Here is a 57671-nt window from a genome sequence, read left to right as displayed (position 1 = left end):
GAAGCTCGAACAATAGGCCCTGCCACCAACTGCGGAAAGAAGCTCACAAAGAATCCAAAATCGATAATAGATTTGAGAGGTTTGATTTGCTTTCGGTAAATATCTACACTATAACTAATCGTTTGAAAGGTATAGAACGAAATCCCTACTGGAAGGATAATTTTATCTACTGTAAAATAATCGACACCGCTCCATGTATTGGTCCATTGCGCAAGGTAGTTGATCACCTCATAATTGGTCTGAAAAAGGTAATTATAGGATTCTGTAAAGAAATAAGCGTATTTAAAGTAACAAAGTGTACCCAGGTTAATAATCACACTAATAGCAACCAGTGTTTTTTGAAATACGACCGATTTGCTTTTATAGATTGCTTTACCCAAAAAGAAATCATTAACCGTGCTAAATAATAGAATACCTATAAAAAGCCCACTGGTTTTATAATAAAACAGAAGACTGATGGCAAAGAGATAAGCACTACGTAAATCCTTTTTGCTATAGACTATGGCATAAATAAAATATAATGCTGCAAAGAATATCCAGAAATCTGCTTGTGTAAAGATTAGTGGAGAATCTTCAGAGAAAGAAAATATGTCTATAAGTCTATTCATTAATAATCTGATTCAAAATAGCATTAGGCTCAAGTTTTAATTCTTTTTCCCATGAATGTGCAAGAGCCTGCAATAAAAGATCGGCTTTAATACGATAGCCCATCACTGTAAAATGAATTCTGTCTCTTGGCATTAGTTTATGGGTATACCAACTCTGTGAAGAATTGAATCCTCCCATAATCTCATAAAAATCCCATACTGCCATTTGTTGTTCTTTGGCGACTTCATAGATCATCCTTCTTGCGATTCGGGTTCGAGGGTTGGGGAATTTCTTTTTATAATATGAATCATTGGGCACCGTAAGTAACACTGCACAATCTGGATTGGCTTTTTGAATGAGTTTAATCAAATCAATATAGTACGCTTTATACTCTTGTGGATTAAAGTCTGGATGATACGCATCATTTGTCCCTACAGAAACGATAAAGAGATCTGGCTTATAGAGTAATAATTGATCATCAAAATACTTGCATCGATCATAGTATGAAAAACTTCCTCCATTTACACCAATCGACGTGTATTGTATCCCTTTATTATCATTCATTAGCTCAATCCCCATCATCAAGAACTCTGCATTCTCAACATCTTCTACCTTTCGAATACAAAATTCTATTTCTTCTACATTTTTGTTAAGGGTATATTCAATAAAATGTGCTTCTTTATTTTTGGTTGTATTAGTTACCAAGGAATCTTGCTTAAATGATATCTCATAATCTGTGCTCCAATCATCATAAAAGATCCTAATTTTATTGAAATCATACATCTTTTCATGATAATTATTACCATTGACCTTTAATTTCACATTAGAAACAGAGTCTTTAAAAACTGCGGTAACTCCAGATAATCCCCAGGCTACACTATCTTTTCTAACTGAACATCGATATCCTGCCCACTCGCCATCAAACTCAACCTTGTAATTTCCGGGATTATTAGTTTTGGCTATACTAAAAGGATAGATAAACCCCCGTTGCCCCTTTGCTGTAGGACTCATCGTTTGTAGATAAGATCGCAAACGGTTCGAATAAATATCGGCTTGAATATGGGACCCTCCGATATGAAAAATATGAAGGTCTTCTTCTCCTCCTTTGGCAATGGTATCTAATTTTCTGAATAGTGTTTTGAAAGCCGGAGAGTGTTCGGCCATTTTAATGCTATTCGCTTTCCAATTTACAAAGGTGTATTTATTTTGTATGGTATCTAATACATACGTTTGTGCCAGCAATGTTGGTAATGCAAAAAGCCAAACGCAAAAAAGTAATTTGTTACGCATTGTCATTGTTATCAGGTTCTTTAAGGTCAAGGTATAGGGCTGTAAAAAATAGTTCTGAAATTATTTTGGTTCCTTTCCAGGTAAAATGCATATAGTCTTTTGCGGTGAGTTTTTCGTCAACCCACAATTCCATTGATCCTTTTCCGCCCATAGCATGATACATGCTCCAATACGCAACATTATTATCAAGACAGGTTTCCATAAGTTTAGCATTGAGATAAGGTAATAGCGGGTAGGTTTCCATCTTACCGTTAACCGGAAGACACATATCTGTTGGACCAATAAATATGAAACTTGCATTTTTTGCACGTTTTCTTATCCAGTTTACCTGGCTGGCAATACGTTTAGTATACTTATCTACATCGGTAGAATCTTTTAGATACGGCATGGTATTGCCTCCGTATTGCATAATAAAAATCTTTGGTTTTAATTGTCTTACCATCCTACCATATGTTGCAGCACTGGCATTGGCAAAAATTGTCCCCGATGCACCGCGCATCGCTACATTGTCGATCTGAACTCTGGAACCACCATCAAGGGTTAACCCATAAAAATCTGCACTTATTTTGCCTTCGAGTTCTATCTTAAGATTGGTAGGTGTAACCGATGTTCTGATTTTATATTGGTGATATCTGCCATCGGCAATAAGACTATCTTGTTGAATCAAAGCACCATCATTATATACCGATACTTTAATGGGGAAATTACAATTACCATAATGCAAGCCTATATTCGTAAATCTTCTAAACTTACGATAGGTATCATCTGATTTACCAATAACTACCGAAGCTTTTTGCACTGGTAACGAATCTAAAGCTATACTGTCAGGTAGTGATTTTTGATATTGAGTAAATCTTGAAACCGAAAGATATGTACCATATTTTCGATGTGAAAATTTCTTTTTCGTAGGATCAAAAAATGCGTAACGCTCCCAATTATCGCTCGGTTCTATAACAGCGCTAATCTGCCTGTATACTGGTTTTATTGGTAAAAACCCCGGACCACTACCCCCATACATACGTTGAAGCCTGTTGCGCAAATATGCAGTAATCCTATCACCTTCAATTTGCGAATCTCCATAATGAATGATACGGCAGTTTCTTGAAGAGAATTTTTTTCTGAGCTCGCTAACAAAATCAGGGTTACTATCGGGATATCTAATTCTGACTAGTTGTGTGGTGTCTATTTTAGAAAAATCAGGTAGCTCTTTTATTTTTTCTTCACTTGCATCGCTTATCAAAGTTACCTCATCTTCTTCAGTTTCGATATCAAGAGGAGTTACTACCTGGGTTACTTTTAGGATATCTTCTCTTGTGAGCGTAGAATCTTTTTCGAGCCCTAAAAATGTTCTGTATGTAGGGTATTTAAGAGATATCCCTTCATAAGAGAATCCATCGTCTTGAGTTTGGGCTTTTTGCACCCCTCCTTTTTGACTTAAAAACATTAATCCAAACAATGCTCCTAAAATAAATAGGATAAATAATGATATTTGAATTGGTCTGACTCTCAATGTTTCCCGGGAATGTTAATATATTGTAAAAATAGAAAGATTTTCTAAACTACAAAGGGGATTGTAGAGCTGTATTGATGTTAAGTAAAGTAAAAAGACCTCACAGGTTTGCGCTTCGACAAGCTCAACAACCAATCTGTGAGGTCAATAAAATTTATTTTAGAGTAATTACCAAATCATCTGCTTCTACCATAGTACCAGATTTAAGCACTATTTTCTTGACTACTGCATCCTCATTAGCTGTAATAGTCGTTTCCATTTTCATGGCTTCAATAATAAAAAGTGGCTCATTCTTTTTAACTTCTTGGCCCGTTTTTACTAGTACTGAAGATAAAGATCCTTGTAATGGAGCTCCTATCTGTTTAGCATCTGCTTTATCAACTTTTGCATGCACTACTTTATCTACTTTAATAGCACTATCTTGCACAACTACATTACGAGTTTGACCATTGACTTTAAAGAATACAGTTACTTTACCTTCTTCATTTGGTTCTCCTACCGAAATTAATTGTACCAACAGCGTTTTTCCCTGATCCAATTTTACGATAATCTCTTCTTCTGGAGACATTCCATAGAAAAAGTTTTTGGTAGGAATATTCATAACATTCCCGAATTTCAAATGGTGGTTGTACGCTCCGGTAAATACTTTTGGATATAATTTATATGACAAGAAATCGGTAATATCTAGTTCACGTCCCATTCCTTTTTTATAGACTTTTACAAAATCCTTAAATTCGGTTTCGAAGTCAACAGGCTCTAAGTGCGCATTTGGGCGATCGGTAAACGGTTTTTGATCTTTTAGCACAGATTTTTGTACGGCTTTTGGAAACCCTCCAACGGGTTGTCCTAACTCACCCTTAAAGAAACTCATTACCGATTGTGGAAAAGAAATCGTTTCTCCTCTTTCTTTTACATCTTCTATGGTAAGGTTGTTACTAACCAGGTATTGTGCCATATCGCCTACTACCTTAGAACTAGGAGTAACTTTTACGATATCACCAAACAACTCATTTACCTCGCCATACATTCTAGTAATCTCATGAAAACGGTCAGATAATCCTAGTGCTTGTGCTTGTGGTTTTAGATTAGAATATTGCCCACCAGGGATTTCGTGCTGGTATACTTCTCCTGTTCCCGCTTTTAATCCTGATTCAAATACATAATAATACTCTCGAACTGCCTCCCAATAGTTTGAATAGTTGTTCAGGCTCGAAATATCCATTTTATTTTCTCGTTCATGAAAACGCAACATTTCGGTTATTGCATTAAAGTTAGGTTGAGAGGTTAATCCTGACAATCCACCTAATGCTACATCAACCACATCAACACCAGCTTCTATAGCTTTAAGATAGGTAGCAGGCTGCACAGATGATGTGTCATGCGTATGTAAATGAACTGGAATATTAATTTCAGATTTTAAAGCTGAAACCAATTCATACGCTGCATATGGTTTTAGTAAACCAGCCATATCTTTAATTCCTAAGATATGTGCACCTGCATTTTCGATATCCTTAGCTAATTGGATATAATAATCCAGCGTATATTTTGTTCGTTTTGGATCAAGAATATCTCCGGTATAACATAACGAACCTTCAGCAAGACCTTGAGTTCTTGTTCTCACATGTTCGATACAAGGAGCAATGGATTTCATCCAATTCAACGAATCAAAAATCCTGAATACATCTACACCATTCTCCCACGATTGTTCAACAAATTTACCTACTAAATTATCAGGGTATGCCGTATATCCCACTCCATTCGATCCACGGATAAGCATTTGCAATAAAAGATTGGGCATTGCTTTACGCAATGATCGTAATCTCTCCCATGGGTTTTCATTAAGGAATCTCAAACAAACATCAAAGGTTGCTCCTCCCCACACTTCCATACTAAATATTTCCGGATGGTTTTTAGCAAACCCTTCGGCTACTTTTAGCATATCATACGTACGCATACGAGTTGCCAATAGACTCTGATGAGCATCCCGCATAGTAGTATCAGTAAAATGTACTTTCTTTTCATTTTTTAACCACTCAGAAAACTTTTCAGGCCCCAATTCTGTAAGAAGATTTTTAGTTCCTTTAGGAAAAGCCCCGCTCTCGTCATATTTTGGAATTTCGGGTACAACGAATGTTTTATTAGGATCTATCTTTTTAACATCGGGATTACCATTAACAATAACTTCTCCTAGAAAATTAACCAATTTTGTGGCACGGTTTCTGGATTCTTTTATGGTAAATAAAGATTTTGTATTCTGGATAAAGTTTACTGTTGTTTTACCAGTTCTAAAGGTTTCATGTTGAAGAATATTATCCAGAAATGGCATATTAGTTTTTACGCCTCTAATTCTAAACTCGGATAACGCTCTTCGCATTTTTCTACACGCACCATCAAGAGTTCTACTATTGGCTGAAACTTTTACCAACATTGAATCAAAAAACGGAGAAATAGTCACACCTTGATACACACTTCCTGCATCCAATCGAATTCCAAATCCAGAAGCACTACGATATGTTGTTATCGTACCATAGTCAGGCTTAAAGTTATTCTCTGGGTCTTCTGTAGTAATTCTACATTGTACTGCAAATCCATTTATCTTTAGGTTTTCCTGGCTTTCTATTTTTATTTGTTTATCCGATAACTTATACCCTCCAGCAATAAATATCTGTGCCTTAATTAGATCTATCCCAGTAACAATCTCGGTAACTGTATGTTCTACTTGTACTCTTGGGTTAACCTCTATAAAATATATACTACCATCATCGTCTACCAAAAATTCTACAGTACCAATATTATTATAATCTACTGCTTTACAAATGGTAAGTGCATACTTATATAAATCTTGTTTTATTTCTTCAGCAACCCCATATGAAGGAGCATATTCTATTACTTTTTGATAACGTCGCTGTACAGAACAATCGCGTTCAAACAAATGTACCATATTACCATGATGGTCTGCCACGATTTGTATTTCTATGTGTTTTGGATTTTCTACAAATTTTTCAAGAAATACAGTATCATCACCAAAAGCATTTAAGGCTTCTCTGCGAGATTCTGGAAATGCTTTTTCGAGTTCTTCTTGATTTCTAATAACACGCATTCCTCGACCACCACCGCCAGATGCAGCTTTAAGCATTACAGGGAAACCAATACGCTTCGCTTCTTTTATGGCAATTTTTATATCTACTAAATCCTCTTTGTTACTCTGGATAATAGGGATATTATTATCAATAGCCACTTTTTTGGCTGTAATTTTATCTCCTAGTGATTTAAGAACAGATACTTTTGGACCAATAAAAATAATATCATTTTCTTCACATTGTTTTGCAAATTCTGCATTCTCTGACAAGAAACCATATCCCGGATGAATCGCATCAACATTGTTCTTTTTAGCAACTTTTATAATGGCCTCAATATTCAAGTATGGTTTTAGCGGTTCGTGATTTTCTCCAATCTGATACGCTTCATCTGCCTTGTATCGATGTAACGAATATCGATCTTCATAGGTATAGACCCCCACTGTTTGGAGACCAATCTCTGTACAAGCTCTAAAAATCCTGATTGCTATCTCACCTCGATTGGCGACTAAAACCTTTTTTATTTGCATACTTTAAATTTTGAGTTTATATCGTTTTTAGCGAACATTCGCTGCGAAGATATTGATAAGAAATATTCTTTGCAATAGAATTTTCAAAATATATAAGCATAAACACCTTAGATTGTGACTCTTTTGCGTACCAAATAATTTAATTCTAACATAAACTTAACAATTATTAACTAAACTCAAGATAAGATTACATATGCACTTTCCGTTGTTTTATTAGAATAACCACCTTAACAACTTTTTATTAACTCATTAATTTTTTTAATATGAAAAATAAATTTAAAGCTTTCTTAAGCTTGTTTTTTGTGGTAAGTACATGTTTAATAGGATGTAAGAACGATGATAATGAAGTTCAAATCCCAACCAGTGAAGTAACTACTGCCAAACAGTATAAAGATCTTGAAACTGCAAACACCGAAATTAATTCTATGGTTGAGGACGTGTTTAGTACAGAATCAGGTCTGATACCTGTTACTCGTAATTCTGCCAACAAAATGATTGATTGTGCTACGATTACCTCTGAATCTACAGATGGAACTCGTACAATTTTAATTAATTTTGAAGATGGTTGTGAGATTAATGGAGAATCAATTTCGGGTAGTATTCGTATGAGTTTTGCTATCGTTTTAGATACTGAGAATAAGGTTGTAATAAATTATGTTCTTGAAAATCTTGTCTATAAAGGTATAGCCATTGCGGGTACTGCAAATACGACATTCACGTTTAGAAGTGAAACTGGAAATACAGCATTTTCTACAAGCACTAACTTTTCTTTTGCCTGGGAAGACGGACTTACTGCAACCAGTGAATCAAATTTTGTAAAAGAAACTTTCTTTGATAGAAACCCAGATAATCCACAGGATTCTGAATATTACAAACTCACCTCTGGAAGCAGTTCAACACGATTCAGCAATGGTGATCAATATGGTGTAGAAATTACTACTCCATTGCGTAATGAACGAGGATGTGCATACACCGTTAGTGGGGTTATTGTAACCACTCAAAATAGCGAAGTCATTACTTTGGATTATGGTGATGGAACATGTGATAATACAGCTACACAAACTGATGGTGAAGGCAACGAAACTACAATTGAACTTTAATTAAGAAAAAACAAAATAAACCTGCTTTAGACTCAATACTAAAGTAGGTTTGTTTTTGCTTAAAAAACAAGGTAAACCTTATCTACTTCACCCGCTATTCTTTCAGACATTATAAAGTCTTCAAAATACCTGTACCCCTTATTGGTTTTACTATTCGCCGCATAAATCCGGGTTCCTTTAGTATTATATAACATTAAAAGTTCACTCAAATTGGAACGAACAATTTTAACTTTTGCTACTTCTGACCATGAATATTGTGTTGTATTACCTCTCAACGTGATACTAATATGCGTTTTACTGTAGGTTAACTTAGCCTGAAGATATTTTAACAACAGAGAATTCATATACATCCTACAAACAAGAAATGTAAGAGGAACAAACAAAACAACAAAAGATAGCGGGGTTTCATCTTCGCGGTATATCTTTAGAGCCCAAAAAACAATCGCTATCAATAGGATTGTAAAGATCACAAGGCCTAGGTAATGAATGGCTTGAGCCCATCTCGAAGTATACACTATTTTTTTATTCATTTCATTAATTATTTCCTGCATTTCGAAAGCACTTTTATTAACTTGAGGTTTACTAATTTACACCATTATATATCTGGTAGATATTATAATTATTTCTGTATTTTATTGTAATAGGCTTTCTCTGTTATTTCTGACCATTTGGATATTTGTTTCTGAAAAGCAGAATAGCTTTCATATACTTCTTTGGATAAAGGATCATCACCTATCATTTCTTGTAATGCTTCATCTGTATATCCGCGTAATGCTTCAAGCGTTTCTTTCGAAAACTCTCTAATTTCTACACCTTCTTCGTTAACCAATTTATCTAAGTAAATACCATTTTGCTTGTCAAACTCTGCCAACACCCATACCTGGGCTCGTTTAGAAGCCGCTTCAAGTGCAGCTTGCAAGTGAGGTGGCAAACCATCATACAAATTTTTATTGATAAAAAACTCTAACTGCGATCCTGTTTCGTGCCATCCTGGTGTATAGTAATATTTTGCAATTTTATGGAACCCCATTTTATAGTCGTGATAGGGGCCAATCCATTCTGTAGCATCAATAACACCACGCTCTAAACTTGTATATACTTCGCTACCTGCAACTAAAACAGCTGCACCTCCTGCTTTTTCAAGCACTTTACCTCCAATGCCTGGCAATCGCATCTTTAACCCTTTAAAATCTTCTATAGTGTTGATTTCTTTATTAAACCACCCTCCCATTTGTACTCCTGTATTTCCTCCCATAAAAGGGACCAGATTAAACTGAGCATATGTTTTTTTCCAAAGCTCATATCCACCACCAGTCTCTAACCAGGAAGTAATTTGCTGGCTATTCATACCAAATGGAACTGCTGCAAAAAATTGTGCTGCCGGAGTTTTCCCCGCCCAATAATATGCTGCGCCACATCCCATTTCAATAGTTCCTTGAGAAACTGCATCAAAAGCCTCTAAAGGTGGTACTAATTCTCCCCCCCCATATACTTTAATCTTGATCTGACCATTGGTTAACTCATCTACCCATTCTGAGTATTTTTCCGCAACCTCTCCTACCACAGGAAAATTAGGAGGCCAGGTGGTTGTCATTTTCCAATAAAATACTTTATCTGGCTTTGCTACATCATAAGAATTAGTATTCATCATACTAGCCGGCGGATCTCCTAAGCAGGAAAAAAACAAGAGTCCTGTAATCACTATGCTTAAAAGTCTTGTCATATTATTTTTTTTGATTTGAAAAAAATTGATAAACTTCATTAGTATATATTTGGTCATTCTATTATTCTGAAATAAAAATGATTTCAGGAAAAAACATCACTAAGCTTACTATTAATAACTGGATAACAATAAATGGGATAATCCCTTTATAAATCTGACTAGTCTTTACTTGTTCTGGTGCCACCCCCTTGAGATAAAACAATGCAAATCCAAAAGGAGGAGTTAAAAATGAGGTTTGCAGGTTTAGCGCTATCAAAACCCCCACCCAAAGCATATTCATATCAAAAGCATTAAAAACAGGAGTTACTACAGGAACTATAATGAATACTATTTCAATAAAATCAATAAAAAAACCTGCAATAAAAACGACAACCATCACCAATAATAAAAACATCAATGGGGTTAAATTAGAAGACATAATTAGTTCCTGAAGATAAGAATCTCCCCCCAAACTTCTGAATACCAAAGTAAATGTAGTAGCCCCTAAAAGGATAAAAAACACCATCGAGGTTAGTTTAGTTGTCTCTTGTGCTACCTCTTTTAGTATTTTGAATGAGAATTTCTTCTGAATTAATGTTAAAACTGTAGCCCCAATAGCTCCAATAGCCGAAGCTTCTGTAGGAGAAGCAACCCCTGTGAAGATTGATCCTAAAACCAGAACGATCAGGAGTATCGGTAAAAACAGTACTTTTAAAATCTTAGACATAAAATTATTACCTCTAAACTGCTTGATTTCTTCGGCTGGGATAATTGGTGCATCTTCTTTATGAATAAAAGACTTTATTAAAATATAAATAATATACAGTACAACTAATAGGATACCCGGTAGTAATGCTACCGAAAACAGAGCTCCCACATCTACAGAAGCCGATCCGCGTGATGAACTGTTAATGGTATCTGCCAATAATACTAAAACTATAGAGGGAGGAATAATTTGTCCTAAAGTACCTGAAGAAGCTATCACTCCGGTTGCCAACTCGGTTTTATATCCTCTTTTTAACATCGTAGGTAAGCTAATCAATCCCATTGTCACTACAGTAGCTCCAACAATACCAGTTGATGCTGCCAATAAAGCCCCAACAATGACAACCGAGATTGCTAATCCTCCACGTATTCGACCAAACATCATAGCCATTGTCTCCAGTAAACTTTGTGCCAACCCAGATTTCTCTAACATAATTCCCATAAAAATGAATAAAGGAACAGCCATAAGCACATAATTATTAACTACTCCCATAATCCTGGATGGAAGCAAATAAAATGTAGACATCTGAAAAGTCTCTGGTGCAAAAATAGATACTCCAAACGCAAAGGCAACTGAAATCCCTCCTAAAGTAAATGCAACCGGATACCCTCGTAGAATAAGAATGAAAATGATTACAAATAAGACTATTGCTAAATATTCCATTAATTATCCTTATTAAAAATGACTTGAATTGATTTGAGCATATGAGAAACTCCTTGAATCAAAAGAAAAACAAAACCTAAAGTGATGCAAAATTTAAGCAGATACAGTGCTGGCAAACCTCCTGGCTGAGGGGAGCTTTCTCCTATCAGAAAAGAAGATAATCCATAATACCAAGAAGAAACGATAACCACATAGCACCAAGGTACCAGTAAAAAGGCTCCGCCTATTAAATCGACCCAAGCCTTTCCTTTCTTAGAGAGTTTTGTATAAAATATATCAACTCGCACATGTTTCTCATATTTAAATGTATACCCTGAAGCCAGGAGAAACATCATTCCAAATAGATATATTTCTATCTCAATCATCCAGACATATGTAAACTGAAAAATATAGCGAATAATGACATCTACCCCAATTACGATTGCCAATAAGACGGCAATCCAACTAACGATAGCACCTATTTTTTCTCCAATCCAGTCGAGAAAATTAATAATGTGTTGCATCTAATGATTTGTGTATTGTGAATACTCGGGATGAAGATACTAAAATTAGATGCATTGAGATATGTATCTATCTCACAAAAACAAGCTCATTTGGTTTGACGGTATATTCTTCACTAAAACCATAGCCCTCATAATTAAATCCTTTTAGATCCTCTATAGTTTCTGCACCCGTATCAATAATATAACGAACCATCATTCCGCGAGCTTTTTTAGCGAAGAAACTTATCATTTTCAGCTTATCACCTTTCCAATCTTTAAATTGAGGGGTAATTACGGGCACTTTTAGTGTTTTGGTATCAATTGCACTGAAATATTCATTACTTGCCAGATTAACAAACAATTCGTCATCTTCTAACTCCTCATTGAGTTGTTGTGTTAAAGTTTTCTTCCAAAATTCGTATAAATTATTTTTTCTACCGACTTTTAGTTTTGTCCCCATTTCTAGTCGATATGGCTGTATCAAATCTAATGGTTTCAAAAACCCGTAGAGCCCAGACAAAATTCTAAGCTTATCTTGTAATGCTTCTAACTTATCTTCTGGGATTGTATATGCATCTAATCCAACATATACATCTCCATTAAAGGCATATACCGCTTGTCTTGCATTTTCTATAGTAAACGGAAGATGAAAGTCTTGGTTACGCTGCCAATTGAGTTGTGATAATTTATCACTAATACTCATTAAATCTGAAAGCTTTTTAGGCGTTTTCTTCTTTAACACTGCATTCAGTTTTTCAGCTTCTGATAAAAAAGCTGGTTCTGTATATTGTTTTGTTGGTATTTTGGTTTCAAAATCCAAAGATTTAGCCGGAGATACTACAATTTTCATTTATATGTGTTTTGTAATTCAAAAATACAATAGTGTATTGATAATTAAAATCTACATGAGTATTTCTTCTCTATCTAGGTATTAGAAAGATCTATTCCTATTAATTATAATTATTCATTAAGTAGCAAAGCTTTTAATTCTTCTTTTCGATATTCAATAGAATACGTTTTCCCATTTTCTTCAATAATCATTTCAAAATCTGACGAGTACGCTTTATCATTTGTAGGATACCATTTTTTAGTATTCTTATTTATGCAAATAAAAAGTCCATTGTCATTTCCTACGGCACAAAATCTTTCAAAACTTCCATCATAGACCTCTAGTCCACAATTTTCATTCAATAGTGTAAATTCTCTTTTAATACTAGTGGTGGGTATACCAATTTCTGAAATTTCAAGAAACGAATTTTGATCAAAACTTCTTGTTGATGCATTATTTAGATTTTTTCTGGCGATTAGCTCTACGATATTATAATCGGCATCATAAAAATACATTGCCTTAGCATTCCAATTCACAAAATCTATAATCGTATGATTACCATCTTTTAAAACATCAACTCGTTTCTTTAACCAATTAAAAGCTTCATCCTCTTTATTTGATGGAATATTAATTGCAAAATGATAGGGTGTAGCAGTAGTACTGAATACGATATTTAATACAGATTCTCCTAATGTAAAAGAAACCGAGTCATTAACGCTATACTTGGGTTCTAGGTTTAAAACATCTGTATAAAATTTAGTTTGCTTTTCTAGCTGGCTGGTATATATAGTAAGAGATTTAATATTCATATCATCAATCCTTGTAATTCAAAATGAGCTAGTTGATTATGATAATAAAGGTACATTAGTACACTTACAATTAAAATCTAATGGTGTATTTCTTTTTTATTTGAGTATTAGAAGATTCTATAGAACTATATTATTACTATTACAATCTGAATGCAATGAAAAAAGCCCGTCATAACTGACAGGCTTGTGTTTTAAAAAAGTCAAAATGTATATTATAATACTTTCACGTTTACCGCGTTAAGCCCTTTTTTACCTTCTTTTAGTTCAAACTCTACTTCGTCACCTTCACGAACCTCGTCGATTAAGCCTGAAATGTGTACAAAATGATCTTTGTTTGATCCTTCTTCTGTGATGAATCCAAATCCTTTGGAGTCATTAAAAAATTTTACTGTTCCTTTATTCATTATAAAATATTAAAGTGCGAAGGTACTATTATTTCGTTAGTAATCCCTACTTATTTCAAAATAAAGTTTTTGATAACAAAAATTTAATATTGTATAAAGACTTTGATAATAAACAAAATAGCTTTTTTTTAAACCTAACCGAGGTATTCAAAATTCTTATTCTTCTTCTGTTTTACAATGCTCTTCAACTTCTTTTAGCATTTTATTCAGGCCCTCTTTGCTCAACCATTTTCCATGAATCACAACGCCTTCAATAGTTTGGGTATTGCTAATATTTTGTAATGGATTTTTATTGAGCAGTACCAAATCAGCTAGTTTTCCTGTTGTGATGGTTCCACTTATCGATGCTCTATTTAGATATCTTGCAGGGTTTACCGTTGCAGTTTTTAGAGCTTCATATGGCGAAAGTCCCGAATTACATATAAGTTCTAGTTCTCGATGTAATGAAAAACCTGGTAAAAAAAGCCCATAGGTATCGCTACCTGCAATCAAAGGCACCTTTGCATCATGTAGTATTTTAGTAAAACCCTTTTGCCACTCCAGTTCTTTTTCTAGACGAATAAGAGATTCTGGTGCAGTAAACCATGTATTAGAACGATAGTGCGTAGTATCAGACAGGCAATATGCCGCATACGCTCTAGGTCGATATTTTATCTGATCGCTTTTCTTTAAAACAGCAAACTTCTTATCGTCGGCATATCGGCTAATCATCTCGAAAACACCTAATGTCGGAGACACATAAACCCCACTTGTTTTAATCATGTCTGCTACTTGTTTTAAATAAGAGGTATCTTCCTTTTGTTTACTATTTAATATGTACATAAACTCTTCTACATGGGCTATTGATTTCATTCTTAATGAATATTCTAATGGAAGTTTACGCTGCCCATGACCCACAACAGGAATATTGTATTTACTTGTTTCTTTTAATAGTTTAACATATATATTTTCTGGAAGATTGTCTGCTATTTTCAAATAATCATACCCCCTATCATGATGTTTCTTAACAACGGCTACTACTTCTTCTTCTGTTTGTAAATCATGTATCTTCAAATAAGGCCCCGTAGTAACATAATATGGCGATAAAAATTTGTGATTATTAGCTTGTTCTCTAATCATAATTTGATCTTGTCCTTCGTACTCTGCCATATTGCGCACAGCAGTTACTCCGTTAGCGACTAAGAGTTTAAATTCATCTCTAACATCATTTTCTAAATGATAATGCATTTCGGTTAATCCCGGGATGAGAAACTTTCCTTTTGCCGGAATAATTATATCCGTTTGTTGCGTAGGTTCTATTAAAGCAGATTCTATCTTGCTAATCATTCCATTTTTGATAATTACTCGTTGATTCTTAAGAACAACTTCTTCATGCATCGGAATGACATTTACATTTTCAAATGTAATACTTTGGGTTTGGGCATAAATCTCTGAGTAATTATATATACAAAGCAATCCGTAAACAATGTATACAATACCAAGTCTTAACATAGTGTAATTTTTTATGATTAAACAATGCTAAATCTAGATAATATCAACTTTTTGATGGTTTCGAATTGTAAGGTTCTAACAATTATGAACTCATTTTATGCTGCATTTTGAACTCGTTAGGAGAACATCCAGTTTCTTTTTTGAAGGTATTATAAAATGTAGTTTTAGAATTAAATCCAGCTTCCATACCTATAGCCAGTAAGCTATATTTATCAAAATCGGGATCTAAGATCATTTTTTTAACATCGGCTACACGATATTTATTGACGAATTCAGAAAAATTAACTCCGTGAACAGCATTGAGTTGTTGTGAAAGATAGCCACTACTAATCCCTAATCTTTTTGCAACTATATCTCTACTCAAATCAGGATTGTGGTGTATTTGTTCTTGCTCTATCAAATTTATAAATTGACGAATGTATTGACTACTATCATTCGAATTATCGATGACAGTTCCCCTTTTAGCATTTTTTAGCAAGTTCCTGATTTCATATTGATCATTAGATAGCTTGAACTGATACAATCCTTTATAAATCAACCAATACATAAAAACCGAAACCGCTATCCACAAGAAGGTTAATGGCATCTTATCTCCATACACAAACCTAAACCCTTCTAAAATCACGCCATAAAGCTCTAAAACAGAAATAAATACCCAGATCCATTTTATCCACTTTGTATTCATTTTGACATTGAAGGTATTATAAAATACACAACGAAAAGATAAAAGCATAAATACAACCGGAAACAAAATTGAGAGAAAACTTATACTCTTGTAAAAATAAAATATAACCTGATCCTGGTACGGAAAACTAAGTTCATATATAGAAAAAACAGTATCAAAATAAATAAAAGCATTGATTGTACTTAGCGCAAGAAAAGGAATAAATAATAATCTAACATGCTTACTTTTACCAAACGGATGATTCATTTTTTTGAGAAAAAATAAATACAAAGTAACGGGGTATAAAAATTGCCACAGCAAAAGATCAAGTATAGAAATGATTGTAGGATTCATTTTTAAATCCCAAAACCAATTATTCAGCCCTATAATTGATAAGATAATAAGTGTGTATCCTAAATAGGCATTATTATTATTTTTAAAAAATCTGGAAAATAGAATTAAAAGCCCAAATACAAAACCATGAACGACACCGATTAAGATAAAGATTTCTATAAATGAAACTTCCATAAATCAATTACGGCTTAAGAGTTCAAGTACTATTCTTCTTTCAATTGGTTTTTTGCATAATTTTTCCAACGCTCAATACATAATTGCATATCGTCTGGAATCGAGGTCTCAAAATGCATTTTCTCACCCGTAGTTGGATGTTCAAAACCTAAGGTTCTGGCATGTAACGCTTGTCTAGGTAAAATCTTAAAACAATTTTCTACAAATTGCTTGTACTTGGTAAATGTTGTGCCTTTTAATATTTTTTCACCTCCATACCGTTCATCATTAAATAACGTATGACCAATATACTTCATATGTACACGAATCTGATGTGTTCTTCCAGTTTCGAGTCTACAAGAAACTAAGGTTACATATCCTAATCGTTCGATCACTTTATAGTGTGTAATTGCAGGTTTCCCCTTCTCTGCTTCATCACCTTCAAAAACGGTATTTTGCAATCTGTTTTTTGGGTGTCTGCCTATATTACCTTCAATAGTACCTTCATCTTCATTAAGATTTCCCCAAACAATAGCCACATATTCACGCTCACTCGTCTTATCAAAAAACTGCTTTGCAAGATGAGTCATTGCTTCCTCAGTTTTAGCTACAACCAACAGACCACTAGTATCTTTATCGATACGATGCACTAATCCAGGACGATTACTACTATTATTAGGCAGATTATCAAAATGATAAATCAATGCATTGATCAAAGTACCAGAATAATTACCATGACCAGGATGCACTACCATACCGGCCGGTTTATTCACAACTAATAATGCATCGTCTTCATATACAATATCCAAAGGAATATCTTCTGGAGTAAGTAAGTTTTCATAAGGAGGATGCGCAAATAATACACGAACTACATCATTGGGTTTTACCTTATGATTTGATTTTACGGCTATATCATTTACAAAAACACTACCAGATTTGGCAGCTTGTTGAATTTTATTTCGCGTAGCATTCTCAACAAAGTTCATTAAAAACTTATCTACTCGCAAAGGAACTTGTCCTGCACCCGCTACAAAACGATAATGTTCATAGAGATCATCCTCGTTATTCTCAAAATCTTCGGTATGTAAGTTTTCTTCCAAAATATGATTAATTAGAAAGATTTATTGTTCCTCCTTTTCCGTCACCCAAAACCAAATCTATCGTAGATGTTTTCATCAGTTTTGTTCCTGGTGCTAACTTCTTCCCTTTATGTCTTAACTCAAGAACCATGTCTCTTGCAATATTGGGCTGATAGGTAACCGATCCTATTTTAAAACCTAAAGCTTTAAGTTTAGGCTCTGCCTGTCTCCTAGTGTTTTGAACCACATTAGGAACTTCTATTTTTCTATATCCAGAAGGGTTTAAAGTAACATAGATCTTACGATTTTCTTTTACTTCACTTCCTGAAACCGGATTTTGTTCTATCACAGAATATCTTGGGTAATCAGGGTTAAAATTAGCAGAATCCTGAACCTCAAAACGTAAGTCTTTTTCTTCTAAAATCTTTTGTACTTCATCTAAAGTCTTTTTACTTAAACTAGGCACAACAATTCGCTGGTGATGATTTGTAGTGCTTTCTAACCACTGCAAGGCAACATAAGAAAGTATCACAAGCATCGCAACAGCGATTACAAGCTGGATAAGGAATATTTTGCTATACACAAACTTGAAAAGATCCTTGAAGAAATTGATAACTGCGTTCATAAATACATGCATAATTTGGACAAATATATAAAAACGGAAAGTTTTAAGCTTTTCTTATGAGATAAATGATATTTTTGTTTTCAAAAGTTATCCAATGAAGAAAAACATTGCCATTTTGATGGGAGGATACTCCAGCGAATTTGATATATCTATTCAAAGCGGAAATGTAGTTTATAAACATATTGATCGAGAGGCATATATCCCTTATAGAGTTCATATCACCAAAGATGGCTGGTTTTATGTTAGTGATGATAACCAAAAGCATCGTATTGATAAAAATGATTTTTCGTTAACTATAAATGATTCTAAAATTATTTTTGATGCTGCTTTTAATATTGTGCATGGTACTCCCGGAGAAGATGGTTTACTTCAAGCTTATTTTGAGCTGATTGGAATCCCACAAACAGCCTGTGATTTTTACCAGGCGGCACTTACATTTAATAAGCGTGATTGTATTAGTACCCTCAAACCTTACGGAATCCCAACGGCCACTAATTATTTTTTGAATAAAGGAGATAACATCAATACAAAAGCTATCCTAGATACTGTAGGATTGCCTTGCTTTGTAAAAGCCAATAAAGCAGGAAGCAGTTATGGGGTTTCTAAAGTGAATACAGAAGCCGAACTTTTACCAGCAATAGATGTTGCCTACAAAGAAGATGATGAAATCATTATTGAATCTTTTTTAAGCGGAACCGAAGTTTCTGTCGGTGTAATTACATATAAAGGGAAAGACACTGTACTGCCCATTACAGAAATCGTATCTGAAAATGAGTTTTTCGATTATGAAGCAAAATATTTGGGTAAATCGCAAGAAATAACACCGGCCAGATTATCCGAAGAGGATACTAAAAAAGTACAAGATCTTGCTTTAAAAATCTATCAAATCTTAAAAATGAAAGGGTTTTCCAGAAGCGAGTATATTTTTCATAATGGCGAACCTCATTTTGTTGAAATGAATACTAATCCTGGTTTTAGTGAAGCTAGTATATTACCTCAACAAGCTTTAGCAGCCGGTATCAGTCTAAAGGACCTATTAACAAATACTATAGAAGAAGCTATTTTGAATTACGATTGACCATTGACGAATTAAGAATTATAATAAGATGGAAATTCAATAGCTTTTATATCGCCTTTTAATCTATTTCTTATGCTCTTTACGTTGTAAGCCTAACATCAAACTACAAAATCTAAAATCGTAATTTTTAAAATCGTAATTTCATCTATCTTTGTAATCACACCAATCAATAATCACTCATGAGAAGAGCTGTTTTTCCAGGATCATTTGACCCCATCACTTTAGGACATTACGACATTATAGAAAGAGGGTTAACTCTTTTTGATGAAATTATTATTGCCATAGGGATCAATGCCGATAAAAAATACATGTTCACTCTTGAAGAACGTAAGCATTTTATTGAAGAATCCTTCAAAAATGAACCTAAGATCAAAGTAATGACCTATAAAGGGCTTACTGTAGATTTTTGCAAAAAACAAAATGCAAGTTTTATACTTAGAGGTTTAAGAAATCCAGCTGATTTTGAGTTCGAAAAGGCAATAGCACACACCAACCGTAAAATGTCTGAAATTGAAACGGTATTCTTACTTACCTCTTCAGGCAAAAGTTATATTTCTTCATCAATCGTGCGAGATGTGATTCGTAATGGTGGTGATGTTTCTGGATTAGTACCCGAAACTGTTCTTGTTAAATAATTTGCTATGCGAAAAATTGGTGCTCTTACTCTAGTGGTTAAAGACTATGACGAAGCGATACAGTTTTATGTCGAAAAGCTAAATTTCAAACTTATCCAAGACACCAAACTAGATGATCAAAAGCGATGGGTGGTTATCTCTCCTTCAGACACTAATGAAACTCATATTTTACTCGCTCAAGCGGCTTCTTCAGAACAAAAACAAGCCATTGGTAACCAAACCGGAGGGCGCGTTTTTCTATTTCTACACACCGATGATTTCTGGAAAGATTATAACCATATGAAAGCCAAAGGGATTACCTTCCTGGAAGAGCCCAGAGAAGAAGTCTACGGCACCGTTGTCGTTTTTGAAGACCTCTATGGCAACACATGGGATTTGATTGAACCTAAAAACTAGTCTTTACGTGTTTTATTCTTTTGTATTGAAACATTACAATTAAACCTTTATCCAAAATCATAGTCTTACAGATAAAGACTGTGACTATGAACACCTCTTTATCAGATAAGCAGATACAACATCTTTATTGGCGAATGGGATTCGGGATTTCGTCTAATGAGCTAAATGCGGTTAGAAAACTCTCAAAAAATAATATCGTAGATCGATTGTTTTCCGAAAGTATTCAAAAAACTTTGCTATCTATAGATTTTGAAGGCCTACAAAAAAATCCCAAAGATTTAACCCCAGAAGAACGAAAACAACAACGACAGCTTCGTAATGATAAGATGTCTGAACTCAATATACTTTGGCTCAAACAATTAATTGATACAAAACAAATCCTTCGTGAAAAGATGACTCTATTTTTTCATGATCACTTTGCGGTTAGACTAAGAACTCCCAGAGCTTGTATTCATCTTAATAATATTATACGACAACATGCACTAGGCAATTTTGGAGACATGCTTATGGAGGTATCAAAATCTCCGGCCATGCTCATTTTTCTTAATAATCGACAAAACCGGAAAAACCACCCTAATGAGAATTTTGCCCGTGAGGTGATGGAGCTTTTTACATTAGGTAGAGATAACGGATATACCGAAACTGACATCAAAGAAGCCGCAAGAGCTTTTACTGGTTGGAATTTCACAAAAAACGGTGCTTTCATTTTCCGCAAAACCCATCATGATTATGGTACAAAAACTATTTTGGGAGAAACAGGAAATTTTACCGGAGAAGATGTGATCAAAATCCTTTTAGGTCAAAAACAAACGGCAAGGTATATCTGCGAAAAACTATATAAATATTTTGTAAATGACGATATCAACAAAAACCATATCGAAATCTTAACAAATGCTTTTTTTAATTCTAATTATGATTTAAAAACTGTTATTGATACTATGTTAAAAAGTGATTGGTTTTATGATTCTCAAAATATTGGAACCAAGATAAAGTCTCCTATAGAATTAATAGTGGGATTAAGTAAATCATTTGGAATCCAATATGAAGATCCCAAAGTGCTACTATATCTTCAGCGCAAATTAAATCAAATGCTATTTTTTCCTCCCAATGTAGCCGGGTGGCCGGGTGGCAAAGCATGGATAGATAATTCAACTTTGATGCTTCGGTTAAAATTAGCATCATTAACATTAAATAGTGGTGTAATCGAATGGCATAACAACGGTGACATGCCCAAAAACATGATGATTAGACAACAAATGTACCGTAAAATGAAATCTAAATTTCAGAAGAAGGTAAAAGCAAAACCTAATTGGAATATTTTTCTGTCTACGTTGCAAGCAGAAGATAAAGCGAGCATTCTAAGCTTTATGCTTCAACCTAAACTTTCTACTGCAGCTAATGATATTGTGCAAAAATTGCATGCTACCGATACCAAGAATTTTGTTATCGAAATATTGAGTTTACCCGAATATCAACTTTGTTAAAACCCCAACGAACATGAAAAGAAGAGATTTTTTAAAGCAATCGGTTTTTGCATCAGGAATGACGTTAGTCCCTTCCTTTCTGAAGGGGATGGAATTTTTATCTCCAGATCAATTATCGGGATATAAAAATGTTATTATCATCCAACTTTCGGGAGGAAATGATGGGTTAAATAGTATTATACCAATACATAATGATATCTATCATCGTCTAAGGCCTTCAATCGCTAAAAAAGAAGGTCAGACCATAAAAATAACAGGTGATTTAGCTTTTAATAACAAACTAAAAGCGATTGCATCATTATATGATTTAGGAGAAGTAACTATACTCAATAATGTTGGATACCCTAACCCTAATCGATCGCATTTTAGAAGCACAGATATCTGGCAAACCGCTAGTAATGCTAATGAATATCTATCAACAGGTTGGATAGGCAGGTTTTTAGATTCTAATTGCCAGTATCCTTATCAGGCTATAGAAGTGGATAATTCTTTATCATTAGCCATGAAGGGTACTATCAGGAATGGCATAGCCGTTTCTGACCCAAATCAATTGTATAAAACAACTAGAGAACCCTTCTTCAAAAATCTTGTCGCCAATACCGAAAAAGAAATGTTGAATGAAGATAACCAGGGATACCTCTATAAAACGATGTTAGAAACCTATTCTTCTGCCTCCTACATTCATGAAACCTCTAAGATATATAAAACCAATACAGAATATCCCCAAAATCCTTTTGCAAGAAACCTGAAAACTATTGCCGATTTTATAGTATCTGGCTTAAAAACGAGAGTTTTTTATAGCTCTCTTGGTGGGTTTGACAGTCATGTAAATCAATTAAATAGTCAAGATCGACTATTAAAAATATATTCAGAATCTGTTGGCGCATTAGTAAAAGACCTCAAGAAAAACAACCGATTTAAAGATACTCTGATTCTTACCTTCTCTGAATTTGGTCGCAGAGTAAAACAAAACGGAAGCCGAGGCACCGATCATGGTGCAGCTAATAATGTAATTGCTATTAGTGGCTCTCTTAAAAAGGCCGGGGTGTATAATGAACTTCCAAACCTTTCTGATCTCGATAACAATGGAGATATTAAATATACTATAGATTTTAGAAGTGTATATGCATCAATACTTAATAATTGGTTAGAAGTTAATGATCAAAATGTTTTGAATTCAAGTTTTAAGACATTGGGATTCATATAATTTTGTCAAGAACACCTTCCGTCTTGTCTGGAGAAGCTTCCATCTTGTCAAGAACACCTTCCGTCGTGTCAAGAACACCTTCCGTCGTGTCAAGAACACCTTCCGCCTTGTCATGAACTTCTTCCACCTTGTCATGAACCTCTTCCACCCTGTCATGAACCTCTTCCTCCTTGTCAAGAGTATCTTCCGGCTTGTCAAGAACATTTACCACTAAAAGTATATTAATAGTTGAAGCGTAAATCTTCACGTATATAAAAAATACTTTTTACAGATCACTACTGACATACGTTTGTCATACACCCTATTTACTTTTGGTTTAGTATTCATCTTAAAAAACCAAAAATATGACAACAACAAAATGTAACACCTTTCATGTAATAGGGCTATCAGTGCGAACTAGAAATGAAGATCAACATATCACAAATGATATTCAAAAGTTATGGAACACCTTTATGGAGCGAGGGATTTCTAATAAAATTCCTAATAAGATTGACGAAACCCTCTACGGAATTTACACAGATTATGAAAATGGCGCTTCTGGCTATTACAATGCCATTGTAGGTTGTAAAGTGGATAATCTAGAAAACATACCTGAAGGAATGGTAGGTACCACAATTAAAAACGGAAACTATTCAAAATTTGTTGCCAAAGGAGATGTGACTAAAGAAGCAATCCCAGATGTCTGGGCTAAAATCTGGAGAAGTGATTTGAATCGAACATATGCAACAGATTTTGAGGTATATGATGATAGAGCAGTGGATCCTACAAATGCCGAAGTTGATATTTTTGTAGGAGTTAAATAACTTGTAATAAAGGAGGAGTATATATACTCCTCCTTTATTCTTATGAATCTAATTTATTATTCTTTCAAGAATTTGATAGCTGGGGAACTATCAATAGAAATAAAATATATCCCATCATTTAATACAGAAATATCCATCAATGTATTGTCTTCTCCATTCAATTTTTTGGACAACACTTGGCGTCCTGTAAAATCCATAATAGTTATCAAAGATGCATTATTGATATTGGTTAAGGCGAGTTGCTCACTTGCTGGATTAGGCGATATCATCAACTTATGCACATCAAAATCAGAATTTTCTCTGGTTACAACATTTTTACTTCTAGTATTATCAGCTATAATCTTCCATTTCTGATTATTATTGTTTGCATTAAATGGCCATACTAGTACATTAGCGTTTATTGCTCCTCCTGCTCTATCAAGTGCCATTTGTTGACAATGCATAGGTTTTATACCATAGATATCATTCCCGTTTTTTATTACTTCCCATTGTTTATGTGCATCATTTGCATTTGTCCAAGTTGCAACATTAGCTCCATTATAACATCTAGCATATGGCACCTCTAAATATCTATTAGTTCCTTTGTTTTTAATAGTGTACACATTATCACCTACATGATTAAAAATCCATTTTTGATCATCAAAACTGCCTGGATCGATCATCTTCACATTATGATTTTCTAAGGCCCTGGACAATAATCTTTGATTATTTAAAGGAGAGGTGATTAGATATGTTCCGTCTGGGATTATTTGAGTATTTAAAGCGTTTATCGTAACTCCGGCTACCTGGTCTCTATCGATCCACTCCCTCCAGGTTGTATTCAAGGGACGAATATGAGTTTTGTAGATATATCCGGTTCCTGGATTAGGTATACTTGGAAGATTAACAGTAATAGTCTTTACCCCTTTCCCTTTGGAAACCACCTCTTTCTGTTGAGCAATCCAACTTGTAGAAGACCAAAACTCAACCACTATTTCTCTATCAGTTGATGCTTCATAATCAATATTAAATGTATACGAGTTTGCTGGAAGAATCGTAGTTTGAGCATCTTTGAAACTCACCTTATCTTGATATTGAGGAGTTGATTCTACAGTAATATCAGTAACCTGAGCCCATTTAAGTGCTTGTTGCCAGGAGGTACCTACCGGGCGTATGTGCGCCTTAAACAAATATCCTGTTCCAGCTGCTGGTACACTAGGCAATTTTACAGTAATATTTCTTGTGCCTTTACCAATAGGCACTGTTTCTTTAACACTACTTGCGATCCAACCTGTTGAGGACCAAAAATCAACTTGAATTTCTCTTTCTGTAGAAGCCTCATAAGCAATTTCTACGGTATAAGAATCTGCTGCTTGTATGGTTGTAGTTTGATTTACAAAGGATAATGTATCTTGATATTGCGGAACATCCTTTATAGTTATATCATTTACCTGATCCCATTGTAGTGCCTGTTCCCAAGTAGTACCCACTGGCCGTATATGAACTTTAAATGTATATCCGGTTCCAGGTGTTTGTGCTTGCGGTAAATCTACTGTTATTGATTTTGAATCTTTTCCTTTAGGAACTGTTATGGTTGTACTACTTGCAATCCATCCGGTTGAAGACCAAAAACCTACTTGTATTTCTCTATCTGTAGTAGCTTCATAAGTAACATCAACAGTATAAGAATCTGCGACTGGTAGTGTTGTAGGTACATTTACAAGTTCAACAAGGTCCTTTGAATTGTTATCATCACAAGATTCTCCAGGCAAACCATAACAACCTTGGCCTGTTGGACCAAGAGAAGGATCCCAATTAATTCCAGGTACCCAATTTTCGCCCCCAAACTCATAAGCCCCAGCATCTGGTGCAGCCCCTATAAAACTATCTGTTATACCCGTTATTTGTCTCCCAGCATTTACAGCCGGTGAACCAGAAGTAAGTGTAAATTTATTATTAGTATAACTGGTATATCCTGATTTGGTAATTACGTTATTTTGTTTATCTGCATCTCTTTCAAAGGTACCCTCATCTTCTTGTGTAGAAGGATCATCTACAGTTTTCACATCTGCAATGTTATTCCACACTTTAACATTTGAAAAAGCTGTTCCTGCTTTATGCCAAGCTCCCATTGCTCCACCTTCAGTTTTCACTAAAGTATTATTAAAAATATCAATGTCTTTACCATTCCAGTTAATCTGTACCCCGGTCCATTCTACATTCCATACTACATTATGATGTACAGAAAATGCTTCGGCATCATTATCCAGATAAATCCCAGCGGCTTTTCTTTTTGAACCTCTTGAAGCAGAATCATGAAACCAGTTATGGTGTATTTCTGTATTTTGAGGCCCTCCAACTGTATAAAAAGTGGCACAATCATCAGCTATCAAATTACTTCTATAAACATCATTATAAGCTACTTCACAACGATTACCATTATAATTAATACCATCTCTTCCGCCATTAAAAATTGTATTTCCTATGATTTTATTATCTGTTCCACCTCTGGCAACCAAAGGAGCATCATATGATCCTAAATAATTGAAATCATGTATATAATTGTTTTTTAATACGTTAAATCTACCTCCTAAACGAACTCCGGTTGCTGCACTAAAAGCAAATTCACATTTTTCGATACTATTATTAGTACCATTTACTTCAATACTCGGTTTACCAGCGTTAAAACCTCTAAAAACTCCTTGTGTGTGGTTCCCATAAAATGAAGAAACACCAGTTAATTTGTTGTTATTAGAATTTGTTTTTAATAAAATAGCGCCACCAAAAACAGCAAGGTTTTTAATTTCGATATAACTCCTTCCGTTAAGATCTACTGCTATTTTTCTTCTTCTCATTTGCACCTTTCCATCTACTGGAGCTGCGCCACCAGGCATTTGTACAAACAACTCTTTGGTTTTACTATCAAACCACCATTCGTTTTGGTAATCTAAAGCTCCTTTTACTCCCTCAAGGTAGAAATCACCTTTATCTCTTGGAGCATGAAAAGTTCTAATCCAAGATGGGTTTTTATCTAGAGTAAAGTTTACTCTCCCTGATGTACTGCTCGTAATAAAAGCTTTCCAAGCAATCCACCCTGATCCTGGTTTATCTCCATAAAAAAATACTGATCCACCTTTCCAATTAATATTGGGTATTTGAGATGATGTTAGATAAGCTCCATTCACAACATTAGCGCCACTGCCTCCATCATTTCTTAAAGAGTTTAGTGTAAAAGGCTTGCCATCTGTATTATTGGGCCACCTAGCTAAATCCATTGCCGTATTACCGTTCATCACAAAGTTCTCTTGGCCTAGATCCCAATCTATTTTTATTTTATAAATAGATCCTCTATCATTTTGCCATCCGCTTAATGCTTGCATGGCAGAAATGATCACTTTTTCTCCAGGTTTAGCGATATAAGTAATAGGTCTTCCTGCTACTCCAGATCTGGCTGGCCTAATTACTTCTTCATAGGTACCTCCTCCTATAATAATCATATCTCCTGGTTGAGCAACAGCAGATGCCTTTGCGATTGTTTTGTAGGGTTCTGATTGCGTTCCTGAATTTGAATCATTCCCGTTTTTGGATACATAAATGTCTTTTGCATTTAAATTTGAGGTCAAAATTATAGCCAGTAACACTATAATTTTTTGAAATAAGATTTTAAGAGTTATAGTTTTTGTCATGATTTGTGTGGATTTGGTTAAGAATAAAAAATTGTTCAATTGCTCGTAGTACTAATTCAACTATGTTCGTTTTTCATTAGATACAAACAACATCACGTATTTAAAATAAACCCCGAAATTAACATCTGCAGACATCGTATCACTCGATAATTAGAATTCGTAACTTCTAATGTAGAATTCGTAAATAGGAAGATAGAATTCGACAAACTATTGGTTAACCAATACAAAAGTTAAAGTTTTTTTAATCCGTTTATATTATTACTGAGTTTAAAAGTAACTTTATGTGATAAACGATATACTATGCAAATCCACGAAACTGCTTTTGCCGTGTCTACCTACAGATCATACCACGAAGATGTCAGTAAAGACATCTATGCCAAACTATGGAACAACCCGGCCACAGATGCTCTAATCCCTCATATCCTTAAAAGCGTATCTGAACATGAAGCGATTTTACATAGTTTGAGGAATCGTTTTTTTTATGAGAGTATGACTTCTTTTTTTGAAAAAAATAATGGGGGTACATTGGTTAATTTCGGATCTGGTTTTAGCATGTATCAATTCTCATTTAGTAAGAATGTATCTACCGTTGAAATTGATAAAAAAGATATTATAGACTACAAGAAAGAGAAAATAGAAAACTGGACTAGAGAAGGAAAATTACCTAGTCGTGATATTCAATATATAGCAATTGACTTTAATCATAGTTCTGTAGAAAACATTGTAGATTTTCTTCGCCCTATGATCAAAACAGAACCGATATTTATTTTAATTGAAGGTGTTTTCTTCTTTTTAGATCGAAAGACTACAGATAAATTATTTAAAGTATTTTCTGCGTTACAAAAACCAGGTGATCTGGTAGGGTGTGTTACATATTTACCCGAGGTAGAAAACACAGAGGTATATCAACGTTTATTACATTATTTTGATAGTAATAATGACACGAATGATTCTTTCAACCATCAAACCATACCTCATTCTTATTTTCAGAATATAGACCAATATGCTTTATTAGAAAAAACAGATGAATTTGAATTATCGAAAATATATGCACCCAACTGTACAATAAAGGATAAAACTGAGATCCTTAATGAAACTATGTATGTTTTACAAAAAATGTAGCGGTTAAAAATCTATTTCATCGCTTTAGCCATTACATGATATCTTGGATCATCTACATCATGTTCTATTACATTTGCTAATCTTGGCGAAGCTTTAATCATTAATGCCTGGCATTCTTCGCTAAGATGTTTAATTCTTACTTTTTTACCGGCTTCTTCATATTTGCCAACCAGATTAAAGATTGCTTCTAATGCAGAGTGATCGCTAACTCTTGATTCAATAAAATCGATTTCAACATACTCAGGATCATTTGCTACATCAAACTTACTATTGAAGGCTTGTATACTTCCAAAGAAAAGTGGCCCCCATATTTCATACACCTTAGTACCATCTTCTTTTACATGTTTTCTGGCTCTAATTTTCTTAGCATTTTCCCAGGCAAATGCAAGTGCTGACATAATCACACCGGCAATCACAGCAACCGCCAAGTCAAAAAATACGGTCAATAGAGACACCGCTATTAATACTATAGCATCGGTAAGGGGTATTTTATTTAAAATTCTAAAACTAGACCACGCAAAAGTACCAATAACCACCATAAACATTACTCCTACTAGTGCAGCAATAGGAACTTGCTCAATTAACCCCGATGCAAACAAGATGAATAATAATAAGGTTACAGCGGCTACAATACCTGAGAGTCGAGTACGTCCTCCACCTTTGATATTAATTATAGATTGCCCAATCATAGCGCAACCACCCATTCCTCCAAAAAGTCCTGTAATAATATTAGCACCGCCTTGAGCTAAACACTCTCGGTTAGAATTTCCTCGGGTTTCGGTTAACTCGTCAATAAGGTTTAATGTCATAAGGGATTCTATTAATCCTATTGCGGCAAGTATTAAAGCATATGGCCCAATAAACCTGAACGTCTCCCAAGTCATGGGTACTTTATTAAATATATCAAACTGAAACTGTGGCAATCCCCCTTTAAGGCCTTCTCCTCCTCCATCTCTAATAAAACTACCCACAGTAGCTACATCTAATTTTCCTAGAATTACAATGGCAGACACCACAAGAATACCAATTAGCGCCTCAGGTAGTTTTGACGTTGCTTTTAGCTTAGGCAACCCCCACATAATAGCCATCGTTAACAATACCAATCCGAGCATTAACCATAAGTCAGTACCTTGCATCCAGACTTTTTCTCCATTTACAAACTCTTTAAACATTCCTAATTGAGAAAGAAAGATAACTATAGCCAATCCGTTTACAAACCCCATCATAACCGGGTGCGGTATCAAACGAACAAATTTACCGAGTTTAAACACTCCGGCCAACATTTGAATGATTCCCATTAGGATTACCGTTGCAAACAGATAGTATAATCCCAATTGTTCACCTTCAGCTCCCATAGCATTACCTTCGGCAACTAAGCTTACCATCACTACTGCTAATGCCCCTGTAGCTCCTGAGATCATTCCAGGGCGACCTCCAAAAACTGAAGTGATTAATCCAATCATAAAAGCGGCATATAAACCTACCAAAGGATCAACCCCTGCAACAAAGGCAAAGGCAACTGCTTCGGGCACTAAAGCAAGTGCAACCGTTAATCCTGATAAGATATCATTTTTGGCATTTGCCACTCTTTTTCTAACAAACTCTGTCATAGTAATGGTATTTGAGGGTGCAAAAATACGTTTATTTTAGAGTACAACAAGTAAAATTGAAATGTATCTGGTTTCCAATCAAAACTAAAACGTTATAGGCAATTCATAATTTCTAAAACTTAGTATATTTGATTTCCATACTCATCAATCATGCATAGAATCGTATTTATTTTCAGCTTTCTTCTTATTATTTCTTGTACCACCTCAGAAAAGAATATTTCAAAAGACTTTGATTTCACAACTTCTTTTGAAAAAAGCAAGGGTACCGAAACTCCCACATATCCTGAAGTTATCCAATACTACCAAAACCTTGCTAATGCATATTCAGCAATTCATATTCAAGAAGTTGGAATGACCGATAGTGGACATCCATTGCATATCATCACCTTAAATCCTGATTTGGAATTTGATTTTGAAAAGATCCGCCAAAATAAAAGACTATTATTAATCAATAATGGTATTCATCCTGGAGAAAGTGATGGTATTGATGCTACCATGCTATTATATAGAGATATTGTTCAAGGTAAAATTGAAGCTCCAAAAAATACGGTTCTGGTAACTATTCCAATATACAATATTGGCGGATCCCTTAATCGAAATTCGGGTACACGAACCAATCAAAATGGTCCTGTAGCATACGGTTTTAGAGGAAATGCCCGTAATTATGATTTAAATCGAGATTTTATTAAAAATGACACCAAAAATGCCAGGGCTTTTGCCAAGATATTCCATTTGGTTCAACCCGACGTTTTTATCGATAACCATGTCAGTAACGGAGCTGACTATCAATATACATTGACCCATCTTTTTACACAACACAATAAATTAGGTGGTGCGCTGGGTAATTATTTAAATAACGAAATACACCCAAAACTAGAAGCATCTCTTAAAACAAAAAAATGGGACATAACACCCTATGTCAATGTATGGGGAACCACTCCTGACAAAGGATGGACACAGTTTATGGATTCTCCAAGATACTCTACAGGATATACTACATTATGGAACACCTTGGGAATGATGGTTGAAACTCATATGCTAAAACCCTATAAAAAACGTGTTGAAGGCACCTATGAATTAATGAAATCTATGATCGAAATCACCGAGAAAGATGGAAAAAAGATCCGATCTATGAGAGAAAAGACTTTTGCAGAATTACCACAACAAAAAACGTATCCTATAGACTGGAAAATAGATACCTCTACAGTTACCAAGTTTAACTTTAAGGGGTATGAAGGTGAATATATTGACAGCGAAATTACCGGGGCAAAACGCTTAAAATATGATCAGAATAAACCATATACGAAAGAGATTAGTTACCAAAATTATTTTGTACCGTCAACAGAAATTGAAATCCCTGAAGCGTATATCATACCAAAAGGATGGTGGAATGTAATTGAACTTTTAAGATTAAACCAAATAGAGTTCGATACTTTGGAAAGAGATTCAACCTTGACAGTAGAAGTTTATCATATTAATGACTACAAAAGCCGAGAAATACCATATGAAGGGCATTATCTTCATTACAAAACTTCAATAAAGAAAAGCAATTCACAAATTACTTTCAAAAAAGGAGATATCATAATACCAACAGATCAAAAAGGATTTAGGTACTTGATACAAACCTTAGAACCTGAGGCACCAGATTCTTTCTTTAACTGGAATTTCTTTGACCCTATTCTTCAGCAAAAAGAAGGATTTTCACCATATGTTTGGGAAGATAAGGCTGTAGAATTACTGCAGAATAATAACGAATTACGTAGCAGATTTGAAGAAAAGAAAAAAGATACAGCCTTTGCCAACAAATGGTATGTGCAATTAGATTGGATACATAAGCAATCTAATCATTATGAGAAGGCACACATGCGCTATCCAGTGTATCGAGTATTAAAGAAACTATAACCTCTGCTCTTTTTTATGTAACTGAGTAATTATATCTATTTTCCCGGCACCCCCTATTGCTCTCCTGGCTATTGTATATATGCTCCTGCCTACTGTTTTATGTTTCCCACCATCTAATCCATTCTTCCCGGCGATAAAAATTGTTTTCCCAGTCGCCGGGACGAGGTATTATAATGCCGGGAGAGTACACATATCTTCCGGGAAGGATTGCTGACCCGCTGGGATGGGGTATTCATCTGCCGGGAAGGGGTATTGACCCGCCGGGAAGGGATAAAAACTTGCCGGGAAGCCCATTATCCTATATATCACGACAAATAATCGTGTGAAAACAGCTTTTTAATATTCGCGTAAGAGTTGAGAAGTGCTTTTTTAGATTTCTTTTTATTTTTCCAACGTACTTTGGTAATTCCTTCATTTTTTTGTGGAACCAACGTACCATCAAACTCTGTCTTCATTTCAAACCAATAGGTTACCTTAAGTCTAAATTCTCCACCTCTTTTAAAGATATGGAAGGTTTTATATAAAAACTTAGTAATTTCTAATCCTGTTACCCCGGTTTCTTCTTCAACCTCTCTAACGGCAGCAGTTTCTATGTGCTCATTTTTTTCAATTTTTCCTTTAGGAAGATCCCATTTTCCATTACGTTTAATAAAAAGGATATCCATATTTGCATTATATGCTTTACCTCCCCCCGCAACAACTACGGGTAACTTTTTATACAAATGTTCTATAAGTTTGTCTTCTGTTTTATGATACAAGTGATATTTTGCCTCTTGATTAACGGCTTCTTTATTAAGAATATCTCTTATAATCACAGGAAACTCAGCTTCTTTAATAAGAATCGTTTCATACCCTTCGATAGACTTTTTTGTAGATAGAATAATGGGCGTATTATTCACAAAAACTTTATACATTTGCAACTATGATTTTTGATAAAGATACAGCAAAAAAAACTGCTGAACTATTACTGCAAATTAACGCAATAAAATTACAACCACAAGATCCATTTACTTGGGCGTCTGGCTGGAAATCTCCTATTTACTGTGATAACCGTGTTACATTATCGTATCCAGAAATTCGCAATTATCTCAAGAAAAACTTGGCACAGTTTATTACATCAACCTACGGCAAACCAGATGTAATTGCTGGTGTTGCCACCGGAGCTATAGGTATTGGTATGCTGGTTGCTGAAGAATTAGATTTACCATTTATCTATGTGCGCCCAGAGGCGAAAAAACATGGTAGAAAGAATCAAATTGAAGGCATTGTACCCTCTGGTAAAAATGTAGTCGTTGTAGAAGATTTAATAAGTACCGGAAAAAGTAGTCTTAATGCAGTTAAAGCATTAAAAGAAGTTGAATCCAATGTCTTGGGTATGGTTGCTATTTTTAACTATGGTTTTGATATCGCTGTTCAAAATTTTGAAGAAGCGGCATTGTCTTTGCATACCTTAAGTAATTATGATAATCTTCTGGAGCAAGCTCTGGACACAGATTACATCACAAAACAACAACAACAAACCTTGCAAAGCTGGAGAACAAATCCAGCCGAGTGGAATATATAACGATTAAATAGTATTATGAATTTAGAAAGCCCTACCGTAAATGTTGATAAAACTGCCGAAGAAGTATTCGAATTTTTAACCAAAGTTGAAAATTTTGAACAACTTATGCCAGAGAGTAAACAAAAATTTGAAAAAATAAGTGATTCCAGATTTCTTTTCCAACTAAAAGGTATGCCTGAGCTAGTATTGGATCAGAAAGGAAACACCCCTCATAGTCAAGTAGTTTTAGGTGCTGCCAGTGACAAATTACCATTTACACTAAAAGCTGACATCGAAAGTACCGAAGATGGAAAAAGCACTGCAAAACTTACTTTTGATGGTGAGTTTAACGCTATGATGGCGATGATGATTAAAAATCCTATTCAGAATTTCATCAATACATTAAGTGAAAATATTGGGAAACTTTAATAAAGTAATTTAATTTCTTTCAATTCGTAATCAGCAACGACTTCATCTTCTAGCAATACTTGAAGTTTACCCTGATTGGTAATAGATTGAATGATTCCCACAAAAGAATTACCTTCTACATCAATAAATGTAGAAGGTTTATTTTTTCTAAAAAGACAGCGTTCATACTCCTCTTTAAGTCTATTAAAATCAGTACCATGTAATTCTGAAAATCGTTTCTCTATATTATTTAATAATACATACAATACCTCTTCTATATTAAAACTTTTACCCAAAATTTGTTTTAAAGATCCCGCTTGAGGAAGATTCTCAAATGACATTTGATTTATATTAATACCAATACCGATAATCACTCCGGTCAACCTGCCATTCTTAACAATGTTTTCTATTAAAACACCACAAATCTTAAATCGATCTGACAGAATGTCGTTCGGCCATTTTATAGATAATTTTGGCACCATTAAATGGTTTAGCATATCAAAAATTGCCAATGATGTACTTATAGAAATATAGAACTGATCAATTAAATTTAATCCCGTGATAGGCATAAACACACTACACGTAAGATTTTCTCCTGGATTACTTTGCCATACCGTTCCCATTTGCCCCTTGCCCGCAAGTTGTTCTGCTGCCAATACACAAACTGGATCAATAAGGTGTTTTTCACGATTCAGATCTCTTAGAAAGGTATTTGTAGACGCAATGGCATCAACTTTGATTATATCCATGTAAAAGGTGTAAAAGTTTCATAAATGTCAGAATAATAACGACATTAAAATGATAAAAAGTAATAACTTTACACAAATTAAAAAAATGCATGACTAAAAAAGAAATCGGTACTGATCAATTAATCACCCAAATATTAAAAGGTATTGAAGAAGTAAAAGGTAATGATATCAATATTTTAGATCTTAGAGAGATCGAGAATACAGTATGTAGTTACTTTGTTATCTGCAATGGTACTTCTAATACTCAAGTAAATGCAATTGTTAATTCTATTCAAAAAACAGTGAGCAAAGAGCTTAAAGATAAGCCTTGGCATGTAGAAGGTAGTGAAAATGCAGAATGGGTATTAATCGATTATGTAAATGTGGTAGTGCACGTTTTCCAAAAACATATCAGAGAATTTTATGATATAGAAGGACTTTGGGGAGACGCAAAAACCACAGTTATCGAAACAAATTATTAAAAGAACACCGTAAATGGCGAAAGAAAATAAAAAAACAGAACCTAATAAAAAACCAAAATTTAGCGCATATTGGATTTATGCCATTATAATTATTGGCTTTTTAGTACTCAATTTTATGGGTGGAGGTAGTATAGGATCAGCTCCAACTACATCACCTTCAGAATTTCAAGATTTTTTAAGTAAAGGAGAAGTGGAAAAAGTGGTGATTATTAATCGCCGCAAAGCAAAGGTTTTTCTTACTGGCGAAGCTAAATCTTTAGAAAAACATCAAAAAAACAAGAGTAAATCCCTGTTGCCCGCTAGTCCAAGTGATCCGGACTATCAGTTCGAATTTGGTGATCTGCAAAATTTTGAAAATGAAATTGCAGAAGCAAAAAGTAAAAATGGGTTAACTACACAGGTAACTTATGACACCGAAAGTAATGTATGGGGAGAAATCTTTATCACATTGTTGCCTTTTGCTCTTATTATTGGAGTATGGATATTTATTATGCGTAGAATGAGCGGTGGCGCCGGTGGCGGTGGTGGTGGACAAATCTTTAATATCGGAAAATCAAAAGCTAAACTTTTTGATCAAAATACTGAGGTTAAAGTTTCTTTTGAAAATGTAGCTGGTCTTGAAGGAGCAAAAGAAGAAATACAAGAAATTGTCGATTTCTTAAAAAACCCAGAAAAATATACCTCTCTAGGAGGAAAAATCCCAAAAGGAGCCTTATTAGTTGGCCCTCCAGGAACCGGTAAAACGTTGTTAGCAAAAGCTGTTGCCGGAGAAGCCAAAGTACCCTTCTTTTCATTATCAGGATCGGATTTTGTTGAAATGTTTGTAGGTGTTGGAGCCTCAAGAGTAAGAGACTTATTTAAGCAGGCTAAAGAAAAGTCTCCGGCGATCATATTTATCGATGAAATTGATGCTATAGGTAGAGCGAGAGGTAAGAGTAATTTTTCTGGATCTAATGATGAAAGAGAAAATACACTAAACCAATTACTAACAGAAATGGATGGTTTTGGCACTAATACTAATGTTATCGTTATTGCTGCTACGAACAGGGCTGATGTATTAGATAAAGCATTAATGCGTGCTGGTCGATTTGACAGACAAATTTATGTTGACCTTCCAGATGTACGTGAGCGTAAAGAAATTTTTGAAGTTCATCTAAAACCACTTAAAAAAGTAGAAAACGAGCTAGATACAGAGTTCTTGGCTAAACAAACTCCTGGTTTTTCTGGTGCTGATATTGCCAATGTATGTAACGAAGCAGCATTGATAGCGGCAAGAAAAGGAAATAAAGCAGTAGGTAAACAGGATTTTCTTGATGCTGTGGATAGAATTGTTGGTGGACTAGAGAAAAAGAATAAAATAATCACTCCAGCAGAAAAACGTGCGATTGCCTTCCATGAAGCGGGGCATGCAACTGTAAGCTGGATGCTAGAACATGCTGCACCATTGGTAAAAGTAACTATTGTACCCAGAGGGCAATCTTTAGGAGCTGCATGGTATCTGCCCGAAGAAAGACTCATAGTTAGACCAAATCAAATGTTAGATGAAATGTGTGCTGCTCTTGGTGGCCGTGCTGCAGAGCAAGTTATATTTAATGAAATTTCTACAGGCGCATTAAGTGATCTTGAAAAAGTTACAAAACAAGCAAGAGCGATGGTAACTATTTATGGGCTAAATGATAAAGTTGGAAACCTGACATACTATGACTCTTCAGGACAAAGCGAGTATAGTTTTGCAAAGCCATACAGCGAACAAACAAGCGAATTAATCGACAAAGAAATTTCAAATATTATCGAGACTCAATATCAAAGAGCTGTAGAATTATTAGAAAAACATAAAGATAAACTAACTGAACTGGCAGAAGTTTTGCTTGAGAAAGAAGTTATCTTTAAAGACAATTTAGAAAAAATCTTTGGTGAACGACCTTTCGGAAAAAAAGAGGAAGAAATCGTAAAAGAACCCTCTTAAACGAGTAATTTTTACTTGTAAAATGAAAAATCTTAACCTAACGGAAAATTAGGTTAAGATTTTTTTTATCTTTGAAGGTATCGTAAAATTGTAATACCCCAATCATAATTCAAAAAATGAGTCTATTTAGAAGAATATTTTCCTCAAAATCTAAATCAGACCAAAAGAGTAAGGAACGCCATTTAGAAGATCGCAGTAAGTATATGCCAGAAATCGATCTACCGATTGATGAAAGCTTTATGATGAATTTCAAAAGAAATGGAGGCAAATTTCTATATTGTGACAATGACAATGAAGTTCTAGATTCTTTTGACAAGATCCTATTGGAAAATGATTGGTATGAAAAAGATGTATGTTCCTTTGACATAGCCTTAGAACATAAATTCTCAGGGTTTAACCTCAATTATGTCAAAGCTTCGTCTGCATCTTTCTTTTTTGCCACATGCGAATATTTAATTGCCGATAGTGGGGCAATATTAGTTTCTTCAAACCAGCTTAGAGAAAAAAAATTAACCGAATTACCTGATAATTTTGTGATTTTAGCAGCTACAAGTCAATTAGTTAAAAGTATTGGAGAAGGCTTAAAAGGTATTAAAGAAAAAAACAAAAATGCGATTCCTTCAAATATCACTACCATAAAAGATTTTGAACCACAAAAAGAAAAGGATTTCTTAAGCTATGGAAGTAGTTCAAAAAATCTATATTTGCTGCTCTTGGAAGATTTATAATATGAAGGAACTGCTTACAAGGTCTTTATCGGGATTTTTATATGTCGTTATACTATTGGTATCAATATTTATTTCAAAATATACATTTATTGGAGTATTTTTGATCTTCGGTATGATTTCAATTTTTGAGTTTCAGAAATTAGTCCACCTCAATAATAAAAGGCTATATGTAATCTTTATTATTTTATTGGCCGTATTAAATTTATTTCAGGACCAACTTTACCTTGTAATACCAGTTTTAGCTCTTACCATTATTACCGAATTATTTTTGGTGAAAGACTTGGTAACGATTCGCATTATTCCAATGTTCGAAAAAAGAAAGTATCGCACCAGCATATTTTATCTAATTACCTGTATTATTTTTATAACGCTAGTTCCTAATTACACGGGAGAATATCAGCCATTAATTATCGCCGGAGCCTTTTTAATAACATGGACCAATGACTCCTTTGCGTATTTGGTAGGAAAAAACTTTGGAAAGCATAAGTTACTTGAACGTATTTCTCCTAAAAAAACTATCGAAGGTTTTGTCGGTGGTTTTATCTTCTCTATACTAGCTGGTTACTTGATTGCTATTTTTTCTCATACATTATCTATCACCATCTGGTTGATTATAAGCATAATTATGAGTATTTTTGGAACATTAGGCGATTTAATACAATCTAAGTTTAAAAGACAAGCTGGAGTTAAAGACAGTGGTACTATTATGCCTGGACATGGTGGTATATATGATCGTTTAGATAGTGTGTTATTTGCCAGCCCATTTTTATACGTATTTTTACAAATTCTGAAACATGTTTCATAAAGAAGGATATAAAATAATTTCTGTTGCAATTGTACTATTCTTAGGTATTAATGTTGCTTCGTATGTTGCAATTCAAATCAAAGAATGGCAAATTGCCATATTTACAGTTTCTGTTGCTTTTTTGATTTTGATCTTACAATTTTTTAGAAATCCGAAAAGAAAAACGAACGTTAATGACAAGACCGTAGTTGCTCCCGTTGATGGAAAAGTTGTTGTTATTGAAGAAGTTCTTGAAAAAGAACATTTCAAAGACAAAAGGCTACAAGTGTCAATTTTTATGTCTCCAATAAATGTTCATGTAACGAGACATCCTATAAATGGAGAAGTCATTTTTAGCAAATATCATCCAGGGAAATATTTAGTAGCATGGCACCCGAAAGCATCAGAGGAAAATGAAAGAACTACCGTTGTAGTAAAAAACAACATTATAGAAGTACTTTATCGACAAATTGCTGGAGCCCTAGCTAAACGAATTGTCAATTATGCTACAGAGGGCGAAAAAGTAACTCAAGGAGCTGACAGCGGATTTATAAAGTTTGGCTCAAGAGTAGATGTATACTTACCTATTGGAACCAAAGTGAATGTCGCTTTAAACCAAAAGGTAAAAGGAGGGGAAAGCGTTATTGCAACATTATAAATAAAAAAGTATAAAAATTGTTCCTGTCTTATTCAAAACAGGGAATTAGTTCAACCCATCTTTTAAATATCCTCTTTTTTATTGAATATTTAGAAGTAGTTTCACTAAGATGACAGAAGAAGAATTAAATATTGCTTTTCAAAAAGCCTATGAGCGTGCCTGCAATACAACTATTCAATTGCCGCCGGATATTATGCTTCATTTCTACGCGTATTACAAACAAGCTATACATACTGAAGATGCAGGATTTTATAGTCCATCGGGTGATAGCGAATTAAGAAATGCATTTAAGCTCAATGCTCTTTTTCAGGTCAAAAGTCTTACTCCGGAAGAAGCAAAATTAAAATATATTGAATTGGTAAATAAATACATTATTGATTAACAAAAAAGGTGTTGATTATTAAATAATCAACGCCTTTTTCTATAGTACAATTAAGTTTTATACTGTAAAAACTATATTAATTCTGCAAACTAGCTAAACTAGATTTTAATGTCGCTATCTTGGCTTCAGCATCAGCTTCTTTTTTTCTTTCATTAGCAATCACCTGTTCTGGAGCATTATTAACAAAACGTTCATTCTGCAATTTCTTCTGTACAGATTTCAAAAAGCCTTCTGTATATGTTAATTCCTCAGTAAGCTTTTTAATTTCATCCTCTACATTTATCGCTCCTGAGATAGGAATGAAATACTCATTAGATTTTACCCTAAATGACAGTGCTCCTTCTACCTTGGCATCAACATAATCCAAGGTGCTCAGGTTTCCTAATTTACTGATTACGGAATCAAAAGTAGTACTTGTCTTTTCACTGTTTAGTACCGACACCTCTATAGTTTCTTTAAAAGAAATATTTTTCTCTTTTCTAATGGTTCTAATCCCCGAAACTACGCCTGAAGCTGTTTCGAATTCTTTTATTAAATTCTTATCAACAGATTCAGACTTAGGCCAACTAGCTATAATAAGTGCTTCATCTACAGATCTATCAGAGATTTGTTGCCATATTTCTTCAGAAATAAACGGAACAAAAGGGTGTAAAATTTTAAGATTATCTTCTAAGATAGCTATTACTTCTTGATATGTTTTAGCATCAATTGGACTCCCATAAGACGGTTTAATCATTTCTAACAACCAACTACAGAAATCATCCCATATCAATTTATACGTTGTCATTAAAGCATCACTAATACGGTATTTCGAATAGTTATTCTCTAACTCTAACAACGCTTGCTGAAATCTAGATTTATACCATTGTATGGATATTGCCGAAGCTTCAGGTTGTTCTATAGTTGCATCTACTTGCCATCCTAAAATTAATCTAGAAGCATTAAAAATTTTATTTACAAACGCACTACCCTGTTTACATAAGTCTTCATCAAACATCAGATCATTTCCTGCTGGCGAGCTTAATAACATTCCCACTCGAATACCATCTGCTCCATACTGCGCAATCAAATCTAAAGGATCAGGAGAATTACCAAGAGATTTAGACATTTTACGTCGTTGTTTATCTCTTACAATACCAGTAAGATATACATTTGTAAATGGCTTTTCCTTTCTATACTCATATCCAGCAATGATCATACGAGCCACCCAGAAAAATAGAATCTCTGGCGCCGTTACGAGATCATTTGTTGGATAATAATAGTTAATTTCTTTATTATCAGGCTCTAAAATCCCATTAAAAACACTCATTGGCCATAACCAAGACGAAAACCAAGTATCCAAAGCATCGGGATCTTGTGTTAAATCAGCATCTTTTAAAGAAGTATTTCCTGTTTTCTCTTTAGCAAGAATTAGTGCCTCTTCTCTACTTTCAGCAACAACAAAATCTTCTTTTCCATCACCATAAAAATATGCAGGAATCTGATGCCCCCACCATAATTGACGAGAAATATTCCAATCTCTCACATTTTCCATCCAATGACGGTATGTATTGATAAATTTCTCTGGCACCAGGTTAACATCTTTGCCTATAACCGCGTCTAATGCTGGTTGCGCAAGATCTTTCATCTTTAAAAACCATTGATCACTCAATTTAGGTTCGATAATAGCTTTTGTACGCTCACTAGTACCGACTTTATTAAGATGGGTTTCAGTCTTTTCTAAAACCCCCATACTTTCTAATTCTTTTACAATCTCTTTACGAACTACAAAACGATCTTTTCCTTCATAATGCAACCCAAAAGAATTGAAGGTCGCATCATCATTAAAAATATCCACAACTTCTAAGTTGTGTCTATCTCCAAGTACTTTATCATTAGGATCATGAGCAGGAGTTACCTTAAGACATCCTGTACCAAACTCTACATCTACATAGTCATCTTCAATTATAGGAATAACTCTATTAGCTATAGGCACTATTGCTTTTTTACCTCTAAGATGCTTAAACCTTTCATCATTAGGATTAATACAAATAGCAGTATCCCCCATGATCGTTTCTGGTCTTGTAGTAGCAATGGTTAGGGTATCATTACTTCCTTCTATCTTATATTTTAAATAGTATAAGTTTCCTTGTTTCTCTTCATAAATCACTTCTTCATCAGACAATGTGGTTTTGGCTTGTGGATCCCAATTCACCATTCTATATCCTCTATATATAAGGCCTTTATTATACAAATCAACAAAAACCTTAATAACAGAAGCCGACAAATTGTCATCCATTGTAAACGCAGTACGCTCCCAATCGCAGGATGCACCTAATTTCTTAAGTTGTTCTAGAATAATCCCCCCATGCTTATGTGTCCATTCCCAGGCATGCTCAAGAAATTCTTCTCGTGTAAGGTCATTTTTATCAATTCCTTCTTTTTTTAGCTTAGCAACAACTTTAGCTTCGGTAGCTATAGAAGCATGATCTGTACCTGGCACCCAACAAGCATTATACCCCTTAAGACGTGCTCTACGAATCAACACATCTTGTATTGTATTATTTAGCATGTGCCCCATATGCAATACTCCTGTTACGTTAGGTGGTGGAATGACAATAGTATAAGATTCACGCTCATCTACTTCTGAATGAAAATAATTATTCTGCATCCAGTAATTATACCACTTCTCTTCTATCGATTTTGCATCATATTTTGCCGCTAAAGCCATACTTTGGTCCGATTTTTGGATTTTAGAGTGCAAAAGTAATTATTAATGTATGAAGTACGAAGCGTGATGTTAGAAATTATGACAATAAACATAAAAATTCGAACATAAATAGGAATGACCATAGAACAATTTTCTAACATAAATGTGACAACTTCAAAAACTTATGCTTTTTATAGCAATTTTGAAGTTGGATAAAAAGTAAGTACTTTTACACCCAACAAAAAACCTACACTATGAAAAATGTGATGTTAATTTTATTTATTGGTTTCTTGGGAGTAACCATAAATGCCCAGGATAAACCACAAATAAAGTTTGAAAGCGAAGTTATTGATTACGGTGAAATCGCTAAAGGAAGTGATGGCGTTCGCCAATTTAAATTTACGAATACAGGAAATGCGCCTTTAGTAATTTCCAGAGTGTATTCAAGCTGCGGATGTACGATCCCAAAAAAACCAGAAAAACCAATAGCTCCTGGCGATGCAGGTGTAATAGAAGTAAAATATGACACCAAAAGAGTTGGACCTATTCGTAAAACAATAACCGTATACTCTAATGCTGTAGAAGCTACTAAAGCTATTAAAATTAAAGGGACTGTATTAGACAAGAGTGTTCTAGAAAAGAATTAATCTTATTTATAATATTGTTAGAGGGGTTTTATTTTTTTAATAAAACCCCTCTTTTTTTATATTACTTTTTTTAAATAAAATTCGTATTTGATTTCTACTCCCAATCGATTGACTTTTATTCTGATTTTTTTTCCTTCTTCAGAATAAAACAAATCATTAAGTTCTGATAACTTATAGTTGTACGCCTTTTTACCGTTGACTTCTATGATCACATCTCCTGGTCTTAATCCTGAAATATCAGCAGGAGAATCCGGGCGTATGTCTGAAATCTCATATTTAGGCCTTAGAATAAAACCATTAGACAATGTAACCGTCTTTTCGTTTACGATTTTGTTTAACCCTAAATATTGTCTGCTTTTTTCATTATATCTTTTTGAACCACCGAATGCGGTAGTATCTACAGCTATATCAAACCCTGTGTGTTGTACCGTAATACCACTCATATTATAATGGAATGGTTTACTGAAAAAACTATTTTTCTTAAATGAAATCTTTCGATTCGGGTAATCTACAATTAAATTAAACCTTTTTAAGACATTACCGCCTAGCGATCCTTGGCGTTTATGAATGGGAATTCCTCGTATATATACAGAATCAGGAAAAGAAGTAGTCACATCCCTTAACACAAAATCTCCAACATGAAGCTCTTCTATTTTAGTTCTTTGACCATATATATCTCCGTTAAAACCTTTTCCTAAGAAGTCTCTAAACGAATTTTTTGGAATATTAATCCCTTTCTCTGCATTCTCAAACAACCATAATGACGAACCAGATCCCGAATCTAAAAGTAAATTTATATCAATCAATCCTTTTAGTGATTTATACTTAGCAGTAACATACGGTCTTTTATTTTGATCTCTAAAAGCTATCTCAGTTTGATAGCATTTTTTACATTTTTTATACACATAAGATCTTGGTTTATTAATTTTAATAACCCCTTTTGTATAATTAATATCTAAAACAAAGTTTTTGAAAAAGTCATACCCAATAATCCCATGTATTGGAAACCCCATTCTTGGAGAAAAATTAATCGACTCATCAAAAACCAGATATACGGTATGATTACTACTTACAGCATTTCCAATTTTAACTTCGTTACTTAACGATTTAATAGCCTCTACAGGTTCTCCATCACCTAACCCCCTCAGATAGATTTTAGAAGCATTTTTAAGCTCTAATGAACTTCTATTATCTACACTAAAGATAATAGTAGATCCAACTCCGGTATCAAGAATAAATGATAATTCAACTCCATTAAGAACTACCGGTATAACGATAAGATTATTTGCTAATTCGAACTTTATTTTATCAGTATTGGCACCATTAGACAACTTAAAATTATTTTGCCCCACAAGCGTGAAGTTGATAAAAAGAGCAAGTACTAGGGTTGTACTTTTAAGAAAATGATAAAAATCCAATAATAAAACCTTCATTCTGCTAAATATAGAAAAATAGTTGAAAAATCATCTCAATAATACATCTATTTCTTAAATATTTTAAGAAATTTACTGCTATTTTATTTTTTAAATCAGATCAGATGCCAATAGTATCTCATAAGGGCAAAGCAATGCCAGAATCACCGATTAGAAAATTGGTTCCTTTTGCAGAAAAAGCTGTAAAAGAAGGCAAGCATATCTATCACCTTAATATAGGACAACCAGATATCAAAACTCCTATTGAGGCCATGAACGCTGTGCGAGATCACAAATTGGATATTCTTGCATATAGCCATTCTGCTGGATTTGAAAGTTTCAGAAAAAAGCTTGCAGGCTATTATGCTAAACACGACATTACTATATCCTCTGATGACATTCTAATTACTACAGGAGGAAGTGAAGCCCTTATCTTTACTATGGGTAGTATAACAGATCCTGGTGATGAAATTATTGTACCAGAACCTTTCTATGCTAATTATTATAGTTTTTCAACCCAATCAACAGTTAAGGTGGTTCCTGTAATCTCTAAATTAGAAACCGGGTTTGCTTTACCACCTATTCCTGATTTTGAAAAACTTATCACCCCAAAAACCAAAGCGATTCTAATCTGTAATCCCGGAAACCCCACAGGATACTTATATAGTAAAGAGGAAATAAAGCAATTATCGAAATTAGCAATCAAATATGATTTATTTTTGATCTCTGATGAAGTATATCGAGAGTTTGTGTATGACTCTTCAGAACATTATTCAATTTTACAGGAAAGAGATTTAGAAGATCATGCTATTGTTGTAGACTCTGTTTCTAAACGATATAGCATGTGTGGAGCTCGTATTGGGTGTTTGGTAAGTAAGAATAAAAGCGTAATCGAAACAGCAATGAAATTTGCTCAGGCAAGATTAAGCCCACCTACTCTTGCCCAAATTGCAAGCGAAGCCGCATTAGAAGCCCCTGATTCTTACTATAAAGAAACTGTAGAAAAGTATAAATTAAGAAGAGACACTCTGGTATCTGGATTAAGAGAAATTCCCGGGGTAAAAGTAGCCTTGCCAAAGGGGGCATTTTATTGTATTGCCGAATTACCTGTTGAAGATGCAGATCATTTTGCAGAATGGTTATTAAATAAATTTGATTTGAACAAACAAACTGTTATGTTAGCTCCCGCTTCTGGGTTTTATTCTAGCCCGAATGAAGGAAAAAATCAAGTTAGAATTGCCTATGTCTTAAATCGAAGAGATTTAAAAAAATCAATAGAAATATTAAGACAGGGATTAGAAAAATATAATAGTCAATGAAAATTGAACATCATAAATCTTTAAAAAAATACAATACTTTCGGAATAGATGTTACTGCCAAAGAGTTTATAGAAATCTCTTCAGAATCAGAACTCATTAATGCGCTATCAAATAATTCTCAAAAAGATGTATTTATTTTAAGCGGTGGTAGCAATATGCTACTTACCAAAAACCTTGACACTTTAGTTTTACATATTGCGATAAAAGGGATTACTGTTTTAAAAGAAACAGATTCTTATGTGCACGTATCAGTAAATGCAGGTGAGAACTGGCATGATTTTGTTCAATATTGTATTGAAAATAATTATGGTGGGTTAGAAAATCTATCATTAATCCCTGGTTATGTAGGTAGTGCGCCAATTCAAAATATTGGGGCCTATGGAGTAGAACTTAAAGACACAATGTTACATTGTAGTGCCATTGATATCAAAACAGGAGATAAACATGGTTTTTCTAATCAAGAATGTAAATTTGGCTATCGCAATTCTATTTTTAAGAATGAAGCAAAAGGCAAATACATTATTACTAGTGTTGTTTTTAAGTTAAGTAAAAATGAGCATATTCTAAACACCAGTTACGGGGCTATAGAACATGCTTTAACAGACAAAGGAATCACAAACCCGTCTATTAAAGATGTTTCAGAAGCGGTTATTGAAATCAGAAAAAGTAAACTCCCGGATCCAGCAGAAATAGGTAATAGTGGTAGTTTCTTTAAAAACCCTGTTATTTCTATCAATCATTTTAAACAACTGCAAAACACTTATCCAAATATTCCATCGTATAAAATAGATGAGAATCATATTAAAGTGCCAGCCGGGTGGCTTATTGAACAATGTGGTTTTAAAGGAAAACGATGGGGTGATGCTGGAGTACATAAAAAACAAGCATTAGTTCTAGTTAATTATGATAATGCTACCGGAGCCGAAATACTTAGTATATCGCAGAAGATTCAAAAAGAAATACGTGAAAAATTCGACATCAAACTCGAAACCGAGGTTAACATTATCTAGCATTTCATTTCTTTAAAAAACACGTTGTTGTAACAAAAACAACTCTTAATTTTTGCTTTAACCGCCTCATAGCCATTCATTCTTTGTATCTTTGCAATCAATTTTGATTATATTACATTGTTATGAAACTTTTTTTACTTACGGTAGTTTTATTATTATTGGCCTTTGCAGGAATTGCTATCAAACTTTGGGCTAAAAAAGATGGTAAGTTTGCTGGAACATGTGCAAGCCAAAGTCCTTTTCTTAATAAAGAAGGTGAATCGTGCTCTCTTTGCGGTAAAACACCTGATCAATTTTCTAATTGCAACGAAACTGAGCATTCTAAATAACTACTACCGGTATTCTATTCAAACATATTTCATTGAAAAAAGAACGTCCAATCTCGTTAGAAGATCATATAAAAAAAGCTAAAGAAGGGAAACAAACATCTTTTAATTATCTTTTGGATACTTTTTGGAATGATGTGTACAATTTTCAATTAAAAAGAACTCAGGACGAATACGAAGCAGAAGATATTACTATACAGAGTTTCTCTAGGGCATTTGATAAAATTGATACGTTTAAAGAAGAATTCAATTTTAAAACCTGGTTGATACAAATTTCAAAAAATATTCATATCGACCTGTTAAGAAAAAAAAATGCATCCATTCAATCTAAAACGACAACTCAGGTAGATGATTCTGTATATCGAATAATAGATGATAACCCCTCTCCAGAAGATAAATTAATTACAGAGCAAAATTTAGCACAATTACTCCTTTATATAAAACAACTAAAACCTCATTATCAAAAGGTAATTAATTTACGTTATTTTCAAGAATTAAGTTATAAGGAGATAGCAGATCAATTAGAAGAACCAATCAATAATGTAAAAGTAAAATTATTGAGAGCAAAAAAATTATTGTCAGAGATTATAACCAACACCAAAAACTGACACACAAGGTAAATCTTATCTTAACGTAAAAGAAGTAAACCTTTTTATAACATAATACAATGGATTAATCCATTTATCATTAATCTTTTTGTCGTATTTCACAAATTTCTGAACCAAGCCTTTTGGCGCAGAGATCTCTTTTTCAATTGCAGTGATATTGATATATTTATGATTATTTATCAGCCACTTCTCTACACGTTTTCGATTGTTTTGTATTTTTTTTGGGGTCACCAATTCCTCAGGCATCATTTTTCCTCTTTTTTAGAACTGATAACTTTCAAAATCAAAAAAAATTTTATATTAACTTAATTTTAACCTTGTGTTAAAACTTTATCTACCAGTATTGTTAGCGATAAAAAAATAGGGCAAATATTAAAATCCCTGCTCTTTATTTAGATTCAACGCATCACTTAAAACAAATACTAATCCTATTGCTACTGGATAAACATTAACTTTATCTAAAACTTCTTATTAATCTATCCTTTCTTTGTATTTTTACACAAAATATTGCTTGTATGAATAATGATGTTGCTTCAGTAGCACCTCCAAAAGGAAAGCCTAAATGGCTACGAGTAAAACTTCCAACAGGAAAAAAATATACGGAACTCCGTGGTTTAGTCGATAAATATAACTTACACACTATATGTACTTCTGGTAGCTGTCCTAACATGGGAGAGTGCTGGAGTGAAGGTACTGCTACTTTTATGATATTAGGTAATATCTGTACGCGCTCTTGTGGTTTTTGCGGTGTAAAAACAGGAAGACCAGAAACTGTAGATTGGGAAGAGCCAGAAAAAGTAGCTCGATCTATAAAATTAATGAATATTAAACATGCGGTAGTAACCTCTGTAGATAGAGATGACCTTGCGGATGGTGGTTCTATTATATGGGCAGAAACGATTCAGGCCATAAGAAGGATGAATCCTGAAACCACTTTAGAGACATTAATACCAGATTTTCAAGGCAAAACTAAAAACATAGACAGAATAATCTCTGTTAAACCAGAAGTAGTTTCGCATAACATGGAAACTGTAAAAAGATTAACCCGTGAGGTGCGTATACAAGCTAAGTATGAACAAAGTTTGGAAGTACTTCGATATCTTAAAGATAATGGTATTAATCGTACTAAAAGTGGTATTATGTTAGGCCTTGGAGAAAAGGAAGAAGAAGTGATACAAACCCTTGAAGATCTTAGAAAAGTAAATTTAGACATTGTTACTATAGGACAATATCTCCAGCCTAGTAAAAAACATCTTCCTGTAAAAGAATTTATAACACCCTATCAATTTAAGAAATACGAAAAATTAGGTCTGGAAATGGGCTTTAGACATGTTGAAAGTGGTGCCTTGGTAAGGTCTTCGTATAAAGCTCAGAAACACCTAACATAATTCAAAAAATCAGTAATTGAAGATTTAATGAATACACCCATAAGAGTAGCTATTAATGGATTTGGAAGAATAGGTCGTAATCTTTTTCGATTATTAATACATCACAAAGACATACAAGTAGTTGTAATTAATGATCTTGCAGATACGAAAACATTAAGCCATCTGCTAAAATATGATAGCATACATGGAGTTTTACCGCATGATGTGTCATACACTACTACCGAGATTTTAGTAGATAACAAACCAATACCACTACTCAATCATAAAGATCCCGAAAAATGTAGTTGGTCGACATATCATGTTGACATTGTAGTAGAATCAACAGGAAAGTTCAAAACCAAAGAACTTGCAGAAAAACATCTAAATGCTGGAGCAAAAAAAGTAATTCTCTCTGCACCTCCATTAGAAGATAGCATAAAAACAGTAGTTTTAGGTGTAAATGATCATATTCTTGATGGAACAGAAACAATAATTTCTAATGCTTCTTGCACCACAAACAATGCGGCACCAATGATAAAGGTAATTAATGACTTATGTGGTATTGAACAAGCTTATATCACAACGGTACATAGTTACACCACAGACCAAAGTCTACATGATCAACCTCATCGAGATTTGAGGCGAGCCAGAGCTGCAAGTCAATCCATTGTACCGACCACAACAGGAGCAGCAAAAGCTCTTACCAAAATTTTTCCGGAATTAAGCGATGTAATTGGTGGATGTGGTATTAGAGTCCCTGTCCCAGACGGCTCATTAACCGATATCACATTTAATGTTAAAGAGTCCATTTCGATTGAAGAAATTAACCAAGCATTTAAAAATGCTTCTGAAACCTACCTAAAAGGCATTTTAGCATACACCGAAGACCCAATAGTATCTATAGATATTATTGGTAATCCTAGCTCTTGCTTATTCGATTCTTTAATGACCTCTGTGATCGGAAAAATGGTAAAAATCATAGGATGGTATGATAATGAAATTGGGTATAGCCACAGAATAATAGATTTAATTATTAACATTTGTAAGAAATAACTATATTAGTTGAGATTTTTACAGGAAAAATGCCAACCCCAATTAGACATTCTATAGTTATAACTTTACTTATCTGTTGTTTTAATGTGTATTCCCAAATTGGAATTAACACTCCAAAAAACAGTCAAGTCAAGGATTCTATTGCGAATTATTTACGAAGAGCTTCTAGATCAATAGAACAAGCTCATTTAGAAAAAGCTCTTGAAAATGCTATTATTGCCAAAGAACTAGCTTTACAAAATCAAGATAAAAAATACCGCGCAAGTACCAATATGGTCCTTGCCAAACTTTATCGAGAATTAGGAGACCTAAAAAAAGCAGAGGAGCAAATTCTTAATGCTATCGAAATACAGAACGAAGATAATAATGAGAGTGGCTTAGCATGCTCATATACCATCTACGGATCAATAGCTACAAAACTTCAGGATTATAAGACTGCGAATCAAGTTTTGGGCAAAGCACTTGATTTATCGCAAAAGAACAATATAGAAAATCAAATAGGGCCCGTAAAATTAAATCTGGGGCTCTTAGCACTGGAGAGTAACCAACACCAAAAGGCAATTGATCATTTCAATAGTGGTTTACCCTCAATTGAAACCCATGAACAACATTACTTCAAGGCAAAACTATATAGTAATAAAGCAAAAGCTCAGTTAGCATTAAATCAAGTAGAAGAAGCCTTAGCAACTAATGATTTAGCTATGAAAATTGGGAAAGATAAAGGCTATTCTGAGATTAGATCTACTTGCTTCGAACTTTATAGTCTGATATACGAAAAGAAAAAAGACTATTTAACCTCATTAGACAATCTAAAAGCGCATCAAAAAATAAAAGATTCCTTATTCAACATAAATAAAGAAATCATTGCACAAGAAGCTGGCGCAAAACTTAACTTAAATGAAAATAATGTTTTAATAGAAGAGCTTACCGAAGAAAATATTCAGCAACAAAAATCATTGAAATTAGGGCGCTTGACCACGATATTAAGTATCGCTTTAATTACTATATTATCGCTATTAACTCTTTCTCTTTATAAAAACAATAATCTTAGAGCTAGAGCCAATGAATTATTACAGAATAAGAATACAGAATTAATTCTTGCCAAAGAAAATGCAGAAAGAGCTAGCGAAGCTAAAGTTCAGTTTCTCTCTACAATCACTCACGAACTAAGAACACCTTTGTATGCCGTTACGGGTCTTACACATTTATTACTGGAAGAAAGCCCTACACCAAATCAAAAAGAACATCTAAATTCTCTTAAATTTTCTGGAGAATACCTCTTATCCTTGATCAACAATATTCTTGACCTGAATAAACTAGAAGCTAATAAGGTAGAAGTAGAAAACACGTCATTCAATTTAAAGAAAAGAATAAACGATGTACTTATTGCATTGGGTAAATCTGCGAAGGATCGAAATAATAATTTACATTATGAGTTTGATGATTCTATCCCTATGAAATTAAAAGGAGATCCTCTTAAAGTATCTCAGATTTTAATTAACCTTATCGGGAATTCAATAAAATTTACTCAAAATGGAGATATTTGGATACGAGTAAAATCCAAACAACAAATTGACAATACCGTATTTCTTAATTTTGAAATAGAAGATAATGGTGTTGGAATTTCAGAAAAAAAGCAACAGAGTATATTTGAAAACTTTACCCAAGGGTCTGTGCAGATTAACAGAAAATTTGGAGGTACTGGTTTAGGGCTATCTATTGTAAAAAATCTATTATCATTAATGGATAGCGAAATTAAACTAGAAAGTAAGTTAGGTAAAGGGTCTAAATTTTTATTCGATCTAAAATTTGAAGTTTTTCAGGATAAGAGCACAGATTATGTAGAAGAAGCGAAAAAGATTGATTATAGCGTAATGATCGATAAGTATGTCCTGATAGTAGAAGACAATAAAATCAATCAACTTATTACCAGAAAGATATTAGAAAAAAATAAAATAAAATGTGATGTAGCAGATAATGGGGATATTGCGGTCAATAAAGCTAAAGAAGATACTTTTGACTTAATTTTAATGGATATCCATATGCCGGGAATAAGTGGAATTGAAGCCACTAAACAAATAAGAGAATTTGATACAGAAATACCAATTATTGCATTAACAGCTGTAACGCTTGATGATAATTTAGACGAGTTTTACGACAGTGGGTTTAATGACATTATTCCAAAACCATATAAAACCGAAGAGTTTTTTACAAAACTCCATAAGGCTTTAGTAAAAAAACAAGCTACTACTTAAGTATAGCGTAAAAAATAAGATCTTGTTACAAGGTCTTATTTTTTTATATACCTAAATAATGTATCGTCAAAAGCACTCCCATTCTTAATAAATTTCATTTCGATAGGTTGATACCATAAACTTTTACCAGAAAAATCCGAAATCAATCTCACATAATCCTTTTCTGTTGTTACTATAATATCATGATGTGCTAAATCTTTTAATTCTTTATCGGTAAAATTGTGATGATCTGGAAAACTAATATGATTAAATGTTAATCCTAAAGAAGTATAATATTCTATCAACGGTTTTGGATTAGCTATACCCGTTACCAATACAAAAGATTTATTTTGTAACCAATCAATCGACTCTTCTTTGGTTGTACCCACAATCTTATCTCCATAATCAATAGTAGAAAAAAATAAAGATTGCTCTGAATGTATATTAAGTTTTTCTGTTATTGCTTTCATTTCAGAAGTAGAAATATCGTTAGGACACTTGGTTACAATAACGATATTAGCTCTATTTGCCCCTTTTCTTGGTTCTCTTAGGTTTCCAGTAGGCAATACGATATCGTTACAATAAAGGTCGTAATAAGAGGTTAGTAAAATATAAAATCCGGCTTTTACCTTACGATGTTGATATGCATCATCCAAAATAATCACCTCAGGCCTAGGATCTGTTGATCTTAAATTTGCTATCCCATTTTGTCTATCACCATCAACTCCAACAAGCACATCATTATATTTAATCTTAAATTGCAAAGGCTCATCCCCTACTTCTCTAGCTGTTGAAGAAGACAATACCAATTGAAACCCCTTAGACTCCCTTTTATACCCTCTACTAAGTGTGGCCAACCTTGCTTTTGCTTTTAATAATCGTATTAAATATTCGACCATAGGAGATTTACCTGTTCCTCCAACACAAAGATTACCAACAGCAATAATAGGAAAATCATACTCCTTAGATTTTTTAATTCCCATGTCATACAATTTGTTTCGAAACCAGGTTACGAGATAATAAATTGGTACAATAGGAAAAAGTATCTTTCGCAACACATTCATGCATTTCTAATTTTAACCGATAGTTTTGCTAACAAAAGTATAAAACGAAACTTTGATTATTGACAAAAGTTTTTTTACATTCAAATTATATTCATAAAACACATCAAAATGCAAATAAGAGAGGTAATACAGCACCTTGAAACTTTAGCTCCAAGCACATATGCAGAAGATTTTGACAATGTTGGGCTATTAGTCGGGAACCCTAATACCGCAGTAACTGGAATCTTGGTTACACTAGACACACTCGAAGAAATCGTAGATGAAGCCATAAAAAATGATTGTAATTTGATCGTTAGCTTTCACCCTATCATATTCAAAGGAATTAAAAAATTTAATGGCAGCACCTATGTTGAACGTGTAGTAATGAAAGCCATAAAGCATGATATTGCGATTTTTGCCATTCACACAGCATTAGACAATGCTCTTAATGGAGTTAATGATATGATGTGCGAACAACTACAGTTAATTAATCGTAAAATTCTTATCCCGCAAAGCGGAAACATAAAAAAGTTAACCACCTATGCTCCTGTTAATGAAGCAAAAAGCTTACTTGATAAACTTTTTGAAGCTGGGGCTGGTAGCATTGGCAATTATAATAATTGCAGCTTTTCTTCTAACGGGACAGGGACTTTCAAAGCATTAGAAAATGCAAATCCTTCTATAGGAGAGGTCGGAAAAACTCATTATGAACCAGAAACTCAAATTCAGGTTACATATCCCAAACATAACGAGCATAAAATCCTTAAAGCACTTTTTGAAAACCATTCTTACGAAGAGGTAGCTTATGAAATTACTACGCTAGAAAATAAAAATCAGCATATTGGTATAGGGATGATAGGAGAACTACCTGAACCTATGGACGAAGTAAAATTCTTAAACCATCTTAAAACGGTATTTAAAACAGGATGTGTAAGACACTCCGCACTTCTTGGAAAACAGATTAAAAAAGTTGCCGTTTTAGGAGGTAGTGGTAGTTTTGCCATTAAAAATGCGCAACGTGCGGGAGTCGACATTTTTATTACAGCAGATTTAAAATATCACCAGTTTCATGAAGCCGAAAAGAAACTTATTTTAGCAGATATTGGTCATTATGAGAGCGAACAATACACAAAAAACTTAATTGTTAGTTATCTTAGAAAAAAAATCAGTAATTTTGCAATCATTTTATCGGATAAAAACACCAATCCTATACAATACATTTAAAATATGGCAAAGAAAGAAGTTACTGTTGAGCAAAAATTAAGAGCATTATACGATTTGCAATTAATTGACTCTAGAGTTGATGAGATCAGAAACGTACGTGGAGAACTACCTTTAGAAGTTGAAGATCTCGAAGATGAAGTAGCCGGATTAAACAAACGATTAGAAAAACTAAATAACGACCTTGAAACTATCGATGATGGTATCAAGAGTAAGAAAAATCTAATCGAAGAAGCTAAAGCGCTAATCAAGAAGTACGGAGAGCAACAAAAAAACGTACGTAACAATCGCGAGTACAATTCTTTAAGCAAGGAGATCGAATTTCAAGAATTAGAAATTCAATTAGCAGAAAAGCATATTAAAGAACATAAGGCACAGATCGTTCAGAAAAATGAGATTATAGGTCAGACCAAAGATAAATTAGCTGAGCGCAATGAACACCTTTCTCATAAAAAAGGAGAATTAGATGCAATCTTAGCCGAAACTGAAAAAGAAGAGCAAGCTTTAATTGCTAAATCAGAAGATTATCAAAAAGAAATCGAGGAAAGATTAGTTGCTGCTTATAAAAGAATCAGAAAGAACGTAAAAAATGGTTTAGCAGTTGTACCTATCGAACGTGGCGCATCTGGAGGATCTTTCTTCACTATTCCACCACAAGTACAAATGGAAATTGCCTCTCGTAAAAAAATAATTACAGATGAGCACAGTGGTAGAATACTAGTAGACCAAGAACTTGCTAAAGAACAAAAAGAAAAAATGGAAACCCTTTTTTCTAAACTATAACGCATCAACAGTTATTAAAACATAGCCTCAGTATACCACTGAGGCTTTTTTGATTAAAAAATATCGAATGAATCACATTCTAATTATTGGTTTTGTTTGGCCTGAGCCAAATTCATCTGCTGCAGGAAGTAGAATGCTACAGCTCATTGAGTTATTTTTATCATATAACTGGAAGGTAACTTTTGCCAGCCCGGCTTCAAAAACCGAACACATGGCTCTTTTGAAAGATTATAATATTTCAACAGAAACCATTGAAATCAATAGCCCTAATTTTGATAGGTTTATTAAGCATTTACAACCAGATATTGTAATGTTTGACCGATTTATGATAGAAGAACAGTTTGGATGGAGAGTCGCTAAACATTGCCCTAAGGCGCTAAGAGTTCTAAACACAGAAGATCTGCACAGTTTACGCAAAAGCAGACAAGAAGCATTTAAAAATAAGAGAGAATTTCGAATCGAAGAGCTTCAAATAAATGATGCTACCAAAAGAGAGATTGCAAGTATATATAGATCTGATCTTTCATTAATCATTTCAGATTTTGAAATGAAAGTATTAACAGATACCTTTAAAATTAAAGAAGATCTTCTATCTTATGTCCCTTTTTTACTACCACCGATCACTCAGGAAGAAAAAAAAGACTGGCCTAGTTTTGAAGAAAGAAAACATTTTATCACCATCGGAAATTTCAGGCATGAACCTAACTGGAATAGCGTATTATACTTAAAAGAGACCATCTGGCCCCTAATCAAGAAAGAAATACCTGAAACAGAACTACATATTTATGGCGCTTACCCATCTGCAAAAGTTACACAACTCAACAACCCAAAAGAAGGTTTTTATATAAAAGGCAGAGCATCAGATGCACAAGAGGTAGTAAGAAAAGCTCGAGTTTGCCTTGCTCCTTTGCGATTTGGAGCTGGCATTAAAGGAAAACTTGCAGAAGCAATGCTTTGCGGAACACCAAGTGTTACCACAACCATTGGAGCCGAAGGAATGCTCGATGAAGATTCAGATTGGAATGGTTTTGTCGCAGATAACCCAGAACATTTTGCCAAAGCCGCAGTGAGGCTCTATTCTAATAAAAATATCTGGCAACAATCACAACAAAACGGAATTGAAATCATAAATACTAGATTTCAAAAACAAAAATTTTCGAATCAATTAATATCTCAAATCAAAACCCTTCAAAACAACCTTGAAGAGCATCGTTCAACTAATTTTATTGGCTCTATGTTGCAGTATCACACAATGAGAAGTACAGAATTTATGTCTCGTTGGATCGAAGAAAAAAATCGATAGCCCTCTTACTTAACAATCAACGTAATATCACATTCACATACCATTCAACAAAAAAAGCTCTTCCTTATAAAAAGGAAAAGCTTATATTCTTTCAAAAATCGTATACTACTATAATGCAGCTACGTGCTTTGCCAACTGAGATTTAAGGTTAGCTGCTTTATTCTTATGAATAACATTGTTTTTAGCTAACTTATCAAGCATAGAAACTACAGTTGGAAACAAAGTTTCTGCTTCTTTTTTATCAGCTTCACGTAATTTTTTAATAGCATTACGTGTAGTTTTATGCTGATATCTGTTTCTAAGACGCTTAGTCTCACTGTTTCTAATTCTCTTTAATGCTGACTTATGATTTGCCATCTCTCTTCTGTTAAATTTCTTACTATAAATTTGTAGCCCGTAGGGGAATCGAACCCCTCTTACCAGGATGAAAACCTGGCGTCCTAGCCGATAGACGAACGGGCCATTTTCTCTTTCAAAGATTGCAAATTTATAGCTTTCGTTATAAATCTGCAATTAATTTCAATATTTGTAGCCCGTAGGGGAATCGAACCCCTCTTACCAGGATGAAAACCTGGCGTCCTAGCCGATAGACGAACGGGCCATCTATTTGCCTAATTGCGGATGCAAAAATACAACTATTTTTTAATGGCGCAAGTGTTATTTTATTTTTTTCTAAAACTTAATATGCCTTGGCAAATAAAACACGTATTTTGGAGGGTTTACCTGTGTAAACACATTCTCCATTTTCTTCTTTTGCATCAAATGGAATACAACGTATAGTCGCTTTAGTTAACTCTTTAATCTTTTGTTCGGTTTCTATTGTTCCGTCCCAGTGTGCAGAAATAAATCCTCCTTTTTTCTCTAAAACTTCTTTAAACTCATCAAAAGTACTGACTTCGGTAATATGCTCATCTCTATAATCGGTAGCTTTCTGATGTAAACTTTGCTGAATTTCTTTC

At 34.0% G+C, this 57671-nt stretch carries 54 protein-coding genes and 2 tRNA genes (2 of these 56 cut by a window edge); 28 read left to right on the top strand and 28 right to left on the bottom strand.

Going from position 1 to position 57671, the window contains the following annotated elements; translation table 11 throughout:
• The 4 genes from JJQ60_RS15050 to JJQ60_RS15035 all read right to left on the bottom strand — a co-directional run.
• A protein-coding gene (locus JJQ60_RS15050; RefSeq protein WP_201921938.1) for an MBOAT family O-acyltransferase crosses the window boundary here: on the bottom strand, nucleotides 1-608 show its beginning. Its footprint begins 1051 nt before the window's first position; 608 of the gene's 1659 nt are visible here — the first part of the coding sequence; the start codon lies at nucleotides 606-608; its stop codon lies off the left edge, out of view.
• Nucleotides 601-1878, bottom strand: coding sequence for a GDSL-type esterase/lipase family protein (locus JJQ60_RS15045; protein ID WP_201921935.1), 1278 nt, complete (start codon nucleotides 1876-1878; stop codon nucleotides 601-603). Before JJQ60_RS15045 ends, JJQ60_RS15050 begins: the two co-directional genes overlap by 8 nt.
• Nucleotides 1871-3388: an SGNH/GDSL hydrolase family protein gene (locus JJQ60_RS15040; RefSeq protein WP_201921932.1), complete on the bottom strand. Its 1518-nt coding sequence runs from the start codon at nucleotides 3386-3388 to the stop codon at nucleotides 1871-1873. Before JJQ60_RS15040 ends, JJQ60_RS15045 begins: the two co-directional genes overlap by 8 nt.
• 154 nt (nucleotides 3389-3542) lie before the next feature.
• Entirely contained in the window at nucleotides 3543-6995 is a 3453-nt protein-coding gene (locus tag JJQ60_RS15035) for a pyruvate carboxylase (protein ID WP_201921930.1), read from the bottom strand.
• A gap of 263 nt (nucleotides 6996-7258) precedes the next feature.
• On the opposite strand from JJQ60_RS15035, the gene JJQ60_RS15030 reads away from it, so the two are divergent.
• Nucleotides 7259-8095: a hypothetical protein gene (locus JJQ60_RS15030; protein WP_201921927.1), complete on the top strand. Its 837-nt coding sequence runs from the start codon at nucleotides 7259-7261 to the stop codon at nucleotides 8093-8095.
• A 59-nt stretch (nucleotides 8096-8154) separates the two neighbouring features.
• Here JJQ60_RS15030 and JJQ60_RS15025 read toward each other — a convergent pair whose 3' ends face one another.
• From JJQ60_RS15025 to JJQ60_RS14975, 11 genes are all read right to left on the bottom strand, one after another.
• Entirely contained in the window at nucleotides 8155-8625 is a 471-nt protein-coding gene (locus JJQ60_RS15025; RefSeq protein WP_201921923.1) for a hypothetical protein, read from the bottom strand.
• Between the two features lie 89 nt (nucleotides 8626-8714).
• A complete protein-coding gene (locus JJQ60_RS15020; protein WP_201921920.1) occupies nucleotides 8715-9818 on the bottom strand; it encodes a TRAP transporter substrate-binding protein in 1104 nt (367 codons plus the stop codon).
• A gap of 61 nt (nucleotides 9819-9879) precedes the next feature.
• Nucleotides 9880-11226: a TRAP transporter large permease gene (locus tag JJQ60_RS15015; RefSeq protein WP_201921917.1), complete on the bottom strand. Its 1347-nt coding sequence runs from the start codon at nucleotides 11224-11226 to the stop codon at nucleotides 9880-9882.
• Nucleotides 11226-11729, bottom strand: a complete 504-nt coding sequence (locus JJQ60_RS15010; RefSeq protein ID WP_201921914.1) for a TRAP transporter small permease subunit — start codon at nucleotides 11727-11729, stop codon at nucleotides 11226-11228. Before JJQ60_RS15010 ends, JJQ60_RS15015 begins: the two co-directional genes overlap by 1 nt.
• Nucleotides 11730-11796: 67 nt before the next feature.
• A complete protein-coding gene (yaaA, locus tag JJQ60_RS15005) occupies nucleotides 11797-12558 on the bottom strand; it encodes a peroxide stress protein YaaA (RefSeq protein WP_201921911.1) in 762 nt (253 codons plus the stop codon).
• A gap of 110 nt (nucleotides 12559-12668) precedes the next feature.
• The gene (locus JJQ60_RS15000) at nucleotides 12669-13346 is read right to left on the bottom strand and encodes a VOC family protein (RefSeq protein WP_201921908.1); all 678 of its coding nucleotides are present in this window, start codon (nucleotides 13344-13346) and stop codon (nucleotides 12669-12671) included.
• Nucleotides 13347-13558: 212 nt separating this feature from the next.
• Nucleotides 13559-13750 carry a cold-shock protein gene (locus JJQ60_RS14995; protein ID WP_201921905.1) on the bottom strand — a complete coding sequence of 64 codons (192 nt, stop codon included), beginning with the start codon at nucleotides 13748-13750 and terminating at the stop codon, nucleotides 13559-13561.
• Between the two features lie 156 nt (nucleotides 13751-13906).
• A complete protein-coding gene (locus JJQ60_RS14990; RefSeq protein WP_201921902.1) occupies nucleotides 13907-15241 on the bottom strand; it encodes an amidohydrolase family protein in 1335 nt (444 codons plus the stop codon).
• 82 nt (nucleotides 15242-15323) lie between these two features.
• Nucleotides 15324-15926 (bottom strand): helix-turn-helix domain-containing protein, encoded by a 603-nt coding sequence (locus tag JJQ60_RS14985; RefSeq protein ID WP_201921888.1) that lies wholly within the window; start codon nucleotides 15924-15926, stop codon nucleotides 15324-15326.
• A 536-nt stretch (nucleotides 15927-16462) separates the two neighbouring features.
• Nucleotides 16463-17512, bottom strand: a complete 1050-nt coding sequence (locus JJQ60_RS14980; protein WP_201921885.1) for an RluA family pseudouridine synthase — start codon at nucleotides 17510-17512, stop codon at nucleotides 16463-16465.
• A gap of 7 nt (nucleotides 17513-17519) precedes the next feature.
• Complete coding sequence (locus tag JJQ60_RS14975; protein ID WP_201921882.1) at nucleotides 17520-18116, bottom strand: PASTA domain-containing protein; 597 nt, start codon at nucleotides 18114-18116, stop codon at nucleotides 17520-17522.
• A gap of 94 nt (nucleotides 18117-18210) precedes the next feature.
• On the opposite strand from JJQ60_RS14975, the gene JJQ60_RS14970 reads away from it, so the two are divergent.
• The 5 genes from JJQ60_RS14970 to JJQ60_RS14950 all read left to right on the top strand — a co-directional run bounded on the left by JJQ60_RS14970 (nucleotide 18211) and on the right by JJQ60_RS14950 (nucleotide 22916).
• Nucleotides 18211-19194, top strand: coding sequence for a D-alanine--D-alanine ligase (locus JJQ60_RS14970; protein WP_201921879.1), 984 nt, complete (start codon nucleotides 18211-18213; stop codon nucleotides 19192-19194).
• Between the two features lie 179 nt (nucleotides 19195-19373).
• Nucleotides 19374-19829, top strand: a complete 456-nt coding sequence (gene coaD / locus JJQ60_RS14965; protein ID WP_201921876.1) for a pantetheine-phosphate adenylyltransferase — start codon at nucleotides 19374-19376, stop codon at nucleotides 19827-19829.
• 6 nt (nucleotides 19830-19835) lie between these two features.
• Nucleotides 19836-20225: a VOC family protein gene (locus JJQ60_RS14960; RefSeq protein ID WP_201921873.1), complete on the top strand. Its 390-nt coding sequence runs from the start codon at nucleotides 19836-19838 to the stop codon at nucleotides 20223-20225.
• A gap of 86 nt (nucleotides 20226-20311) precedes the next feature.
• Complete coding sequence (locus tag JJQ60_RS14955) at nucleotides 20312-21709, top strand: DUF1800 domain-containing protein (RefSeq protein ID WP_201921870.1); 1398 nt, start codon at nucleotides 20312-20314, stop codon at nucleotides 21707-21709.
• A 13-nt stretch (nucleotides 21710-21722) separates the two neighbouring features.
• On the top strand, nucleotides 21723-22916 hold the full coding sequence (locus JJQ60_RS14950; protein WP_201921868.1) for a DUF1501 domain-containing protein: 1194 nt from the start codon (nucleotides 21723-21725) through the stop codon (nucleotides 22914-22916).
• Here the strand turns inward: JJQ60_RS14950 and JJQ60_RS14945 are convergent.
• On the bottom strand, nucleotides 22909-23163 hold the full coding sequence (locus JJQ60_RS14945) for a hypothetical protein (RefSeq protein ID WP_201921865.1): 255 nt from the start codon (nucleotides 23161-23163) through the stop codon (nucleotides 22909-22911). The two genes, JJQ60_RS14950 and JJQ60_RS14945, sit on opposite strands and share 8 nt — an antisense overlap.
• Before the next feature lie 97 nt (nucleotides 23164-23260).
• Here JJQ60_RS14945 and JJQ60_RS14940 point away from each other — a divergent pair, with 97 nt between their 5' ends.
• Nucleotides 23261-23719 carry a GyrI-like domain-containing protein gene (locus JJQ60_RS14940; protein ID WP_201921863.1) on the top strand — a complete coding sequence of 153 codons (459 nt, stop codon included), beginning with the start codon at nucleotides 23261-23263 and terminating at the stop codon, nucleotides 23717-23719.
• Nucleotides 23720-23775: 56 nt separating this feature from the next.
• On the opposite strand, the gene JJQ60_RS14935 is transcribed toward JJQ60_RS14940, so the two are convergent.
• A complete protein-coding gene (locus JJQ60_RS14935) occupies nucleotides 23776-27384 on the bottom strand; it encodes an RICIN domain-containing protein (protein WP_201921860.1) in 3609 nt (1202 codons plus the stop codon).
• Between the two features lie 300 nt (nucleotides 27385-27684).
• Here JJQ60_RS14935 and JJQ60_RS14930 point away from each other — a divergent pair, with 300 nt between their 5' ends.
• Entirely contained in the window at nucleotides 27685-28506 is an 822-nt protein-coding gene (locus JJQ60_RS14930; protein WP_201921857.1) for a class I SAM-dependent methyltransferase, read from the top strand.
• Between the two features lie 11 nt (nucleotides 28507-28517).
• Here JJQ60_RS14930 and JJQ60_RS14925 read toward each other — a convergent pair whose 3' ends face one another.
• Complete coding sequence (locus tag JJQ60_RS14925) at nucleotides 28518-30116, bottom strand: SulP family inorganic anion transporter (protein ID WP_201921854.1); 1599 nt, start codon at nucleotides 30114-30116, stop codon at nucleotides 28518-28520.
• Between the two features lie 150 nt (nucleotides 30117-30266).
• On the opposite strand from JJQ60_RS14925, the gene JJQ60_RS14920 reads away from it, so the two are divergent.
• On the top strand, nucleotides 30267-32018 hold the full coding sequence (locus JJQ60_RS14920; protein ID WP_201921852.1) for a M14 family metallopeptidase: 1752 nt from the start codon (nucleotides 30267-30269) through the stop codon (nucleotides 32016-32018).
• 305 nt (nucleotides 32019-32323) lie between these two features.
• Here the strand turns inward: JJQ60_RS14920 and JJQ60_RS14915 are convergent, their stop codons facing one another.
• A complete protein-coding gene (locus tag JJQ60_RS14915) occupies nucleotides 32324-32932 on the bottom strand; it encodes an NUDIX hydrolase (RefSeq protein ID WP_201921849.1) in 609 nt (202 codons plus the stop codon).
• 8 nt (nucleotides 32933-32940) lie between these two features.
• On the opposite strand from JJQ60_RS14915, the gene pyrE reads away from it, so the two are divergent.
• Both pyrE and JJQ60_RS14905 read left to right on the top strand, forming a co-directional pair.
• Nucleotides 32941-33582, top strand: coding sequence for an orotate phosphoribosyltransferase (gene pyrE, locus JJQ60_RS14910; RefSeq protein ID WP_201921846.1), 642 nt, complete (start codon nucleotides 32941-32943; stop codon nucleotides 33580-33582).
• A gap of 15 nt (nucleotides 33583-33597) precedes the next feature.
• A complete protein-coding gene (locus JJQ60_RS14905) occupies nucleotides 33598-33990 on the top strand; it encodes an SRPBCC family protein (RefSeq protein WP_201921844.1) in 393 nt (130 codons plus the stop codon).
• On the opposite strand, the gene JJQ60_RS14900 is transcribed toward JJQ60_RS14905, so the two are convergent.
• Entirely contained in the window at nucleotides 33987-34718 is a 732-nt protein-coding gene (locus tag JJQ60_RS14900) for a biotin--[acetyl-CoA-carboxylase] ligase (protein ID WP_201921842.1), read from the bottom strand. The genes JJQ60_RS14905 and JJQ60_RS14900 overlap by 4 nt on opposite strands.
• An 89-nt stretch (nucleotides 34719-34807) precedes the next feature.
• On the opposite strand from JJQ60_RS14900, the gene rsfS reads away from it, so the two are divergent.
• The 6 genes from rsfS (at nucleotide 34808) to JJQ60_RS14870 (ending at nucleotide 39697) form a co-directional block, all read left to right on the top strand.
• Nucleotides 34808-35179, top strand: coding sequence for a ribosome silencing factor (rsfS, locus tag JJQ60_RS14895; RefSeq protein ID WP_201921839.1), 372 nt, complete (start codon nucleotides 34808-34810; stop codon nucleotides 35177-35179).
• A 13-nt stretch (nucleotides 35180-35192) separates the two neighbouring features.
• Nucleotides 35193-37145: an ATP-dependent zinc metalloprotease FtsH gene (gene ftsH, locus JJQ60_RS14890; RefSeq protein ID WP_201921825.1), complete on the top strand. Its 1953-nt coding sequence runs from the start codon at nucleotides 35193-35195 to the stop codon at nucleotides 37143-37145.
• Between the two features lie 116 nt (nucleotides 37146-37261).
• Nucleotides 37262-37873 (top strand): LUD domain-containing protein, encoded by a 612-nt coding sequence (locus JJQ60_RS14885; RefSeq protein WP_201921822.1) that lies wholly within the window; start codon nucleotides 37262-37264, stop codon nucleotides 37871-37873.
• 1 nt (nucleotide 37874) lies between these two features.
• On the top strand, nucleotides 37875-38678 hold the full coding sequence (locus JJQ60_RS14880; protein WP_201921819.1) for a phosphatidate cytidylyltransferase: 804 nt from the start codon (nucleotides 37875-37877) through the stop codon (nucleotides 38676-38678).
• Nucleotides 38668-39315 carry a phosphatidylserine decarboxylase family protein gene (locus tag JJQ60_RS14875; protein WP_201921816.1) on the top strand — a complete coding sequence of 216 codons (648 nt, stop codon included), beginning with the start codon at nucleotides 38668-38670 and terminating at the stop codon, nucleotides 39313-39315. Before JJQ60_RS14880 ends, JJQ60_RS14875 begins: the two co-directional genes overlap by 11 nt.
• 109 nt (nucleotides 39316-39424) lie before the next feature.
• Nucleotides 39425-39697: an acyl-CoA-binding protein gene (locus tag JJQ60_RS14870; RefSeq protein WP_201921814.1), complete on the top strand. Its 273-nt coding sequence runs from the start codon at nucleotides 39425-39427 to the stop codon at nucleotides 39695-39697.
• A 76-nt stretch (nucleotides 39698-39773) separates the two neighbouring features.
• Here the strand turns inward: JJQ60_RS14870 and JJQ60_RS14865 are convergent, their stop codons facing one another.
• Nucleotides 39774-42407 (bottom strand): valine--tRNA ligase, encoded by a 2634-nt coding sequence (locus tag JJQ60_RS14865; protein WP_201921810.1) that lies wholly within the window; start codon nucleotides 42405-42407, stop codon nucleotides 39774-39776.
• A gap of 233 nt (nucleotides 42408-42640) precedes the next feature.
• Between JJQ60_RS14865 and JJQ60_RS14860 the strand changes: the two genes are divergently transcribed.
• Entirely contained in the window at nucleotides 42641-43033 is a 393-nt protein-coding gene (locus JJQ60_RS14860; RefSeq protein WP_201921795.1) for a DUF1573 domain-containing protein, read from the top strand.
• A gap of 56 nt (nucleotides 43034-43089) precedes the next feature.
• Here JJQ60_RS14860 and JJQ60_RS14855 read toward each other — a convergent pair whose 3' ends face one another.
• Nucleotides 43090-44466: a pepsin/retropepsin-like aspartic protease family protein gene (locus tag JJQ60_RS14855; RefSeq protein WP_201921793.1), complete on the bottom strand. Its 1377-nt coding sequence runs from the start codon at nucleotides 44464-44466 to the stop codon at nucleotides 43090-43092.
• A gap of 104 nt (nucleotides 44467-44570) precedes the next feature.
• Here JJQ60_RS14855 and JJQ60_RS14850 point away from each other — a divergent pair, with 104 nt between their 5' ends.
• The 4 genes from JJQ60_RS14850 (at nucleotide 44571) to JJQ60_RS14835 (ending at nucleotide 47708) form a co-directional block, all read left to right on the top strand.
• Nucleotides 44571-45764, top strand: a complete 1194-nt coding sequence (locus JJQ60_RS14850; protein ID WP_201921790.1) for a pyridoxal phosphate-dependent aminotransferase — start codon at nucleotides 44571-44573, stop codon at nucleotides 45762-45764.
• On the top strand, nucleotides 45761-46774 hold the full coding sequence (murB, locus tag JJQ60_RS14845; protein WP_201921787.1) for a UDP-N-acetylmuramate dehydrogenase: 1014 nt from the start codon (nucleotides 45761-45763) through the stop codon (nucleotides 46772-46774). Before JJQ60_RS14850 ends, murB begins: the two co-directional genes overlap by 4 nt.
• A gap of 122 nt (nucleotides 46775-46896) precedes the next feature.
• The gene (locus tag JJQ60_RS14840) at nucleotides 46897-47103 is read left to right on the top strand and encodes a membrane or secreted protein (RefSeq protein ID WP_201921784.1); all 207 of its coding nucleotides are present in this window, start codon (nucleotides 46897-46899) and stop codon (nucleotides 47101-47103) included.
• A gap of 32 nt (nucleotides 47104-47135) precedes the next feature.
• On the top strand, nucleotides 47136-47708 hold the full coding sequence (locus tag JJQ60_RS14835; RefSeq protein WP_236669138.1) for an RNA polymerase sigma factor: 573 nt from the start codon (nucleotides 47136-47138) through the stop codon (nucleotides 47706-47708).
• A gap of 15 nt (nucleotides 47709-47723) precedes the next feature.
• Here JJQ60_RS14835 and JJQ60_RS14830 read toward each other — a convergent pair whose 3' ends face one another.
• Complete coding sequence (locus JJQ60_RS14830) at nucleotides 47724-47957, bottom strand: hypothetical protein (RefSeq protein ID WP_201921781.1); 234 nt, start codon at nucleotides 47955-47957, stop codon at nucleotides 47724-47726.
• Nucleotides 47958-48223: 266 nt separating this feature from the next.
• On the opposite strand from JJQ60_RS14830, the gene lipA reads away from it, so the two are divergent.
• Genes lipA through JJQ60_RS14815 form a run of 3 tightly spaced genes read left to right on the top strand, consistent with a single transcriptional unit; the run spans nucleotide 48224 to nucleotide 52383 of the window.
• Nucleotides 48224-49096, top strand: a complete 873-nt coding sequence (lipA, locus tag JJQ60_RS14825; protein ID WP_201921778.1) for a lipoyl synthase — start codon at nucleotides 48224-48226, stop codon at nucleotides 49094-49096.
• Between the two features lie 27 nt (nucleotides 49097-49123).
• Nucleotides 49124-50128, top strand: coding sequence for a type I glyceraldehyde-3-phosphate dehydrogenase (gene gap / locus JJQ60_RS14820; protein WP_201921775.1), 1005 nt, complete (start codon nucleotides 49124-49126; stop codon nucleotides 50126-50128).
• A gap of 29 nt (nucleotides 50129-50157) precedes the next feature.
• Complete coding sequence (locus tag JJQ60_RS14815) at nucleotides 50158-52383, top strand: tetratricopeptide repeat-containing hybrid sensor histidine kinase/response regulator (RefSeq protein WP_201921761.1); 2226 nt, start codon at nucleotides 50158-50160, stop codon at nucleotides 52381-52383.
• A 35-nt stretch (nucleotides 52384-52418) separates the two neighbouring features.
• On the opposite strand, the gene lpxK is transcribed toward JJQ60_RS14815, so the two are convergent.
• Nucleotides 52419-53426 (bottom strand): tetraacyldisaccharide 4'-kinase, encoded by a 1008-nt coding sequence (lpxK, locus tag JJQ60_RS14810; protein WP_201921758.1) that lies wholly within the window; start codon nucleotides 53424-53426, stop codon nucleotides 52419-52421.
• 108 nt (nucleotides 53427-53534) lie between these two features.
• Between lpxK and JJQ60_RS14805 the strand changes: the two genes are divergently transcribed.
• The 3 genes from JJQ60_RS14805 (at nucleotide 53535) to JJQ60_RS14795 (ending at nucleotide 56712) form a co-directional block, all read left to right on the top strand.
• On the top strand, nucleotides 53535-54629 hold the full coding sequence (locus tag JJQ60_RS14805; RefSeq protein ID WP_201921755.1) for a Nif3-like dinuclear metal center hexameric protein: 1095 nt from the start codon (nucleotides 53535-53537) through the stop codon (nucleotides 54627-54629).
• 3 nt (nucleotides 54630-54632) lie between these two features.
• Nucleotides 54633-55409 (top strand): zinc ribbon domain-containing protein, encoded by a 777-nt coding sequence (locus JJQ60_RS14800; RefSeq protein WP_201921744.1) that lies wholly within the window; start codon nucleotides 54633-54635, stop codon nucleotides 55407-55409.
• Between the two features lie 67 nt (nucleotides 55410-55476).
• Nucleotides 55477-56712, top strand: a complete 1236-nt coding sequence (locus tag JJQ60_RS14795; RefSeq protein ID WP_201921742.1) for a glycosyltransferase — start codon at nucleotides 55477-55479, stop codon at nucleotides 56710-56712.
• Between the two features lie 108 nt (nucleotides 56713-56820).
• Here JJQ60_RS14795 and rpsT read toward each other — a convergent pair whose 3' ends face one another.
• The 4 genes from rpsT to proS all read right to left on the bottom strand — a co-directional run.
• Complete coding sequence (rpsT, locus tag JJQ60_RS14790) at nucleotides 56821-57069, bottom strand: 30S ribosomal protein S20 (protein ID WP_201921740.1); 249 nt, start codon at nucleotides 57067-57069, stop codon at nucleotides 56821-56823.
• A gap of 33 nt (nucleotides 57070-57102) precedes the next feature.
• Nucleotides 57103-57174, bottom strand: a tRNA-Glu gene (locus tag JJQ60_RS14785).
• 67 nt (nucleotides 57175-57241) lie between these two features.
• Nucleotides 57242-57313: transfer RNA gene (locus JJQ60_RS14780), tRNA-Glu, on the bottom strand.
• Nucleotides 57314-57391: 78 nt separating this feature from the next.
• Nucleotides 57392-57671: the 3' portion of a proline--tRNA ligase gene (gene proS, locus JJQ60_RS14775; RefSeq protein WP_201921737.1), read on the bottom strand. The gene runs 1199 nt beyond the window's last position; 280 of the gene's 1479 nt are visible here — the last part of the coding sequence; the start codon falls outside the window, past its right edge — the gene reads right to left on this strand; the stop codon is at nucleotides 57392-57394.

Origin of the sequence: Aquimarina mytili (genome assembly GCF_016735115.1) — a bacterium.
Lineage (GTDB): Bacteria > Bacteroidota > Bacteroidia > Flavobacteriales > Flavobacteriaceae > Aquimarina > Aquimarina mytili.
The sequence above is the reverse complement of the archived record's forward strand: the minus strand, read 5'-3'. Positions and strand labels throughout refer to the sequence as shown.

What these genes read in the sequence shown, in the direction of transcription:
- JJQ60_RS15045 (WP_201921935.1), bottom strand. Translation starts at nt 1,878, where the DNA reads ATGCGTAACAAATTACTTTTTTGCGTTTGGCTTTTTGCATTACCAACA.
- JJQ60_RS15035 (WP_201921930.1), bottom strand. Translation starts at nt 6,995, where the DNA reads ATGCAAATAAAAAAGGTTTTAGTCGCCAATCGAGGTGAGATAGCAATC.
- JJQ60_RS15030 (WP_201921927.1), top strand. Translation starts at nt 7,259, where the DNA reads ATGAAAAATAAATTTAAAGCTTTCTTAAGCTTGTTTTTTGTGGTAAGT.
- JJQ60_RS15025 (WP_201921923.1), bottom strand. Translation starts at nt 8,625, where the DNA reads ATGAATAAAAAAATAGTGTATACTTCGAGATGGGCTCAAGCCATTCAT.
- JJQ60_RS15020 (WP_201921920.1), bottom strand. Translation starts at nt 9,818, where the DNA reads ATGACAAGACTTTTAAGCATAGTGATTACAGGACTCTTGTTTTTTTCC.
- JJQ60_RS15015 (WP_201921917.1), bottom strand. Translation starts at nt 11,226, where the DNA reads ATGGAATATTTAGCAATAGTCTTATTTGTAATCATTTTCATTCTTATT.
- JJQ60_RS15010 (WP_201921914.1), bottom strand. Translation starts at nt 11,729, where the DNA reads ATGCAACACATTATTAATTTTCTCGACTGGATTGGAGAAAAAATAGGT.
- yaaA (WP_201921911.1), bottom strand. Translation starts at nt 12,558, where the DNA reads ATGAAAATTGTAGTATCTCCGGCTAAATCTTTGGATTTTGAAACCAAA.
- JJQ60_RS15000 (WP_201921908.1), bottom strand. Translation starts at nt 13,346, where the DNA reads ATGAATATTAAATCTCTTACTATATATACCAGCCAGCTAGAAAAGCAA.
- JJQ60_RS14995 (WP_201921905.1), bottom strand. Translation starts at nt 13,750, where the DNA reads ATGAATAAAGGAACAGTAAAATTTTTTAATGACTCCAAAGGATTTGGA.
- JJQ60_RS14990 (WP_201921902.1), bottom strand. Translation starts at nt 15,241, where the DNA reads ATGTTAAGACTTGGTATTGTATACATTGTTTACGGATTGCTTTGTATA.
- JJQ60_RS14985 (WP_201921888.1), bottom strand. Translation starts at nt 15,926, where the DNA reads ATGAATACAAAGTGGATAAAATGGATCTGGGTATTTATTTCTGTTTTA.
- JJQ60_RS14975 (WP_201921882.1), bottom strand. Translation starts at nt 18,116, where the DNA reads ATGAACGCAGTTATCAATTTCTTCAAGGATCTTTTCAAGTTTGTGTAT.
- JJQ60_RS14970 (WP_201921879.1), top strand. Translation starts at nt 18,211, where the DNA reads ATGAAGAAAAACATTGCCATTTTGATGGGAGGATACTCCAGCGAATTT.
- coaD (WP_201921876.1), top strand. Translation starts at nt 19,374, where the DNA reads ATGAGAAGAGCTGTTTTTCCAGGATCATTTGACCCCATCACTTTAGGA.
- JJQ60_RS14960 (WP_201921873.1), top strand. Translation starts at nt 19,836, where the DNA reads ATGCGAAAAATTGGTGCTCTTACTCTAGTGGTTAAAGACTATGACGAA.
- JJQ60_RS14955 (WP_201921870.1), top strand. Translation starts at nt 20,312, where the DNA reads ATGAACACCTCTTTATCAGATAAGCAGATACAACATCTTTATTGGCGA.
- JJQ60_RS14950 (WP_201921868.1), top strand. Translation starts at nt 21,723, where the DNA reads ATGAAAAGAAGAGATTTTTTAAAGCAATCGGTTTTTGCATCAGGAATG.
- JJQ60_RS14940 (WP_201921863.1), top strand. Translation starts at nt 23,261, where the DNA reads ATGACAACAACAAAATGTAACACCTTTCATGTAATAGGGCTATCAGTG.
- JJQ60_RS14935 (WP_201921860.1), bottom strand. Translation starts at nt 27,384, where the DNA reads ATGACAAAAACTATAACTCTTAAAATCTTATTTCAAAAAATTATAGTG.
- JJQ60_RS14930 (WP_201921857.1), top strand. Translation starts at nt 27,685, where the DNA reads ATGCAAATCCACGAAACTGCTTTTGCCGTGTCTACCTACAGATCATAC.
- JJQ60_RS14925 (WP_201921854.1), bottom strand. Translation starts at nt 30,116, where the DNA reads ATGACAGAGTTTGTTAGAAAAAGAGTGGCAAATGCCAAAAATGATATC.
- JJQ60_RS14920 (WP_201921852.1), top strand. Translation starts at nt 30,267, where the DNA reads ATGCATAGAATCGTATTTATTTTCAGCTTTCTTCTTATTATTTCTTGT.
- JJQ60_RS14915 (WP_201921849.1), bottom strand. Translation starts at nt 32,932, where the DNA reads ATGTATAAAGTTTTTGTGAATAATACGCCCATTATTCTATCTACAAAA.
- pyrE (WP_201921846.1), top strand. Translation starts at nt 32,941, where the DNA reads ATGATTTTTGATAAAGATACAGCAAAAAAAACTGCTGAACTATTACTG.
- JJQ60_RS14905 (WP_201921844.1), top strand. Translation starts at nt 33,598, where the DNA reads ATGAATTTAGAAAGCCCTACCGTAAATGTTGATAAAACTGCCGAAGAA.
- JJQ60_RS14900 (WP_201921842.1), bottom strand. Translation starts at nt 34,718, where the DNA reads ATGGATATAATCAAAGTTGATGCCATTGCGTCTACAAATACCTTTCTA.
- rsfS (WP_201921839.1), top strand. Translation starts at nt 34,808, where the DNA reads ATGACTAAAAAAGAAATCGGTACTGATCAATTAATCACCCAAATATTA.
- ftsH (WP_201921825.1), top strand. Translation starts at nt 35,193, where the DNA reads ATGGCGAAAGAAAATAAAAAAACAGAACCTAATAAAAAACCAAAATTT.
- JJQ60_RS14885 (WP_201921822.1), top strand. Translation starts at nt 37,262, where the DNA reads ATGAGTCTATTTAGAAGAATATTTTCCTCAAAATCTAAATCAGACCAA.
- JJQ60_RS14880 (WP_201921819.1), top strand. Translation starts at nt 37,875, where the DNA reads ATGAAGGAACTGCTTACAAGGTCTTTATCGGGATTTTTATATGTCGTT.
- JJQ60_RS14875 (WP_201921816.1), top strand. Translation starts at nt 38,668, where the DNA reads ATGTTTCATAAAGAAGGATATAAAATAATTTCTGTTGCAATTGTACTA.
- JJQ60_RS14870 (WP_201921814.1), top strand. Translation starts at nt 39,425, where the DNA reads ATGACAGAAGAAGAATTAAATATTGCTTTTCAAAAAGCCTATGAGCGT.
- JJQ60_RS14865 (WP_201921810.1), bottom strand. Translation starts at nt 42,407, where the DNA reads ATGGCTTTAGCGGCAAAATATGATGCAAAATCGATAGAAGAGAAGTGG.
- JJQ60_RS14860 (WP_201921795.1), top strand. Translation starts at nt 42,641, where the DNA reads ATGAAAAATGTGATGTTAATTTTATTTATTGGTTTCTTGGGAGTAACC.
- JJQ60_RS14855 (WP_201921793.1), bottom strand. Translation starts at nt 44,466, where the DNA reads ATGAAGGTTTTATTATTGGATTTTTATCATTTTCTTAAAAGTACAACC.
- JJQ60_RS14850 (WP_201921790.1), top strand. Translation starts at nt 44,571, where the DNA reads ATGCCAATAGTATCTCATAAGGGCAAAGCAATGCCAGAATCACCGATT.
- murB (WP_201921787.1), top strand. Translation starts at nt 45,761, where the DNA reads ATGAAAATTGAACATCATAAATCTTTAAAAAAATACAATACTTTCGGA.
- JJQ60_RS14840 (WP_201921784.1), top strand. Translation starts at nt 46,897, where the DNA reads ATGAAACTTTTTTTACTTACGGTAGTTTTATTATTATTGGCCTTTGCA.
- JJQ60_RS14830 (WP_201921781.1), bottom strand. Translation starts at nt 47,957, where the DNA reads ATGATGCCTGAGGAATTGGTGACCCCAAAAAAAATACAAAACAATCGA.
- lipA (WP_201921778.1), top strand. Translation starts at nt 48,224, where the DNA reads ATGAATAATGATGTTGCTTCAGTAGCACCTCCAAAAGGAAAGCCTAAA.
- gap (WP_201921775.1), top strand. Translation starts at nt 49,124, where the DNA reads ATGAATACACCCATAAGAGTAGCTATTAATGGATTTGGAAGAATAGGT.
- JJQ60_RS14815 (WP_201921761.1), top strand. Translation starts at nt 50,158, where the DNA reads ATGCCAACCCCAATTAGACATTCTATAGTTATAACTTTACTTATCTGT.
- lpxK (WP_201921758.1), bottom strand. Translation starts at nt 53,426, where the DNA reads ATGAATGTGTTGCGAAAGATACTTTTTCCTATTGTACCAATTTATTAT.
- JJQ60_RS14805 (WP_201921755.1), top strand. Translation starts at nt 53,535, where the DNA reads ATGCAAATAAGAGAGGTAATACAGCACCTTGAAACTTTAGCTCCAAGC.
- JJQ60_RS14800 (WP_201921744.1), top strand. Translation starts at nt 54,633, where the DNA reads ATGGCAAAGAAAGAAGTTACTGTTGAGCAAAAATTAAGAGCATTATAC.
- JJQ60_RS14795 (WP_201921742.1), top strand. Translation starts at nt 55,477, where the DNA reads ATGAATCACATTCTAATTATTGGTTTTGTTTGGCCTGAGCCAAATTCA.
- rpsT (WP_201921740.1), bottom strand. Translation starts at nt 57,069, where the DNA reads ATGGCAAATCATAAGTCAGCATTAAAGAGAATTAGAAACAGTGAGACT.